A 57,671-nucleotide genomic window follows, 5' to 3' on the forward strand; every position below is an offset into this window, starting at 1 on the left:
GACGTCGCCGCCCTGAGCCTGCGGCGTCAGGCCGCCGATGGTCGGCGTGGAGTCGCCGATCGAGATCGTCAGCGTGGTGTGCGACAGATCGCCGTCGCCGTCCTTGATGGTGTAGGTGAAGACGTCGTCATGGCCGCCGGGGGTGCCGGCGTCGCGGGTGTAGCTGTAGGAGCCGTCGGCATTGAGCGTCAGCTTCCCGTAGGTGCCCTGGATGACGGTGCCGACATTGCCGTCTTCGCCGCCGGCCGTGGTGCCGGCAACGACGCCGACGATGCCGCCTGCCGGCGAGGTCGTGGCCGGGCCGTCGGCGCCGATCACGTCGTTGGCCAGCACATTGCCGCTGACCGGGCCGAACTGGCCCGACGCAATGCTGTTGGTGTCGAGATTTGCGGTCGGCACGTCGTCGACGATCTGAACCGAGAGCGTTCCCGAGGAGGCATCGCCATCGGTGTCGGTGACCGTCACCGTCATGTTGTCGAAGATGGAGTCGGTGCCGGCGCCGGAGTGGGTCTCGTTGTCGAGGAGCGTGTAGGTGTAGCTGACCTGGCCGGTGCCGGCGTCATAGCCGGTGATGGTCAGCGTGTTGCCGTCGGGCGTCGTCACGTCGACATGCGTGGTGCCGCTGTTGGCAAGCGCTGCCGCCGAGATGTCGGTGCCGTTGATGGTGAGCTTGGCGATGCCGTCGGGCGAGGAGATGGTGAAGGTGCCGGTGTTGTGCTCGGACGGATCGCCGTCGGCGCCTGGTGCCGCCAGTTCGCCCGAGCCTTCCGAGCCGGAGCTGGCCGGCAGGCCCTTCTCGTTGACGGTGGTGTCGCCGCCCTGAGCCTGCGGCGTCAGGCCGCCGATGGTCGGCGTGGAGTCGCCGATCGAGATCGTCAGCGTGGTGTGCGACAGATCGCCGTCGCCGTCCTTGATGGTGTAGGTGAAGACGTCGTCATGGCCGCCGGGGGTGCCGGCGTCGCGGGTGTAGCTGTAGGAGCCGTCGGCATTGAGCGTCAGCTTGCCGTAGGTGCCCTGGATGACGGTGCCGACATTGCCGTCTTCGCCGCCGGCCGTGGTGCCCGCCGCCACCCCAACGACCGTCACATCGTCGGCGCCCTTAACATCGGCGCCGGCGGCATTGCCGTCGCTGCCAGCGCCGGTGATGACATTGCCGTCGATCGCGGCGTGCGAACCCGACGGCACGACGTCGGTGTCGGCGACCGCGGTCGGTGCGTCGTCGATGATGTTGATGACCAGCGATCCGGGAGGAGCTGCATCGCCGTCGGAATCAGTTACGCCAACCGCGAAACTCACGCTCGTGTTGTCGCCAGAGGTGTTGTCGAGCAGCGTGTAGGTATAGCTGATCGAGCCGGTGCCGGTTACCGGGTCGTAAGTGTAGCTGGCCGTCAGCGAGCCGGTGGCGTCGGTGAAGGTCTGCGGGGCGCCGGTCAGCACATGGCCGCCGAGCGTGACTTCCGATACGCCGTCCGGCGAAGTGAAACCGATCGTGCCGGACGTGGTCTCCGAATTGGAGGCGGAGTCCGAGCCTTCCGGTTCACCGTTGCGCGCCGGCAGACCGGCTTCGTTGACGCTTGCTCCCCCTATGGTTCCGATCGAAGGCGTCGAATCCGGTTTGAGGAGGCTTGGGAACAATTCGCGGTTATCCGGCTGGCCGAACTGCAGCGCCGTCGGCGGCAGGAGTGACGTCAGGCCGAAGCCGTCGCCGATCCCGCCGGGAGGAACCTGGAAATTTCCGCCGGCGCTGTTCGGCGAGCCATTTCCGCCGGCCGAAATCGAGCCGTCGGCGCCGAAGGCGACATCGACATGGCTTGCCTCGAGCGCGGCGATCAGCGCAACGCGTGGCACCTCGACATCGCCGATGATGAAGGTCGGCACGTTCAGCGCGCCATCCTTGATGACGATCTCGGATCCATCCGGCTGCTGCAGAACCAGATTGTGGCCATCGACCTTGATGTTGTCGATCGACACGTTGGCCGGGAGCTTCACGACATTGCCGGCCTCGGCGTGGTATTCATGCGTAACGTTGGAGGCCGCTGTGTTCGCTGCCGGCGCGTTTGCCGCCGGCGCATTGGCCGTACCCTGTGCCGCGGCGCCGCTGCCCACATCGACCGGCACCGGCTCACCGGCTGGCTGTGCTGCCCCCGTGGCGGCCTGAGCAACTTGAACACCCGCTGAAATCGGATGCTCGCCAACAGCCGATTGCTCGTCCGTGGAATTGGGAACGGCGTCGAATTCGATACTGGTCGTCATAGGTCAAGCCCCCTTCGGCATTTCTCGGCAAAAGACATGCGAGGCCGGAGCTTTGCAACTGACCTTCAACGCTTTGCATATAAGATAATATGTGAAGATTCGTATTTTTTGCGCTTGGTAAATTGCGACAATATATTTGATTATGCATGTGCCCGACCGACGCTTCATGTGCCGGGGAGACCGGCGCCGAATCGGCAAGCGGAAGTATAAGTTTGAATCAAATTTGATATAAAACAGAATAGAGTGATTCGATGAAAGTTACCCACCTTCCTTTCCGATAATTTGAGACAAGATCGGTAGCGTCCACGGTCAAAGGTGGGCGTCATGAAAATACAAAAAGTTGCCTTGGGGTTGTCAGGGATCAGGGTTTTCCTGCTGGCAGTCGGCATCGCCGGCCTGTCCAATCCCTCATCGGCCAGTGCGATGTCGGTCGGTGAATCGGTGCCGCAAACCGTTGCTTCGCCGACCATCCTCGGCGGCATCTCGCTGACCAGACTCCAGCCCTGGCGGCCCGTCGCGGCCTATCGCATGATCGCTGTCGCCAGCGCCTATGGCCCGCTTGAAACCCGCGCAGCGGTCGATGGTTCGAGCGTGCTGGCCGCTCCCGGGATCGATCCGATCCAGACCGCGGCGATCATCCCGGGCGTGTTCGGCTCAGTGGCGCTCTCGATGCACAACTTCCCTGTGGCGGCGCGCTGGTCGCCCGTCTACAAGGCGATCGTCGATTGCTCGTCCGGCAGCGCCTGCGACCACGAGAACGCGGCCTTCACCGAGATTGTCGACATCGCCGGCAGCAAGGGCTTCCGCGACAAGCTTGCCTTCGTCAACAGCAGCATCAACCGCCTGATCGCCTACCGCAAGGACAGTGTCGTCTACGGCAAGCTCGATTATTGGGCCAAGCCGTCGGAGATCCTTGAGCATCGTGCGGGCGACTGCGAGGATTTCGCCATATTGAAGATGACGGCGCTGCTGCGGGCCGGCGTCCCGCCGCAAAGCATGTCGCTCGTGGTGCTGCAGGACCGCCGGCGGAAATTTTTCCACGCAGTCCTGTCCGTGAGCACCGGCGAAGGTGCCTTCATCCTGGACAGCCTCAGCAATGTTGTGGCGATGGACCGCGATCTTCCCGATTACGTCCCGCTCTATTCTTTCAGCACCGATCGGGCCTGGATCCACGGGTCGAAGTCCGGCGCGCAGATCGCCGACATCGCCGGCGGCTTCTCGACGGTCGCTCCCGGCGAGGGCTCCTCGCCTGACATGACGCTGACCAGGGCGAATACCGCTAGCCGTTGAAGACGAACGCCATCAGCAGTTCCGGTTCGGCCACCGGCGCGCGCACGGCGCTGAGCTGACCCCGATAGCGGCGCTCGCCGGCGCCGATGACGAAGCCGGTGGTGACCGGTGTCTCGCCGTTGGCGTCGAGCCGGGCAAATATGTCGGTGACGTTGAGGTCCAGTGCCAGTTTCAGGTCCTGGTGTCCCTCCTCGCCGGGTGCGCTCGGCAATTGCCGCTTCACCAATTGCTGGAACGGCGTGTTGAAGGCCAGGATCTTCTTCGACGACGACAGCGCGAAGGCGGGCGAGGGGCACGCGACGAGGATCGCGTTGATGGTCCGGATCGAGGCGAGCTTGCGCAGTTCCATGCTCTCCTCGATGAGGCCCCGCATGCATGCGACCCGGATCGCCGAGGTGAGATTGCCCTCGGGATGATTTTCGGCGATCTCCTCGACCAGCATGCCGATCGTGCATTTGCGGCTTTCGGCCATCTGCTTCAGCGATACCCAGAAAGCGCGCTCGAGCCGAATGCCTCGGCGCACGCCGCCGCGGGCCACGACGCGGAACTCCGGACCGAAATCCTCGGCCGCGAGCGACGGCAGCAGCCGTTCGCGCTGGGTGTCGGGGCGAGCGGCGCTATCGCTCACTCATCGCCTCCTGACGCGCCTTGTTGATGGGCTTCAAAAGGTAGTTGAGGATCGTCTTGCGTCCGGTCTTGATGTCGACCGAGCAGATCATGCCCGGGATGATCGAGTAGGTCTTGCCGTTCCTTTGCAGCGTTGATTTCTCGGTCGCGACGCGCACCTGATAGTAGGGCTCGCCCGTCTTCTGGTCGACAAGGCTGTCGGCGGTGATGTTCGAGACCTTGCCTTCGATGCCGCCGAAGATCGAGAAATCGTAAGCCGTGACCTTGATCAGCGCGTCCTGGTCCGGCTGGATGAAGGCGACATCGCGCGGTGAAACCCGGGCTTCGACCAGAAGCGTCTCTGAAGTCGGCACGATGCCGGCCACGACCGCGCCCGGCTGGACAAAGGCGCCGAGCGTGTTGACGTCGAGCGTGTTGACAATGCCGTCGACGGGCGAGCGGATGTCGGTCCGGGCCACCTTGTCGGTGGCGCCCCTGATGGTCTCGTCCACCACGGACAGATCGGCGAGCGCCTGGGTCAGGTCGCTCAGCGCCTCCTGCTGCAACTGCAGCCCGAGCTCGTTGACCTGCAGTTGCGCCTCGGTGATCGCCGCCTTGGTTTTCTTGATGGTCTCGCCGGCAAGGTTGAGCTGGCCATGCAGATCGGTCTGCTCGCGTTCGACGCGGATCTGCTCGGTCTTGGCCATCAGGCCCTTCTTGACCATGGATTCGACCAGCGCCGTTTCCTGATCGCTGACCGCCAGGCTCTTGGACAGGCGATCGGCATTGGCGGTGGCCTCGTCCAGTTCCTTCTCGCGCTGGTCGAGGCGCGACTTGAGAACCGACAGCTTGACCTCGAAGTTGTCGCGGCGCGCAACGAGCAGCTTCTGCTCGTTGTCGCAGATCTCCGGCGCCACCTTCTGGATGTCGGTCGGGCACGGAAACGCCCCCTCGACATTGCCGCTTTGCTCGAACTTGAGCCTGGCGATGCGCGCCTGCAGCGCCCGCGCCTTGGCCTGTTCCTCGCCGAGGCTCGAAGCGTTGCCGCTGTTGTCGAGGCGGATGATGAGGTCGTTCTTCTTGACCGTCTGGCCGATCTTGACCGCGATCTCCTGGACGACGCCGGCTTCGCTCGCCTGGATGATCTGGGTTTTGGAGGCGGGAATGACCTTGCCGTCGCCGCGCGCGATCTCATCGACCTCGGCGAAGGATGCCCAGGCCGTGAAGGCCACGAAAAGGGCCCCTATGATGTAGACGGACGCCGAGGCGAAGAGTGGCGGCCTATCTTCTTTTGCAAGCATTTCCCATGATCCAATCAGGCACTCGGCTTTTGCAATGCCTGGATGACTCTTTCCTTCGCCCCGTCGGCAACCACGCGGCCCTGGTCTACGACAATGAGCCGGTCGACGAGTTCCAGCATGCTGTAGCGATGCGTCGACACGATCAATGTCGTGTCGCGGTCGATCGCCACCTTGAGCTGCCTGATCAACTGCCGTTCCGAGGCAAGGTCCATAGAACCCGACGGCTCGTCCAGGAAGACGATCTTGGGCTTGGTCAGAAGCAGGCGTGCGATCGCCACCGCCTGACGCTGGCCGCCCGACAGGTTGGTGCCCCGCTCGCCGACATTCATGTCGTAGCCGCGCGGGTGGCGCGAGACGAAGTCGTCGACACCGGCTGCCTTGGCGGCTTCGATGATCTCCTCGTCGCTCGCGTCCGGCGCCGCCATCAGGAGATTCTCCTTGATGGTGCCTGAAAACAGGTCGCCGGCCTGCGCGACGATGCCGACCGCGGCGCGCACTTCCGAGGGGTGGTATTGGCGAATGTCGATGCCGTCGATCAGCAATTCGCCGGAGGTCGGCAGGAACAGCCGGCCGATCAACCGGCCCATCGTTGTCTTGCCCGAGCCGATACGGCCGATGATGCCGACGCGCTCGCCCGGCCTGACTGTGATGTTGAGCCCGCTCAGCACCTCGTTTTCGGTTCCCGGATAGGTGAAGCCGACATTCTTGAAATGCATCGCGCCGCTTCGGATCGGCCGATTGACGAAGCCGACCGTATCCGGCCGGTCCTCAGGCTGCGACATGATCGTGTTGATGATCCGTAGCGACAGCATGGCCTGACGGAACCGCGCCAGCGTGATGGCGATCTGGCCGAGCGGCGCCACCGCCCGGCCCGCCAGCATGACGGTGCCGATGATGGCGCCGGTCGAGATCTGGCCGTCGGAGAAGGCATAGGCGCCGGCCACCACCAGGGCGACTGTCACAAACTGCTGGATGGCGCCGGTGATGTTGCCGGCGGCGGCCGAAAGCTCCTTGATTTTTTCCGACGTGTTGGCCGCGTTCTTCGAATGCTCGCCCCACTTGCGCAGCAGATAGGCCTCGGCGCGCAGCGACTTGATCGTCTCCAGCGTCGAGATGGATTCGACCAGAAGCGCCTGGCGCTGCGCCGCCTCGTTCATCGAAGCGGCGACCCGTTTGCCGATGCGCCGTTGCGTGACCAGGCCGACAACGACGGAAATCACGAAGGCCAGCGCCGGTATGATCACCAGCCAGCCGCCTATGGCGTAGATGACCAGCAGGAAGACGAAGACGAAGACGGTGTCGATGAAGACGCTGATCGTGTTCGAGGTGAAGAATTCGCGCACGAACTCGTATTGCGTGACCCGGTTGGCATATTCGCCCGTCGAGCCCGGCCGCGCCGACAGCGACGAGTTCAGCACCTTCTCGAACAGGAGGTAGGAAATGCGCAGGTCCGCCTTGCGTCCGGCGTAGTCGATCAATGCGGCGCGGGCCGTCTTGAGCAGCAGGTCGAACAGAATGGCCGCGCCGATGCCGAGCGCCAGAACCCAGAGCGTCGAGATCGCTTTGTTCGGCAGGATCCTGTCATAGACGTTCATGGTGAAGATCGGCGACGCGATCGCCAGCATGTTGATGAAGACCGCCGACAGCACGACCTTCGAATAGGTGCGCCAGAACGCCCCCATCGTTCCGGTCAGCCAGTGCCGCCGCTCGATCCTTGGCGCCGACCCGACCGTCATCTCCTCGGCCGTGTTGGCGTAGGTGATGGAGAAGGAGGCGCCGCCGGTGATCGGGCCCTCGGCGAGCTCCGACCGGCTGATCGTGGTGCGGCCGTTTTCCTGCGGAGCGGTCAGATACTGCCCGCTTTCGATCTCAGCCAGCAGCGCGACGGGCAACTGGCTGAGACGAAACACGATTGCGGGAAGATCGATACGACCCCGCATGAAATCGCGCTGGCTGAACTCCTGCGCCTCGAGCCCGATGCGTTCGGCCAGATGCCTGATGTCGTCCGGCTCGATCCTCGTCTCCGAAATCGGCACGCCGGCAAACAGCACGGTCTCCGCGCTCGGCCTGCCGAGATAGGCTGCGATCGCCGAGAAGCAGGCCTTGAAAGCCTCCTTGGGCGACAGGATATGAGGTTGCTGGTTCACGACCCGCCCCGGAGGACCATGATCGATGCTTACATCGGCTGCTTTTTCCTGACCGGCGCGAGGATGTCGAACGGCAGATCGTTCTTCTGCTCGGACGGCGTGCGCGCATAGGTTTCGGTGTCGGCCGTTGCCGGCACGCCGAATTCCGTTCGGGCGTAGGCGGTGGACTGCTTGGCCGGCGCGATGTTCATCGTCTTCAGCAACTGTCCGGTCGCCGCGAGCAAGCGGTACTGTGCGAACAGCGATGCGTAAGCCGAGGTGTCAGCCAGCGTCGCGGTGTTGAAGCGCGTGTTTTGAGCATCGAGCACGTCGAGCAGAGAGCGCTGTCCGACCTTGAACTGCTCGCGATAGGAAGCGACCAGCTTTTCGTTGGTGGCTGCCTGCTGCCGAAGCGTCTGCGCGAGTTCCGCCTGGCGGAAACGGCGATCCCAGGAGATGCGGACGGCTTCCTCGATCTCGCGCAGCACCTGATGCAGCGCAAGGCGTTGCTCGCTGGTGCGGCGGACCTGCTCCTGCTCGTTCGCCTTGTCGATGCCGCCGCGATAGAGGTTCCAACGCAGCACGACGCGAGCCTGCAGGTCGTTGGTGTCGCCATCGGCGCCGTCGATGTCATATCCGCCGCGGGCGACACCCTCGGCAGTGATCGTGGGCCCAAATTTCGCCCGTGCCGCGTCGACCAGCGAAGCGGCTGCATCGATGTCGCTGTTGGCCATGTGGACGCGCGGATTGTTCTGCCGGCCGAGCCCGATCGCCTCGTCCAGCGACCGCGGCAGAGCGCGGGAGACGTCGCCTGGCCTGGATGCGTTGGTCAGCGGCTTGCCGACCGTCTTGAAGAAGCGGATCTTGGCCGCCTCCAATTCCTCCGTGGCCTCCTGCATCCGCGCCTTGGCGGCAAAGAGCCGTTCCTCTGCCTGCTGCTGGTCGGCATCGTTGAGCGCGCCGCCGGCGATGCCCTGCTTGATGTCGCCCAGTATAGACTGGTGGAAGGCGAGGTTCTTCTTCGCCTCGCTGACGATCGAAGCCTGCAGCATGTATTCGAGGTAGTCCTGGACGACGGAAAGCCCGATGAACTCGGACCGTTCCAGCACCCTGAAGGAAGCCCCGTCGACGCGCGAAGCCTGGCGGTTCAATTCGGCGCGCCGCGCCCCGCTGTCATAGAGCGTCTGCGAGACCGTCAGGTCGGCTTCGTTCGGGTAAAGCGCGTCATGGTCCTCGTCGAGCGCGCGCCGCGATTCGTTGTCCAAGCGGCGAACGCCGGTCGAGGCTTCCAAATCGACGCTCGGAAGATAGAGCCCCTTTGCCTGGCGCAACTCGAATTCGATCGCCTCGCGGTTTTCGATCGCCTGTCCAATCTCCGGATTGGACTCCACCGCCACTGCTATGGCTTCCTTGAGTGTAAGTGCGCTGGCGCTGCCGCAAGCCAGCATTGAAACTGTCATGGCAAGCGCAACGCGCCAGCCGACGGTGACTTTACCCGTCCTGGTCATATTTACCCCGTGACTATCCCCGCGCCCTTTTATTTTTTGTCAGCGCATATTTGCCCAAGCCTGCCACCGGAGCTTGCGAGCACTACTATCAGATTTTTCGAGGATGTGAGTCCCTAATGGGCTAGAGACTTATAAAAGCGTGGTTTCTCGCCATTAGTCTCAAGGGCTGTAGCAAAAATGGCACATAACGCTACGCGTCAGTGGAGAGCATCGAGCCGGAAGCGGACCGCAATCAGGGATTGCCGAAGACAGTCGGTCAGTTTGCACAGCGAATCGCGCCGTTCGGCACATCGCAGCCCTGCCCGGCTGGTGGCTGGCCTTCGCATCCAGGCTTGTTGCCTAGGCGACCGACCAGCCGCCGTCGACCAGAATATTGGCACCGGTGATCAACGAAGCGGCTGGTGAGGCCAGGAACACGACGGTGCCGGCCACATCGATCGGATCGCCGATTCGGCCGAGCGGAATGTGCCGCAGCACCTGGGCGTGAAAATCCTTGTCGGCTAGCGACGGCTTTGTTCCATCGGTCCAGATGAAGGTCGGCGCGACGCTGTTGACGCCGATGCCGTGCTGTGCCCACTCGGCCGCCAGGCAACGCGTCAGATGGTTTATGGCAGCCTTGGTCATGCAATAGATAGCCTCGCCTTTCAGCGTCACGGTGCCGGCCTGCGAACTGATGTTGATGATACGCCCGGATTTCTGGGCGATCATCAGCCGCCCGACCGCTTGGGTGGTGAAGAAGGTGCCCTTGAGGTTGACGTTGACGGTGAGGTCGAAATCCTCCTCCGTCACGTTCTCGGCAAGATTTTCCGGCCCAAGACCGACATTGTTGACCAGCACGTCGATGCGGCCGAAGGCGGCGTGCGCTTCGGCGGCGGCGCTGCGCACCGTGGCGAGATCGGTCAGATCCATTCGCACGGCGAGCGCTTTGCGGCCGCTGCGTTCGATCTCCGCGACGAGGTCGGCACCGTCTCTCTCGTTTCGCACGCCCACTATCATGTCAGCGCCCGAACCGGCGCATGCAAGCGCGCAGGCCCGCCCGATGCCGCGCGAGGCGCCGGTGACCAGCACCACTTTGCCGGCCAGGTCGAACTTAGGCGTGAACTCCGTCATGTCAGGCCTCCCGATTTCTAGGCCATTATTAGCTCGCCGCACGGCGAAGGCTAGGTGCGGATTGCTGCGAAGAATCTGCTCCGGTTTTGCAAGGCATGCACCGGAAATTGCCACGCCTGACCGGTTTTGTTGGCAAAGGGGAAGCGTTCCCTGTATTGCGGGCTGAAATCAAAACGGACTTTCTTGTATGACAAATGTCGCCCTGACGGGCCTTGCCCGCGATCTCGCCCGGCGCGCCGCCGAGGGCAAGCCCGTGCGCATCGGTGTCATCGGCTCCGGCGAGATGGGCACCGATCTGGTGACGCAGGGCATGCTGATGCCGGGCATCTCGGTCGCGGCCATCTCCACCCGTCGCCCGCACACGGCTCGCGAGGCGATCCGCATTGCCTATGGCAACGAGGCAATGGCGGCGGAGGCCGAAACCGCCTCGAAGGTCAGTCAGGCAATCGAGAGCGGCAGGATCGCCATCACGTCCAACGAGATGCTGGTCACCAATCCGCTCATCGACGTCGTCATCGATGCGACCGGCAAACCCGGTGTCGCTGCCGATTTCGATCTGATGGCCATGGAGCATGGCAAGCATCTGGTGATGATGAATGTCGAGGCCGACGTTACCATCGGCTGTTATCTGAAGCAGCAGGCGGATCGGCTCGGCGTCGTCTATTCGGTTGGCGCCGGCGACGAGCCATCGAGCTGCATGGAACTGATCGAGTTCGCCTCGGCGCTCGGCTACACCATCGTCTCGGCCGGCAAGGGCAAGAACAATCCGCTCAACCACGACGCCGTGCCCGACGATTACCGCAAGGAAGCCCTGCGCCGGAACATGAACCCGCGCATGCTGGTCGAATTCGTCGACGGCTCGAAAACCATGGTCGAGATGTGCGCCATCGCCAACGCCACCGGGCTGGTGCCCGACATCGCCGGCATGCACGGTCCCAAGGCCGATCGCGACCAGCTTGCCAAGGTGCTCATCCCGCGCGCGGACGGCGGCATCCTGTCAAAGAAAGGCGTCGTCGACTACACCATCGGCAAGGGCGTGGCGCCTGGCGTCTTCGTCATCGTCGAGGCCACCCATCCGCGCGTGGTCGAGCGCATGGACGACCTCCATGTCGGTCACGGCCCCTATTACAGCTTCTTCCGGCCCTACCATTTGACCTCGCTCGAGGTGCCGCTGACCGCGGCTCGCATCATGCTCTACGGAAGGCCCGACATGGTGCCTTTGCCAAAACCGGTGGCCGAGGTCTGCGCGGTGGCCAAGCGCGACCTCGCCCCCGGCGAGACCTTCGATGCCATCGGCGAGACCTGCTACCGCTCCTGGACAATGGACATCGCCGAGGCCCGCGCCAGTCGCGCCGTTCCGGTCGGGCTGCTCGAGGGCGGCAAGGTGCTGAAGCCGGTCAAGAAGGGCGAACTGCTGACGGCGGAAAATGCCGCGCCTGACCACACGACGAAGCTGTTTGCCTTGCGTCGGCTGCAGGACGAGATGCTCTACGGCGCCTGACGCTTTCGCCGGATCAAAGATGTCCGTATTCCAACCTTGGCCGGTAGCACTTCGGTCGACCAATTTGCGGTCTATATTCTGGTCAAAGAGACTGCATCTCTGAAGTTGTCGGAAAAAGTAAAACCCATCAGCTATATCAAGGCGCATGCACCAGAAACACGACGTGGTGATCTACTGCCTTGTCGATGGCCGGCGGGACATGGGGTCCTTCCTTGAGCGCCGGCTGCTGCGTTGAAAGAAAGAGATTTCGGCTTCGCCGCTCTGATCACCCGTCGCGGTCCAGTATGTCGTGGCTGACTAGGTGGCGAGCCCGTGTCGTGACTGCGATAGCGTCGCGGAATGTCCCAGCTCTGCGAGAGCGCAGTTATTTTCGCATACCGATCTCGCGTGAGCGGAACCGGCTTACTTCCCCAGCTCTATAGAGCGCCGCCGCGCCGCCTCGACCGCCTCGCTCAGCAACTTCGTCAGCCGGTCCTCGCCCATCAGCACAGCAAGAGCCGCCGCGGTGGTGCCGTTGGGGCTGGTCACCTGCTGGCGCAATACGCCCGGCTCCTCGTCGCTTTCGGCGGCGAGCGAGGCAGCACCATAGACGGTCTGTGTGGCCAGCAGCCTGGCTGTCTCGGCCGGCAGTCCGGCTTTCTCGGCAGCGACCGTCAGCGCCTCGATGAAATGGAAGATATAGGCCGGACCGGACCCGGAGACCGCAGTCACAGCATCCATCAGCGCCTCGTCGTCGATCGTCGTCACGACGCCGCTCGCCGAGAGCAGCTCGGCGACGAAGCGCCTGATGTCGTCCGATACCAGCGGGTTGGAAAACACCACCATCATGCCCTTGCCGATCGCAGCCGGCGTGTTCGGCATGCAGCGGATGATCGGCGCGAGGTGGCCGAGGATTTCCTCGAAGGTGGCGACCGGTGTTCCGGCGGCTATGCTGACGAAGGTGGTCCTGCCGTCGGCGAAACGCTTGTAATCCGCCACGACATCGCGGATGACCTGCGGCTTCACGGCAACGATGACGAGATCAGGTCCTGCATCTGCTGGAATGCCGGAAGCGCCGGCAGCTGCGCTGCACCCGAGATGCTCGGCGCGCTTGCGCAATTCGGCATTCGGTTCGACCACGAATACCGCCGAGGGCTTGAGCTTGCCGGATTTCAGCCAGCCCGCAAGCATGGCGTAACCCATATTGCCGCAACCGGCGAGAACCAGCCTGATCGTCATGGAAGCCTCCGCAAAGCGCTCTCATTAGACGCTGGACGGGCGACGGGAAAGTCCCATCGCGGCGATTGCGGATCGGGGCGAGGGGCGAACCGGGATCGGCCGCAGCGAGACTTGCCTAAGGCCAAGCACGCCGAGCACGAAGAACAGCCAGACCGGGTCGCCGCGGTGGAAGAAGAAACTTTCGAGGAATGCGTTCAGCGCGGTGAACAGTACCACCATCATGAAGAAGTCGCCAAGGAAGATGTTTTCCTTGCGCGGCGGGATTCGCATGTAATCGCGTAAGGGCGCGATCAGGAAGGTGTAGATCGCCACGCAGAGCGCCGGGATGCCCATCAGCACGGCGATATCGAGATAGCCGTCATGGCCGTGCACGATGGTGCGGATGTCCCAGGCGCGGTCAAAAGGCTGGTCCTGGTTGAGCAGCAGTGGCGTTCCCCAGAAGCTCTCATAGCCGTACCCGGTCCAAGGCCTCTTCGCCAGCATGTCGCCGGCGAACTCCCAAAGCGTGGTGCGGCCGGTATAGGTGAGGTCCGGGAAATAGATTGCCGCCAGATGCTTGACCGGCGGGATGAAAACGATGCCGAGCGTGCCGACCGCCGTTGCGATGATCGCGGCCAGGAACAGGATCGGGGTGCCGAGCCGCATACCGATGAGGCTCGGCAGCACCACGATCAGGATCGAGAACGGCACCAGCCCGGCGGTCGTCTTCGAGCCGGTGTGCAGCATGAAGATCAAGGCCGCGCAGAAGATACCGGCTCCCCACCAGCGCTGCCCGCGCCGGAACAGATAGAGCCCTGCGAAGCTGAAGCACGCCATGACCGGCCCGGCGATGTTCTTGTGGGTGAATACGCCGCGCCACAGGCCCGCATGCTCGGGCTCCTGTGAGTCAGCCGTGTGCAGCGCCTCATGCGGAAAAACGATCAGGCCGGCATAGGAGAGGCCAATGACGACCACGGCGGTGAAGATGACGACTCGCGCGAAGGAGTCTGCGTCGCGCGGCAGGACCAGGATCGCCGCCATGGTGATGATGCCGATCATGGTGAAGGAGGCCGCGCGCATCGCCGCGGGCGGGTCGGTCGCCATCACCACCGACAGCATGAAGAAGCCCAGCATCAGCAGCCAAGATGGACTGAGTATCGAACGCACCACGCGCGGGTCGGCGAAGGCGAGCAGCGCGAAAATCGAAAGCGCGCCGAGCGAGCCGAAGCCGAGCTGGTTGACGATGTCGCCGCCGTCGCCGGTGAGCTCGGCGCCTGCCGGCTGGAAGGGCCGGAACGAGACGATGATCACGGTAAACAAGAGCGCGGCGATCGCCGTTGCGACGCCCTCGCGCGAAAAAGCCGCGCTGAGCGGCGCGCGCTCAGTTCTTCTCAGGCTGTCGGTACTGCTCATTGGCGTATCCGAATTCGGCCAGCACCCGGCCAAGCGCGACATAGACGGGATAGAGGCCCGTCGCCAGGGAGCCCGTCCGCGCCAGCCGGATGGCGCCGCGCAGCGGGGAGGCGGCAAGCAATGCCAGGCTCTTCAGAACGACCTTGCCCCGGGCGAAGGGCGTGCCGGCCCGCTTCTTCTTTTCCACCAGCGTGGAGATGACGCCGTTGCGCAGGCTGCGGGCGCGGATCCAATCGGGCTCGACCCGCCGGGCAGGAACCGTTTCATTCACCCTTGCCTGCGCGCACCAACCGAGCACGAAGCCCTTCTGCGCGGCGCGGCTCAGAAAATCCGAATCGCCGCCGCCCATGAAGTTGAATCTGAGATCCAGGAAGGGCGGCCCCATGGCCGCCAGCACGTTGCGCCCGACGAGGAGATTGCCGGACGAGTAGAGCGCCGGCACCCGCCCTGTTTCCCTGTAGGGTGGCGCGAAGACCGGATGATTTGCCCATCTGCCGTGGCTCGGGTCGGCAAAGACCGGCACTTGCGGCCCGCCGACAATGTCGGCGCCAAGCGTCTCGGCCGCCTTGCACATGCGCTCCAGCCAGTCGGGGTCCGCGGTCTCGTCGTCGTCGATGACGAGCAGATGCTTGAAATTGGGAAATTGCAGCATCGCCGTTTTCCAACCGGCATTGTAGGCGCTGCAATTGCCCCGCTCATGCGCAACGATCACCAGGCCCGTCATTTCGCCGCGTTCGAACAGCGGCAGCGCCGCCTTGGCGCCTTCGCGCGCCTCGGCCTCGTTTTCGATGACGATGACGGCGAAGGCTCTCCCGGTGCGCTGCCCTTGAAGCGACGCCAGCGTTTCGAGCAGTTGCTGCGGCCGCTTGAAGGTCGGCAGCGTGACCACAGCTTCGACGCTCTCCGCGGCGAGCCCTGGAGAGCGCCCCGCGATCGATACCGAAGCGTCCGATGGCAAAGGGATCATCCGTTCCAGCCGCATAGGATTTTGTCCCTCGATAGCATTGCGGTGACAACGTTTCGTTAATCACCTTGGCGCTCAAAGGCGGCAGCCCGGCGATGCAAGTCCGCAATCGTCGCCACTTAATCAAGGGTTCACTCCGCCTTGCTATGGGGTCGGCGCTGGATAGGTGAGATGCATCTTCTGTTCGCCACATCGATCGTGCCCGACGGCGCTCTCGCTTCGGGCTACGAGATCGCCAACGCTGCGATCATTGCCGCGCTGCGGCGTGCCGGCGTGCGCGTGACGGTGATCGGTTTCACCTGGCCGGGGAAAGCTCCTGTCGACCCTGAAAACACCATCGTGCTGGGCGCCGTCGACGTGCGCACCGAAAGCGCGTCACCGTTTCAAAAACTTGCCTGGGTGGCGAAGGCCATGCTTGCCGGCCTCACCTTTTCCTCGGTCAGCTGCGCGTCGTTCAGGACAGCGAAGTCCGCGCCGCCATCGAAAATGCCGGTCCCTTTGATGGTTATGTTCTGAACTCCGTGCAGTTCGCCGGCGCGTTTGAGGAGCTCTTCGGCGACCGGCCCTCCATCTTCATTGCCCATAATGTCGAGAACCGCTCGGCCGCTGAAAACGCCGCCGCAGCCGGCAGCGCGCTTCAGCGCTGGCTGTTTCGCCGCGAGGCGAGGCTGCTCAAGCTGATGGAAGAACGCCTCTGCCGCGCCGCGCGCTTCGTCTTCACGCTCGCCGAGGAGGACCGCGCAGCACTTGGTGTTGCCTCCGACGACCGTTCGGCGGTGCTGCCGCTGGTGACGCGTGCCGAGGCGCCGGCCAAACGAGCCCCACGCCGCATCGATTGCGACGCGGCGCTGATCGGCACCTGGACCTGGCAGCCGAACCGCATCGGGCTGGACTGGTTCCTCGCCAAGGTCGTGCCGCATCTGAGGCCCGATTTCCGCTTACGCATCGCCGGGAACATGCCTTCGGGCATCGTCTCGACGCATCCCGGCGTCGAATTCGTCGGCCGCGTTCCGGACGCCCAGGCATTCGTGCGTGGCGCCGCCGTCATCCCGCTGATCAGCACCGCCGGCAGCGGGGTGCAGTTGAAGACGATCGAGACCTTCGAACTCGGCTTGCCGTCCGTCGCCACGAGCCGCTCGCTGCGCGGCATCGGCTATCGGCCGGACAATTGCATGGTGACCGATGACCCGGTCGCCTTCGCCGCCGCGCTCGAAGCGGCAGCGGCCGACGCGTCAGATGTCGACGGCAGCGCCTTCCATCGCCGCCAGATACAGGCGCTCGACGCCGCGATGGAACTGGGTCTCGGCAAGCTCGGCGCTGTCCGGCGGGAGATCGCGGCATGAATATGCACGCCGCCCGCACCGCCTCCGGCGCCGACACGCTGAGGACCATCCTCGGCATCTCGGTGCTCGCCATCCGCTGGGATGAGGCAACTGCGCTGCTCAACCGGCTGATCGCCGAGCGCCGCTTCACCAAGGTGAGCTTCCTCAACGCCCACAACGCCAACATCGCCTACACCGACCCGGCCTTCGCCGAAGCGCTGGACGACTTCCTGGTGCTGCCCGACGGCGTCGGCGTCGACATGGCAGCGAAGCTGCTCTACGGTGCGCCGTTTCCCGACAACCTCAACGGCACCGATTTCGTCCCGGCCTTCCTGAAAGCCTCGGCCCGGCCGCTCACTGTTGCGTTGCTCGGCGCGACGCGTGTCAATGCCGAGGCGGCATCCGCCAAGCTCGCCGCGCTCGCCCTACAACACAAATTCGTGGTCATCCATGATGGCTACTTCTCCCCGGCCGAGGAGCCGGAGATCGTCGGGCGCATCGCCAGGCTGCGGCCGGATGTGCTGCTTGTCGCCATGGGCGTGCCGCGCCAGGAATTGTGGATCGCGCGCCACATCGAGCCCGGTCATTGCACGCTGCCGATCGCCGTCGGCGCGCTGCTCGATTTCCTGAGCGGAACGGTGCCGCGGGCGCCGTTGTGGATGCGCAGGATGAGGCTGGAATGGCTGTTCCGCCTCTGGGTCGAGCCAGGCCGCCTGTGGCGCCGCTACGTGGTCGGCAACCCGCTCTTCCTCTGGCGCGTCCTCAAACAGAAATTGACTGGCAAGCCGCAAGCCGCGGAGGCGAGCCGTTGAACAGCCGCTTCCTGCCCGAAGCCGCCACCGGAATGGCTCCGCTGCCGCGGACGCCGTCGGCGGCGATCGTCACCGCCAGCTATGCGCCGGATTTCGAACGCTGCCGGCTGCTGTGCGAGACCATCGACCGCCATGTCGGCGGCATGGCGCGGCACTACATCCTGGTCGAGCATCGCGACGTGGCGCGGTTTCGCCGGCTGGAAGGCAGCCGGCGCACCATCGTCGACGAAAAGGATCTGCTGCCGCGCTGGCTGCGCGCATTCGACGATCCGTCCAGCCTGTTTCGCCGCCGCGTCTGGCTGAGCCTCAGGACCCAGCCGCTGCGCGGCTGGCACGTGCAGCAGCTGCGCCGCATCGCCATTGCCGCGCATGCCGCAGAAGACGTTCTCGTCTTCTGCGATTCCGACGTCGCCTTTCTCAAGCCGTTCGACACCGGAGCCTTCTGGCATGACGGCAAGGTGCGGCTGTTCAGGCGCGGTGGCGTGTTGGCCAAGGACGGCCACGACGAACACCGCATCTGGTCGAAAAATGCCGGGCTGGCGCTCGGCATCGCTGCTGCGACGGCTTCGACCCATGACTACATCTCGACGCTGATCGCCTGGCGCCGCGAGACGGTCGCGGCGATGTGCGAACGGATCGAAAAGCTGCACGACCGCGACTGGGTGAGCGTCGTCGGCTCGGCCCGAAAGTTTTCCGAATGCATGCTCTACGGCCGCTATGTCGACGAGGTGCTGGATGGCGCCGGCCATTTCCACGGCTCGCAAGAGTTCTGCCGCGTCCACTGGAACGGCAAGGCGTTGTCGGATGAGGAGTTCCGGCATTTCGTCGATGCCATGGCGCCGGAACAGGTGGCGATCGGCATGCAGTCCTTCATCGGCACCGATGTCGGCCGCATCCGCCGGCTGATCGGGCTCGACTAGCCGCGTCCTTATCCCAATCTAGATTGCCTTCGCGGGCCGGCGCATTGCCGAGTAGGTGAGCAGCATCGAGGCGAGATAGAGCAGCAGGAAGACGACGTTGAGCGACAGCACCAAATCGGATGTGTCGGGAATCGCCGTCAGCACATAGGTAAGCAGCATCGCCTTCAGGCCGGCGAGCAGTCCGAGGTTGAACGCCCGGACCGCGGTCTGGCCGCGCGCGAACAGCAACTCGGCCTGGTATTCGACCAGGTTGCGCAGGCCCGGCACGCAGACCGCCAGCGCCACCAGGGGCGCCGCCTCGGCGACATTCTTGCCCAGTGCATTGGGGAAGAAGTGCAGCACGATGCCGAGGGCCAGCAATGCGAGTGTCGATACCAGGAACACGCCACCTTCGATGCCGCTCTTGACCGCGAACCGCGACAACAGCTCCGGCGCCCGCATCATCCGCTGCACCAGCATCATCGAGAAGGTGCGGATCGGGATCGCGGTGAGGTCGACCAGCCGCATGATGATGGCGTAGATGCCGGCGAGGTGCGGTCCGCCGATCGACAGCACCAGGAGCTTGTCGAACTCCATCTGCAGGTAGAACAGCACCTCGGCGCCCGCCACATAGACCGAGTCGGCAAGTCGCCGCAGATAGAGTTCGCTGCGCATCCTGAGTCGCTGGCGAGGATAGAAAAAGACAAAAGCGATGAGCAGCGAGACGGCGTTGGCGGCAATGTAGTACGAGGCCCAGACGCCGACGCTGCGTTGTGCCGCGAACATGAACAGCACCGCGGCCACGGCCCTCAGCGCCGTCGCCATGATGGCCAGCACGGCAGCGCGGCCGAACTTGCCGAGGCCGTTGTTGACGATCAGTGCCACCTCGACCGGCCGCCACAAGAGCGCCTCGGCGAACACGACGGCGGCGAATACGGAGAGCGGCACGGTGCCGGCGAAGAATATGAGGTAGACGACGTAGGAGGCGGCAGCCAGCAACGGCAGCGAGGCGATGCCGAGCAGCAGGAAGCCTGCCGTGAAGGTGCCGATCAGATTCGGGCGGATCGTCGCCGTGCGATAGAGCGCGGAGATGAAGCCGAAGGCGAGAATGCGCGACAGCATGACGCCTGCCGCCGAGGCGGTGGCGAACATGCCGAACTCAGCGATTGAAAGCGTGTTGGCCAGCGCCACGAAATAGGCGAGCGAGAACACCAGCCGCCCGCCGGCGCCGCTGATCGCCGAGAAATAGTCGAGCACCAGCTTCCGGCGCGCGGCCACGAAGTGGCCGATCCGGGCGAGGGGACGCCTCTGCGGTATGTCGCTGGTCTGGGTCATGTGTCGGCCGGAACATAGGCGGGAAAGCTTAACGTGCCGTTCTGGAAGCGCTCGGCGGGACCGCTGGAGCGATACAATCAATGCGAGAAACCAGCTTTTCCTGCAGCCAAAATTAACTTTTTGTTTCCTATGCCTGTTTAGCGTGGCTTAACGATTGGCCAACCGCTCCCAAGCCGCCAGAGAAGCAAGTTCCAAGACAATGGTCGACAGGGATAACCGTGACGATTGGAGGCGCGAGCGCTCGCTGCTGGCGCTTGGCCAGGCCATGCGCGGCGAAGACGACGCATCGCTGGTGTCGATTGGCGACAAGGCAAATCAGTCATGGCGCGACGACGCTGCGGAGCGTCATCGCGCCGCGCGCGCGCAGCGCGAGGCGCTGCTCAATCCCTCGCCCGAAAATGCGCGGGAACCCAGCCGCGATCCGCCTCGAATAGTTTCGGATGAGTCGCATCCCGACTGGGCCGCGCTAGACGTCTATCCTCAGGCTCGACTGGACCAAGAGAGCGGTTCCGCGGGTTCCCAATCGCAGGCCGGATATGAACCTCGCTATGCCGAGCCTTCCTATGCACGGCGGGCACTGGCCGCAGACGAACCCGATTCCCAGGAATGGAAACCGTTGATCGACCCGATGCAGGTCGTTCGCGGTATTGCCCGCTCCAAGGCGCTGATCCTCTCCACGACCATATTGGGCGCCGCGCTTGGCATCGCCATCGCGCTGTCGACGCCGAAGAAATACGAGGCCACCACCGACGTCATCGTCGACCCCCGCGATCTCAAGCTCACCGATCGCGACCTCACGCAGAACGTGGTCGCCTCGGATGCGACGCTCGCCATCGTCGAGAACCAGACCCGTATCCTTACCTCGGGCACGGTTCTCAATACCGTCGTCGACAAGCTCAATCTCACCAACGATCCCGAGTTCAACGGCCAGGGCAGGGGCGGCATCGGCCTGGTGTCGATGCTCCGGTCGATCCTGTCGCGCCACGATGCGCAGGGCTCCGCCGACGAGTCGCGCAGGCGCGCGCTGGCGGTCGGCAATCTGGCGAAAAGCCTGGACGTCGAGCGCGGCGGCAAGACCTTCGTCGTCTCGGTGACCGCAACCACGCAGAATCCTGACAAGTCGGCGCTGATCGCCAACACGATGATCAAGGCTTTTCAGCAGGCTTCCAGCGAAATCCAGTCCAAGACGGCTGGCCGCGCCACCGAAGAACTCACGGCGAGGCTCGACGAACTGCGCAAGGGCGTGGAGACGGCCGAGCGCAAGGTCGAGGATTTCAGGGCGACCCATGATCTCGTCGATGCGCAGGGCCACCTGATCAGCGACGATCAGATGCTGAAACTCAACGAGCAGCTTTCCGTCGCCCGCGCCCGCACGCTTGAGCTCAACGCACGCTCCGCATCGGCGCGGTCGCTCAACGTCAGTTCAGTCCTCAACGGCACCCTGCCGGAAGAAATCAACTCCAACACGATGGGCGAACTGCGCTCGCAATACGCGGCGTTGAAACAGGAGGCGGATCGCGCCGCGGTGAAGCTCGGGCCGCGCCATCCGGAGCTGCAGGCGCTCAATGCCCAGCTCGCCGGCGCGCGCGAGCGCATCGGCGCCGAATTGCAGCGCATCGCCTCTTCGCTGCAGGTCGACTTGAAGCGCTCGGTGCAACTCGAGCAGGACCTCGCGTCCCGCCTGGCGCAGGCCAAGGTGCAGAGCGGCGACGTCAACAACGATCTCGTTTCGCTGCGCGAACTGGAGCGCGAGGCAGCTGCCAAGCGCTCCGTCTACGAACAATTCCTGCTGCGCGCCAAGGAAACCGGAGAGCAGAAGGACATCAACACCGCCAATATCAACGTCATCTCGCCGGCCTACGCTCCGCTCGAAGCCAAGGGACCGTCGCGTGCCGTGGTGTCGCTCGCCGGCCTCTTGCTTGGCCTGTTCGCCGGCATTGGCCTGGGCGCGCTCCGCGGCGCCTATGCAAGCCTGCGCGAGAGCGCCAACGCCCGCTCGCGCGTCAAGGAATATGGCCCTGCCTTTGAGGAGAGGGCCCACCAAGCCGCTGCGTTGATGCCCGTTTCCGCGCCACCAGCGGCAGTCGCCGAGACGGATCGCCCAGGCTTGGTTGGCTCACTGATCTCGTCAGTGCGCCGCCTGATGCCGCGAAAATCGCAGAAATCGGCTGACACGGGACCAATCCCGGCAGGCGGTGCGGTCAGGTCGCCTGTATCAGAGGCTCGCCAGCCGCAGCCCGCCACGCCAGCCCGAATCGACCGAGGCTCCAAGCTGTCGCATGGCGATCCCGCTGCGCGGCAACCGGGCTACGCGCAGCCCGCGCGACAGCTTGTCGATCCCAAAGTCCCGCCTGTATCGCCGTCCGATCCACGGCCACCAATGGCTGACACGAGCCAGGCCTTGCAAGCCGACCAGCAGCAACAGATCGACGAGATCCGGGCCAGCCTGCGCGAATTCCGCGAGGCCGTGCGCGAGCTGACTGAAAGCCGCTCTCGCCGCCGCTATTTCTAAAACGCTTTGTCGCGGATAAAAGCATGCCGGTTTCGAGTTTACGGCATGTGACGGCGCTTTGGCGGGATTGCCCGGCCGAATTTTCGTGAAAATGCCGCCCAAAACGAACGGTATCGAAGGTGGTTCATGGCCGAAGTAATCGACGGAAAGAGTGTCGCTGAGGATGTGGTCAACAAGGTCAAGGCGCTGACCTCGGAACTTTCGGCCAGGGGCGCGACCAAGCCCGGCCTTGCGGTGGTGATCGTCGGCGAGGATCCGGCAAGCCAGGTCTATGTCGCCTCGAAATCGCGCACCGCCAAGGAATGCGGCTTCCATTCGCTCCAGCACACGCTGCCGGCAGAGACCACCCAAGCCGAATTGCTGAAGATCATCGACGATCTTAACGCCGACTCCACCATCCACGGCATATTGGTGCAATTGCCGCTGCCGGGTCATATCGATTCCGGCAAGGTCATCCAGGCGATCGCGCCAGAAAAGGATGTCGACGGCTTCCACTTCATCAATGTCGGTAAGCTCGGCACCGGCGAGCTCGAGACGGCTTTCGTGCCCTGCACGCCGGCCGGGTCGATGCTGTTGATCGAGCGCGTGCGCGGCAAGGATCTCTCTGGCCTCAACGCGGTCGTGGTCGGCCGTTCCAACATCGTCGGCAAGCCGATGGCCAACCTGCTGCTTGCCGCCAATTGCACTGTGACCATCGCCCACAGCCGCACCAAGGACCTGCCGGCGCTTGCCCGCACCGCCGATATCCTGGTTGCCGCTGTCGGCCGCCCGGAAATGGTCAAGGGCGATTGGGTAAAACCCGGCGCCACCGTCATCGATGTCGGCATCAACCGCGTTCCCGCACCTGAGAAGGGTGAAGGCAAGTCGCGGCTGGTCGGCGACGTCGCCTATGCCGGAGCGGCGGAAGCAGCCGGCGCCATCACGCCGGTTCCCGGCGGCGTCGGACCGATGACCATTGCCATGCTGATGGCCAACACTGTAGCTTCCGCCTACCTCGCCGCCGGATTGAAGCGACCGTCCTTCTGACCAGAAAGCAGCGTCCTTGCCGAACCATGTGCCTCTCGAACGGCCGGTCATGAACGATCCCGTTCAGGGCGGCCGGCAGTTCGGGTTCCTGCTGGTCGACAAGTTCTCGATGTTCTCGCTTGCCGCGGCGATAGACTGCTTCCGCTCGGCGAACCGTCTGCTCGGCCGCGATTTCTACGGCTGGACGACGATATCGGCGGACGGCGATGCGGTGATGGCCTCAAACGGGCTGCCGCTGAAGATCGACTACTCCGTCGCCGACATGCCGCCGGTGGACATCCTGTTCGTCTCGGTCGGGCTCACCACCGAATTCCCCGGCAAGAGCAAGGTGCTGGCGGCGCTGCGCAGTTGGGGCCGCCGCGGCAACGCGCTCGGCGCGCTGTCGGTCGGGTCCTACCTGCTCGCCGAGGCCGGCCAGCTCGACGGCTATCGCTGCACCATCCACTGGGAGAACCGCGCCGGCTTCATGGAGCGCTTCCCCGACATCAACTGCACCGGCAATGTCTTCGAGATCGACCGCAAGCGCTACACCTGCGCCGGCGGCACCACCTCGATCGACCTGATGCTGGAGATCGTGCGCGGCGATTTCGGCTCGAACCTCGCCAACGGCGTCGCCAACCAGTTCCAGCACGAGCGCATCCGCTCCGCCGGCGACCGCCAGCGCGTCGGTCCCGAGCGCGATCTCACCGGCAAATCGGAAAAGTTGCGGCGCATCGTCGAACTGATGGCCGATCATCTCGACGAGCCGCTCTCGGCGGTGCAGCTCGCCAAGTCGGCGGGGCTGTCCGTGCGCCAGGTCGAACGCCTGTTCCTGCGTCACCTCAACGTGACGCCGGGCCGCTACTACATGCGGCTCAGGCTCGAGCGGGCGCGCGAATTGCTGCGCCAGACCAACATGCCGATCCTCGATGTCGCGATCGCCACCGGCTTCACCTCGCACTCCTATTTCGCGCAGAGCTACCGGCTGCAGTTCGGCCGCCCGCCGTCCGAAGAGCGCCGCACCACCTACTAATGCATGTCGCCCAGAAGTGTGTAGCGGTTCTGGGACCACGACATGCATTCAAAACAAAGACTTAAAAGCGCATCGCTCAATCCGTTTCAGCCCGATGCGCTTCAAGCGGACTGGATATTGCCGCCGCCGCACTTGTCTCCAAAGGCGACGTCAAATAGCTTTCCGGACGCGGACGGGGGTTCACTCAGGAGATTTTCATGGCGGGACTGGCACGGAGCATCGCTGCGGCGATCCTCCTTTTGTCGATGACGACGTTTGGCTTTGCCGCCAGCAAGGTCATCATCATTCTCGACGCATCGGGCTCCATGTGGGCCCAGATCGACGGCAAGCCGAAGCTCGAGATCGCGCGCGAATCGCTGCGCACCGTGCTGCAGTCGGTGCCGGGTGACGACGAGATCGGATTCATGGCCTATGGCCATCGCCAGAAGGGCAGCTGCGAGGACATCGAGTTGATCGTGCCGCCGCAGGCCGGTTCCGCAAGCGCGATTTCGGCGGCCGCCGACAGCATGAAATTCCTCGGCAAGACGCCGCTCACGGCTGCCGTCAAGCAGGCTGCGCAAGCGCTGAAATACACCGAGGAGAAGGCGACCGTCGTGCTCATAACCGATGGGCTGGAGACCTGCGGCGGTGATCCTTGCGCGCTCGGCAAGGAACTGGAGGCCGCCGGCGTCGACTTCACCGCCGACGTGGTCGGCTTCGGGCTCACCGCCGACGAAGGCAAACAGATCGCCTGCCTCGCCGAAAACACTGGCGGCAAGTACATCCAGGCATCGGACGAGAAGGCGCTGCAGGAGGCGCTGGTCGAGACCGTGGCGGCGCCCGCCCCGGCGCCTGAGCCCGCTCCGGCCCCCGCCCCGGCGCCGGCGCCCGAGCCGGCCAAGCCCGAATTCAATTTCATGCCGACAGTGGTGCTTGCCGAAGGCGGCGATCCGATCACCGACGGCAACGCCTGGGAAATCTACAAGGCCGCCTCCGATGGCGCGCGCGGCGATTCCGTCGCCACCGAGTACGGCACCTACAAGGGCAATCTGGAGCCGGGCGACTACATCGTCGTGGCGCACAAGGGCGAGGCCAGATCCGAGCAGAAGGTCAAGATCGAAGCGGCGCAGGTCTATAAGCCTCTGTTCATCCTGAATGCCGGAACGCTCATCATTCATCCGCGGCCAAGCGAAGGAGCAGACGTTGTCGATGGCGCCGCTGTCGTCATTGACTATCCGGGCGCTGACCATCCTGCGACCTACTATGGGACCACCAAGGTCGTGCTGCCGGCCGGCGACGAGAAGGTGACGGTCAAGATCGGGCAGGGCGAGGTGACCGAAACGATCCCGGTCGCCGCCGGCAAGACCGTCGAAAAGGACATGATCGCCGGCGTCGGCCATGTCGTTGCCAATGCCTACTATATTGCCGGCGGCGACAAGGCGGACGCTTCGGGCATTGGCTTCAAGGTCGTGAAGGCCAAAAAGAAGATTGATGGCACCAGGGAAGAGGTGACCTACGCCTACGGCCCCGACAGCAAGTTCGATCTGCCGCCCGGCGACTACGTGTTGATCGCGACGGTCGATCTCGCCATCGTCGAGCAGCCGTTTACTGTCAAGGTCGGCGAACTTCAGGATGTGAATGCCGACATGAAGGCAGGCGTGCTTGCGATCACCGCGCCCGGGGCCTCGAAGATCGAGATCTTCGAGATGGAGAAGGACATCAACGGCAACCGCAAGTCGCTTGGCTATGCATACGACCAGAAGTACCAGGCGGCGATACCGGCGGGCGACTACGCGGTCGTCTCGGAAAAATCGGACAACAGCTCCAAGGAAGCCACGGTGACGGTCAAGGCCGGCGACCGGGCCGAGCTGACCGTGCAATAGAGAGCACGTGGCGATCCAAAAAGGGCGGCCGCAAGCCGCCCTCAGACTGCTGACGAACCCCGTCGATTTTCGGCGGGGTTTTGTTTTGCGAGTTGATTGAGCTTGGCAAATTGGTGTCAGGAGGAGATGTCAGGAGACTACCGAGGCAGATTTGGCCTCATGCGAGGCTTGGTTTTGGCTTTGGCCAGAGGCTGATTGCGATCTTTTTCATGTTCTGGGCGGCGGCTGCGATCAGGCACTGGCAGGCGACGCGGGTTCGCCCTCGGAAGTGGGCATAGCGATGTCCGAAGAGCTGCTTGGCATCGGCGAAGGATCGCTCGACCGTCTCTTTTCGGCGCCGGTAGATGGCCTTGCCCCACGCCGTGAGCCGGTTGGCGTCGACCCGCTCGCGGGCATCCTGCCAGACGTGGCGCGTGATGGTGCGCTCGGCCTTGGCGTTCGAGGTGCAGGAGGCCAGCAGCACACAGTCGCGGCAGATCGTCGGGTCGCTCCTGTATTGGCGGTAACCGGAGCGGTCGGTGGTGGCGTAGGTGAGCAACTGGCCCTGCGGGCAACGATAGCCGTCCAGATCCGGTTCATGGACGAAGTCGCTCTTCCTCATCTTGCCGGGCTTTGGCGGGGCCGGATTGCGATAACCGATGACGCCCCGGATGTTCCTGTCCTCCAGGCCCTTGGCGATGGCCGGCGTGGCATAGCCGGCATCCAGTCCCGCCGCCGCCACATTGAAGCCGAAGCGCTTCACCTGGCGATCGAGCCGGCCAAGATAGACGATCGAGTCATGCACGTTGGCCGGCGTGGCGAAGGTGTCGGTGATGATGCCGTTGCGGCTATCCACCGTGCGATGGTCGAGGTAGAAGAAGCCCTTCGGCTTACCTTCGCGCACCATGTAGCCGGCTTCCGGATCGACGCGCGAGACCTTGGTCTGCTTCTCCGGCGGCTTGCGCTCCTTGTCCTTCAGCGGCTTCTGGCCATGCAGTGCCCGTTCGCCTCGATGGCGTGGTCGAGCTCACCCCAGTAGTCGGCACGCGACTTGGCGACCATGGCCAGGTCGTATTTGCCCTTGTTGGCATTGGCCTTCAGGTGCGTGCTGTCGGTGTAAAGCACCGTCCCGTCCACCAGCCCCGCAAGGATCGCCTGCTCGACGATGCGATCGAAGATCGCTTGCGCGATCGTCTCGTCCTGGTAGCGCCGCCGACGGTTCTGCGACAGCGTCGAGGCGTCGAACACCTTGTCGGTCAGCTTCAACCGCAGGAACCAGCGGTAGGCGACATTGACCTCGATCTCGCGCACCAGCTGCCGTTCCGAGCGCACCCCGAACAGGTAGCCGATGAACAGCGCCTTGAACATCAAGGTCGGGTCCAGCGGCGGACGGCCATTGTCGGCGCAGTAGAGCGGCGCCGTCAGATCGTGGATGAAGGAAAAGTCGATCGTTCGATCGATCTTGCGAAGCAGATGATCAGCCGGAACCAGCTGATCCAGCGTCACCATCTCAAGAGCGGTCTGTTCGGGGGCGGGTCGCTTCAACATGACCCAGTGAATCAAAAACCCCCGGCAAACGCCAGGGGTTTGTCAGCAATCTGAGGGCGGCCGCAAGCCGCCCTTTTTTGTAACAAGACGTCCTTCAGCCGTTTGCGAAGGCGGCGGCGCCGTGGTCGGCGCGGCCGACCAGTTGCCGGAACCCGGCGAACAATTCGCGGCCGAAGCCGAACTCATTGCCGATGAGATCGGCGTCCGCCGTGCGGCGCAGCGCGAATTCCGTGCCCGGCACCAGCACTTCGAGCGTGCCGGCATCGGCGTCGAGGCGGATGATATCGTCGTCGTGAATGCGAGCGATCGGCCCGTCCTCGACCGCTTCCGGCGTCACATGGATCGCCGCCGGCACCTTGCCTGAGGCGCCCGACATGCGCCCGTCGGTCACCAGCGCGACGCGCTGGCCGCGATCCTGCAGGACGCCGAGCACGGTGGTCAGCTTGTGCAGCTCCGGCATGCCGTTGGCCTTCGGACCCTGGAAGCGGATGACGGCGATGAAGTCGCCGGTGAGCGTGCCGGCCTTGAAGGCATCATTCAGCGCCTGCTGACTGTGGAAGACCTTTGCCGGCGCCTCGATGACCCGCCGCTCGGGCTTCACGGCCGAGGTCTTGATCACCGCGTGGCCGAGATTGCCCGACAGCACTTTTAGACCGCCGGTCGGCTGGAACGCCTTCTTGAACGGCGCCAGCACCTTCTCGTCGCCGCTTTTCGGCGGCGCCGCCTCGCGCACCACGCTGCCATCGGAGCCGAGCTTGGCCTCGACTGCGTAGGGCCGCAGGCCTTCGCCCCAGACCGTCTGCACGTCCTCATGCAGGATGCCTTCGTCGAGCAGCTCGCGGATCAGGAAGCCGAGCCCGCCAGCGGCATGGAAGTGGTTCACATCCGCAAGCCCATTGGGGTAGACGCGCGCCAGCAGAGGCACGGCTTCCGACAGATCGGAAATGTCCTGCCAGGTCAGCGCGATACCGGCTGCGGCGGCCATGGCGATCAGATGGATGGTGTGGTTGGTCGAGCCGCCCGTGGCATGCAGGCCGACCACCCCGTTGACGATCGAGCGCTCGTCGATCATGCGCCCGACCGGCGTGTAGGCATTGCCGAGCGCGGTGATGGCGAGAGCCCGCCTGGCTGCTTCCTTCGTCAGCGCGTCGCGCAGCGGTGTGCCCGGATTGACGAAGGAGGCGCCGGGCGTATGCAAGCCCATGATCTCCATCAGCATCTGGTTGGAGTTGGCGGTGCCGTAGAAGGTGCAGGTGCCCGGCCCGTGATAGGATTTCGATTCGGCCTCAAGCAGTTCGGCGCGGCCTGCCTTGCCTTCGGCATAGAGCTGGCGGACCTTGGCCTTCTCGTCGTTCGGCAGGCCCGACGTCATCGGCCCGGCCGGGATGAATACCGCTGGCAGATGGCCGAAGGTCAGCGCCGCGATCACCAGGCCCGGCACGATCTTGTCGCAGACGCCGAGGAACACCGCGGCGTCGAACATGTTGTGCGACAGGCCGATCGCCGCCGCCATGGCAATGACGTCGCGCGAGAACAGCGACAGCTCCATCCCCGGCTGCCCCTGGGTGACGCCGTCGCACATCGCCGGCACGCCGCCGGCCACCTGGGCGATGCCGCCGGCCTCGCGCGCCGCTTCCTTGATCAGCGCCGGGAATGTCTCGAACGGCTGATGCGCCGACAGCATATCGTTGTAGGAGGTGATGATGCCGAGGTTCGGCACGCGGTCGCCGCCGAGCGCGATCTTCTCCGAGGGGCTGCAGACGGCAAAGCCGTGAGCGAGATTGCCGCAGGACAGCACCGCGCGGTTGGCGGCGCGGCCGGATGCCTCCGCGATGCGGCCAAGATAAGCCTCGCGCCCGGCTTTCGAGCGTTGGCGGATACGGTCCGTGATGGCTTCGATGTCGCGTCTGGCTGTCATGGTCTGTCCTTTCGAGCCCCGGAGAACGTCCTCCCCTGTTCGCCAGGGCCTTTTTCAGTGAAATCAGGGTGCCCAGAACACCTCAACCGGTATCGGCGCGGCTTCGAGCACCTTGCGAATGGGCTTCGCCGCGCCCGGTCCCATTGCACCCTCGAAGGCAGTCCGCTTGTCCTCGCCTTCGATGTGGAGCGCGAGGAAGTCGGCGGCGATGATCCTGGCCATCGTCAGTGTCAGCCGTGGCTCGCCGGCGCTTTGCGCATGCACCGGCAGCACGATGCGCTCTGCGGAGGGGTCGAGCAATGCTGACAGATTGTCGGCGTCGGGAAAGAACGATGCCGTGTGACCGTCGGCGCCCATGCCGAGAATGGCGACGTCGAGCGGCCAGGGCAGCGAATTCAGCGCCTCGCTGTCCGATGCCGCCGCCTCCTCGATGCTTGCCGCCTCATGGTAGAGCGGTACGAAACGCGCTGCCGCAGCCTTGTTCTGCAGCAGGTTGGCCGCAACCAGTCCGGCATTCGAGCGCGGCGAGGACGGAGGAACGAAACGCTCGTCGATCAGCGTCACCGTGACCTTGTTCCAGTCGATCGGCATTAGGGAGAGCGCGGCGAAGAACTTTGCCGGCGTGGTGCCGCCGGAAACGGCGAGCAGCGCCCTGCCGCGCTCGGTGATGGCGCTGGTCAGCCGGGCAGCGACTTGGCCGGCAAGGGCCGCCGCCAATTGCTGGCGATCGGCAAAGCCGTTCCAGCTGTAGGCGGGCTGGTTCAATTGCTCTCGTGCCATGTCCGTCCGTCACGCTCGATGAGCGCGATGGAGGCCGATGGCCCCCACGTGCCGGCCGTGTAGCCCTGCGCTTCCTGCCTGGCGCTTTCCCAGGCGTTCTGGATCGGATCGATCCACTTCCAGGCCGCCTCGACCTCGTCGCGGCGCATGAACAGCGTCTGGTTGCCGCGCACCACATCCATGATCAGACGCTCATAGGCGTCAGGCGCGCGGCCGTCGAAGGATTGCGCGAAGCTCATGTCGAGCGAGATCTGGCGCAGCCGCATGCCGCCCGGCCCGGGATCCTTGATCATGATGTATTGCTTGACGCCCTCGTCCGGCTGCAGACGGATCACCAACTGGTTGGCAAAGATCGGCCCAGCGCTGTCGCCGAAGATCGAATAGGGGATCGGCTTGAACTCGATGACGATCTCGGAAACGCGCGTCCCCAGCCGTTTGCCGGTCCGCAGATAGAAGGGAACGCCGGCCCAGCGCCAGTTGCCGATCTCGGCCTTGATGGCGACGAAGGTCTCGGTGTTGCTGTCCTTGCCGAGCTCCTCGACATAGCCCTTGACCGGACCGCCGGCCGAGGCGCCGGCGCGATACTGCCCGCGCACCGTCTGTTTCGGCGCCTCGTTGCCGTTGATGCGCTTGAGCGCCCTCAGCACTTTCAGCTTCTCGTCGCGCACCGCATCGGCGTCCATCGACGACGGCGCCTCCATGGCCACGAGGCACAGAAGCTGCAGCATGTGGTTCTGCACCATGTCGCGCAGCGCGCCCGCCTTGTCGTAATAAGTGACGCGGTCCTCCAGGCCGACGGTCTCGGCGACGGTGATCTGCACATGGTCGATATTGGCCGAATTCCAGAGCGGCTCGTAAAGCGCATTGGCAAAGCGCAGCGCCATGAGGTTCTGCACCGTTTCCTTGCCGAGATAGTGATCGATGCGGAAGATCTGGCTTTCGTGGAAGTCGTCGCCCACCGCATCGTTAAGCGCGCGCGCCGAGGCGAGATCGCGGCCGATCGGCTTTTCCAGCACGATGCGCGAGTTCGGCGTGATCAGCTGGTTTTTCTTGAGCTGATGCGAGATGTCCCCGAACAGCGCCGGCGCCACGGCGAGGTAGAACGCGCGGATGCACTGGCTGTCGCCGATCGCCCTCTTGAGCTCCTCGAAGCCGGCCCCCGTCGTCGCCTCCGCCGGGACGTAGGACAGCCGCGCAAGGAAGGTTTCAAGCTCTTTCGCATCGATATCCGCCGGCTTGACATGGTCGGAGATCGCCTGCTTGGCGAAGGCCTGGAACTCGGCGTCGGTCATCTTTGCGCGCGACGTGCCGATGATGCGGGTTGGCTCGGAGAACTGATGGCCGCGCTGGCGGTGGTAGAGCGAGGGCAAAAGCTTGCGTTCCGACAGGTCGCCGGTGCCGCCGAAGATGATGAAGTCGAAAGGCTCGACGGGAATGATCTGGCTGGTCATGGTCAGTCCGATTTGATGCCGCTCGCCGTTTGGTGAGGCCGGATATAATCTAATCGATTTAAATCGTCCAGTGTCATGGTGTCACATCCAGGGGCCGATCGCATCGAGACCGGTTCGATCACATGTCCCCTCGATACTGGCGCTTGACACTGGCGCAACCGGAAGGCTTGTCGGCAAGCGATTGCTTCCGGCAGCATTCGCGGCTGCAACCTAAAGCGTGAATGTGACGAAAGCTAAGGCATGCCGTCCAAAATGCGCAGCGGTTTTGGGGAACGGCATGTATCGAAACAGAGACTTGGAGCGCGTCGCCTGAAATCCGTTCCGCGCGACGCGCCTTTGAGGCAGAAGTGGCAGGCGCACGACGCCCGACGCCGGGCATGCTTGCGATGCAACTTGCGAGGTGATCTTCAATGACCGGGACAACCAAGCGTCTGGAAGACAAGGTCGCCATCGTCACCGGCGCGGCGTCGGGATTCGGCGCAGGCATGGCGAAACGTTTCGCTGAAGAGGGGGCGCGGGTCGTCGTCGCCGATCTCAATGCCAAGGGGGCCGAGCATGTGGCAAAGCAAATCGGCGACAGTGCGATCTGGACCCAGACGGATGTTTCGCTTCGCTCGGAATTCGACGAGATGGTTTATGCAGCCACGAGCGCCTTCGGCCGCATCGACATCATGGTCAACAATGCCGGCTATACGCATCGCAACGGCGACATGCTGAGCGTCGACGAAGAAACCTTCGACCTGATCACGACCGTCAATATGAAGGCGATCTACCATTCGGCGCGCGCCGTCGTGCCGATCATGGAACGCCAGGGCGGTGGCGTGATCCTGACCACGGCCTCGACGGCAGGCATCCGCCCGAGGCCGGGCCTCACCTGGTACAACGCCTCCAAGGGATGGGCGATCACCGCGACCAAGTCGATGGCGGTCGAACTCGCGCCGAAGAACATCCGCGTCAACTGCTTGTGCCCGGTGGCTGGCGAAACCGGCATGCTGGAGAAATTCATGGGCGCGGACACGCCCGAGATCCGCGAGAAGTTCCGCGCCTCGATCCCGCTCGGCCGGCTCTCGACGCCGCTCGACATTGCCAACGCAGCCCTTTGGCTGGCCTCAGACGAAGCCGCCTTCATCACCGGCGTGGCGCTGGAGGTCGACGGCGGGCGCTGTATCTAAGCAATTCCTGGTGCGCGTCATCCGGATTTGCGCCGAGACCCGGGTGGCTGGGCTGTAGCGCTCCCGTTTGACTTCACGAACCCGCGAGAGGCATAACGGCGAAGGCTCTTGGATTGGCGGGGCGATGAACACCGGATTGCGGAGGATTCGCGAAGCGCTGACGCGACGCTTCAGGGTCTATCGAGCTAACCGCGCGCGTGCGCGAAGCAGCGCGATCTTCATCGGTATCACCGGCAGTTCCGGCAAATCGACATCGGCAAGCCTGCTTGGCCGGATTTTGGCCAGCCACGGCACGGTCCACACCCAGGTTCTGGCCAACACGATGAAGTCGCTGGTCGCCACGCTGTACAAGCGCATGGGGCGAGCTGGCAAAGTCGATTACGTCGTCTTCGAAGCCGGAGCCTATGGCGTCGACACGATCAGGCCGATGGCGGAAATGCTGAAGCCGCATGTGGCCGTGGTGACCATGGTGCGGCTCGAACATTTCGCAAGCTTCAGGACTTTGGAAAATGTGGCGCGGGAAAAACGCGCGTTGATCGACGCACTGGAGCCTGGCGGGCTCGCCGTCCTAAATGCCGACGATCCGCACGTCATGGGCATGGCCTCGGGGCTTCGACACCGCTTCATCACTTTCGGTGTTTCCGAAATTGCGGATTATCGCGTGAGCGATGTCGGTGCAGCCTACCCGGACGGGCTGGCGCTTTCGATCCATTGGCGGAGCGGCAAGCTCGAGCTGAAGACACAGCTTCCGGCGGAACATTTCTGGCTGCCGGTTGCTGCGGCGGTGGCCACCGCGCTTGAGCTTGGCGTGCCGAAGGAAAATGTGCAGGCCGCGGTGGCGACGTTTCAGCCGCTGTTGAACCGCTGCGAGGTCGTGTCGGTCGAAGGTGGGCCGAGATTCATCGTCGACTCCGCCAAGGCGCCCTGGCATTCGATCAATCTTGCCCTCGAGATGATTGCCAAGGCGACGGTCCAACGAAAGCGCATCGTCCTTGGCCAGATCTCGGATTATGGGGGTTCCACCCGAAAATATGCGCAAGCCTACACGGCCGCGCGCGAGATCGCCGATGAGATCATCTACACCGGCGACAACGCGCATCGCTCGCGGGCGCCGCAGGCTGACCGGGAATGCGGCCGGTTCGTTGAGCTCCGCACGCCGAAGGACGTCTCGGATCACATCAAGAAAACTGCCGTGCCTGGCGAACTCATACTCCTCAAGAGCGCACCGAACCTTCATCTGGAAAGAGTGGCGCTGGCCTGCAAGCACGACGTCAAATGCTGGATCCCGGCCTGCGGCAAGAAGGAAGGCTGCCAGGACTGCGGTTTATTCGAAGTGCCGTTCGAAGAGCATCGCGAGTTTACCAGGAACCGCAGGCTCGAACGTCGCCGCCAACGGTTCCGCAGGCTCTTTGGCGGCTGACGGCTGAGCCCGTTGGTGCGGGCGAGATCAGGCGCCGGTCTTGACGTAGGTCTTGTAGACCCAGCCGCGCTTGCCGTTGTAGACGATCTCGCACCACTTCTTGCAGTTCACCACCTGCACCGAGGTCTTGGCGGGTATCGTGACGATTGCGGCAGCGCCTTTTTTCGGACCGGTGCGCATGGTGACTGCCTTGACGATGCGACCACTTTCGGCAGCGCTCGCATCAGGCGTGGCCGGGTCTTCGCTTTCGCTCGCTGCCGCTTCGGCTGCCGCGACTTGCGGCTTTGATTGAGGGATGGCTGCGGTGCGGGCGCTATCCGTGTCGTCTGCCGCCGGCTGGTCGTCGGCCGCTTGATCGTCCGCCGGTTTGTTGTCCGCTGGCTCAGGCGCCGCCACTTGTGACAGGGCCTTCGAAGCATCGCTTTTTGCATCGGTTTCGGCAAAGGCGGCTGCGGCTTCTTTCGGTTCGGGCGGCTGCTTGGCGGCCTGATCGGATGAGGCCGGCGCAGTCTCGGCCGGGACAGAGGCGGTTTCGGTGCTCGGGCCCGTCCAGCGGGGACTGTTGGATGCCAGCGCCGGTATGTCGGCGTCGCGGGAGACGGTGGCTGGCGAAACGGCGTCGGCCTTGCGCGCGGCCTGCGGCGCGGCCGCTACGGTCACTGCCACATTCGCTGCCGCCGGAGCGACCTTGGTCGTCTTGACCGGAACTGCCGGGACAGCCTGTGCAGCGCTCGCCAAGGCTTGCCTGTCGCTGCCCGGCAAGGCCAGCCACAGCGCCACGCCGGCTACGCCAAGCAGCGCTACGGTTCCGACGGCCGCAATGACCAGATGCGCGTTCGATTGGACATTCTGCCAGAACGATGGCCGTACATCATAGCCGAACTGCACGGCAAAGAGACGCCGTTCCGGCGCACCGAAACTGAAGGGCTCGTTCACTTAGACCACCTCCAACAACGGGCCGACGTTCTTCTCGATCAGCGCCTGAAACTACGGCGTTCGACCGGCGTCGGTCCCAAAAACATACGCGGTATGCCCGCAAATCCCCGTTTATATCGCCCTGAACCGACATCCTTTGCCGGCGATTATGGCATCAGTGCGCCTTTTTTTGAAATTCTGCGCCTTTGTTAAGGATTCGACAACATGCCGCAGGGGAAGGAAGGTCGGGGTTTACACAGCTTCCGCCGCGCACCCGCCTCAAATCCTGTCGCGCAATGCAAACCAGTTGAGCGCCAGGAACAGCAGGGGCGCGCGCAAGCGACGGCCGCCCAGGAAGGCGGGGATCTTCAGATCTTCGATCAGCTTGAGCCGGTCGCGGTTGCCGCCTACCGTCTCGGCATAGAGCTTGCCGAAGAAGTTCGACAGCATGACTCCATGGCCGGAATAGCCGCCGATCGAGATCACGTTCGGCATCACTTGGCGCACGAAGGGTTTTCTGGGCACGGTGATGCCGACATAGCCGCCCCAGCCATGGGTGATCTCGACATCCTTCAGAGCCGGATAGAGCTCTGCGATCTGCCGGCGGATGTGGATGTGGATGTCCTTCGGGTCGTTGACGGCGTAAATCTCGCGGCCGCCGAACAAAAGCCGGCCGTCCTTCGATTTGCGGAAGTAGCGCACGACGAAGCGGGAATCGTCGACCGACTCGCCGCCCGGCAGCACCTTGGAGTCGGCGCCGAGCGGAACGGTCGCGCCGATGAAGGAGCCGATCGGCATGATGTGCGATGCGCTCACCGGTTCCAGGGTGCCGCCATAGGCATTGACGGCGACAAGACATTTCTCGGCCGTTATCGTGCCGCGTGGCGTCGTCACCCTCACCTTGCCGCCGCTGGAGGTGATGCCGGTCGACGGCGTCCGCTCGAACAGGCCGGCGCCGGCGGCAGCCGCCGCCTTGGCCGTGCCGGTCACCAGCTTCATCGGGTGGATATGTCCGGTTCCCGTATCGCGTGTGCCGCCGAAGTAACGCCTCGAACCCAGCCGCTCGGCAGTCTCGCTGGCATCCATGAAGGAGATGTGCGGATAGCCGAAACGGCGCGCCATGATCTCGGCATGCGCCTTGTAGTGATCGACGTAGCGCCTTTTATGCGCCACCGAGAGCTGGCCAGGCATGTAGTCGATTTCGATCCGGTTGGCGGCCGCGAAATCGAAAAGATGCGTCTTGGCCTCTTCGGCCAGGTCGAACAACGCTTTGGCGCGCGAGAAGCCGTATTCGGCCTCGAGCTCCTCGGCCCAGGCCCGCTGGCCCGTCCCGAGTTGACCGCCATTGCGTCCCGATGCGCCGTCACCGAAGCGATGCGCGTCGATCAGCACGACATTGGTGCCGGCCTTGGCCAGATGCGCCGCCGCCGACAGTCCGGTGAAGCCGCCGCCGACAATGACGACGTCGCATTGGCGGTTCCCGTCGAGAGCCGGATACTCGGGACGAGGACCGGCCGTGTCCTCATACCAGGACCGGCCGGGGGAGATGGGGGATTGGTAGGGCATGGGAACGTCGGTGAATGGTGAATGGTGAATGAAAGGGGTTGCGAAAGCCACGACGCGTCCTTCACCCGTCCAAGATGAAACCATTCACCATTCACTATTCACCATTCACTATTCACCATTCACCACGCCACGAAGTCGCCACTCACACGTTCAGCAACAAATACTCCCGCTCCCACGGGCTGATCACTTCCATGAAGGTCTCGAACTCGGCCCGCTTGATCGCCGCATAGGTGGCGGCGAACGATTTGCCGAGGATGGCGCCGAGCTCCCTGTCGCCTTCGAACAGGTCGACCGCTTCGAGCAGGTTGCGCGGCAGGTCGATCTCGTCCTCGTTGGCGGTGGTCAGCACCGGGGCCGAAGCCTTGACCTTGTTGGTGATGCCGATCAGCCCGCAGGCTAGCGAAGCGGCAAGCGCCAGATAGGGGTTGGCGTCGGAGGACGGGATGCGGTTCTCGACGCGCCGCGCCGCGGGGTCCGATCGCGGCACGCGGAACGCCGTCGTGCGGTTGTCGTAGCCCCATTGGGTGTTGACCGGCGCCGACGCGGCCTGCGTCAGCCGGCGATAGGAATTGACGTAGGGCGCGAACATCACCAGCGCATTCGGCACATGTTTTTGCATGCCACCGATGAAATGGAAGAAGTGCTCGGTCTCCGAGCCGTCCTCGGCCGAGAAGATATTCCTGCCGGTCTTCCGGTCGAGGACCGACTGATGGATGTGCATGGCCGATCCGGGCTGTCCCTGGATCGGCTTGGCCATGAAGGTGGCATAAATCTCGTGCTTCAGCGCCGCCTCGCGGATGGTGCGCTTGAACATGAACACCTGGTCGGCGAGTTCGATCGGATCGCCATGGCGCAGGTTGATCTCGAGCTGGCCGGCACCCTCCTCGTGGATCAGCGTGTCGATCTCCAGCCCCTGCCGCTCCGAGAAATGGTAGATGTCGTCGATCAGTTCGTCGAATTCGTTGACGCCGGCGATGGAATAGCCGGCGCCGCCGCCGATCGGCCGCCCCGAGCGCCCGACGGGCGGCGTCAACGGATAGTCCGGATCCGGGTTCTTGCGCACCAGATAGAACTCGATCTCTGGCGCCACCACCGGCCTCAGCCCGCGGTCGGCGTAGGCCGCAAGCACACGCTTCAACACATTGCGCGGCGTGAACTCGACCGAGCGGCCGTCCTGGTGGACGAGATCGCAGATCACCGCCGCAGTCGGGTCCTCCTCCCACGGCACGACGGTCAGGGTGGACAGATCGGGCAAGAGCTTCAGGTCGCCGTCGTCTTCCGGATAGCGGAAGCCGTTACCGTCCTCCGGATAGCCGCCGGAGATCGTCGTCATGAACACGGCCGAGGGCAGCGCCAGCGAGGTGTTGGAGGTGAATTTCTTCGACGGCATCATCTTGCCGCGCGCGACGCCGGCCTGGTCCGGCGTGATGCATTCGATGTCCTCGATGCCGCGCCATTCAAGCCAGGCGCTGGCTTCCTTCCAGTTCTTCACACCGCGCTGGTTTTTCAAGAAGGCAGGCGTGCGGACGCGTCCCCCCCGGTTCGACGGACGGACTTCCTTTTTTTCAGGCGGCATCATTCACCAGATTGTGTTGCGGATTTCGAAGTATAGCCGGGGCGCGCGGGGGAAGGGAAGGGGAGGCGCCTGGCGCGGGCAAGCGCCCGCTGGGCAGTCCGCCTGGTACACTGCGCTCCGTCTTCTTGCTGGCGGCGCGGCTTCGCAAGGTCTAGATGAAGCCTATCCGCAAGGCGAGTTCTGCAAATGTCCGCTTCCCATCTGACCACCATCGGCTTTGATGCCGACGATACGCTGTGGCAGAACGAACAGTTCTTCCGCATGACCGAGAGACGGTTTGCCGGGCTGCTCGCCGAGCACGGCGATCATCAGCATATTTCCGCCAGGCTGCTCGAAGCGGAAAGGCGAAACCTTGCCGTCTACGGCTTCGGCATCAAAGGCTTCACCCTGTCGATGATCGAGACAGCCATCGAAGTCACCGCAGGCCGGGTGCCGGCCTCCGTCATCGCCGAGATTCTTGCTGCCGGCCGCGACATGCTCAGTCATCCGATCGAGCCGCTTCCGCATGCGCGCGAGACGGTCGAAAGGCTCGCCGGCTCCTATCGGCTGGTGCTGATCACCAAGGGCGACCTCTTCGATCAGGAACGCAAGCTGGCGCAATCGGGTCTCGGCGATCTTTTCGATGCCGTCGAAATCGTCAGCGACAAGAGCGCGGCCACCTATGCCCGTATCTTCAGCCGCCATGGCGACGGGCCGAAGAAAAGCATGATGGTCGGCAATTCGCTGAAATCCGACGTGGTTCCGGTCATCGAAGCGGGCGGCTGGGGCATCCATGTGCCGCATGAGCTGACATGGGCCATCGAGCATGCCGAGCCGCCCGTCGCGGCGCCGCGCTTTCGCCAGATCACCGACCTCGGCGAGTTGCCTGCGTTGATTGAAAGCATCGCTAAGACCGGCTGAGCCGGCAAATTTATAGCATGTCGTGAAAAGCGTGCACCCGTCGGCGCGATGGGCCTTAGCGGCGGCCGACGATTCGGTCGATTACCGGCTGCAGCCTTTCGGGCGTGATCGGCTTGGCTACTACGGCATCGACCACGTTCGGCAGGCCGACGCTTTCCGGTGTGCCGGCGGCGGTCGAAAGCAGGATCACCGACGGCAACGTTTTGCCCGATGAGCGCCGCAGCGACTCTATCGCGGCCAGAAGCTTGTCGCAGTCCTTGTTGTCTGCGCCACCATCGAGGACGATGGCGGCGGGAGCGAAAGCGCTGAGCGCCTTTGCCGCGGTTTCCGGCGACTCCGAGATCGGCTTCAGTCCCGATTTCTCCACGATCTTCGAGATAACCACCCGATTGATTGACGATTTTCCGACGACAAGCACCTTGGAAAAATCCATCGGCAGCTCGGCCCCCGCCCTGCCGTGCGCCGGCGTTGGTTGCTTTTCGGGCTTGGTGTCGCGATGCATCGGAGACATTGGCAGGCGGGCGCTCCTCTCAGTTTCAATGCAGGGTTGAAACTCGAGGCGCAATTGGCGTGAGGTCGCTCGCGCTGTCAAGCTGAAAAGGTTGGAATCGACAATATTGGAAGAAATTCGAAAATTTAGGAAAAGTCCAATCCAGCGCTGCGCAGCGTTTCGGAAAAAGGTGACAGTCTCCCGCAGGTATTGTGTGCGGGAGACTCTGGCGGAGATCGTTGACGTTACGTCAGCTATGGTTTTGATGAGTGACGATGACTGGGATCAGAAGGTCACCCCAGTTGCCGTCGCCGCCATGATGCCTGGCCGAGCGCACCAGTTCCACCGAAACGCCGGCCTCGACTGCCTTCATCACCGATTGATTGAGCCGATGAAGGTCATTGGCGAGCATGCGGATCGTTGCCTGCTGATCGACGCTCATCGCGCTCGATTGTTCCTCGGCCCTTTCCTTGACGCGGCTGATCGATGCCATTGCTGTTCTCCTCGATGTGAATGCCCGTAGGCGTTTCCTCTGAAGTTTCTTCTGTTACTCGGCCGCCGGCCTGAACTGGTCGTGCTCGGTCGATTCGTGCATGGCGGTGGTCGAAGACTGGCCGCCGGTGATTGCCATCGACACGGCATCGAAATAGCCGGTGCCGACCTCGCGCTGGTGCTTGGTAGCGGTGTAGCCGTGGATCTCCGCCGCAAATTCGGCCTCCTGCAGTTCCGAATAGGCCGCCATCTGCCGGTCCTTGTAGCCGCGGGCCAGTTCGAACATGCCGAAATTCAGCTGGTGGAAGCCGGCCAGCGTGATGAACTGGAACTTGTAGCCCATGGCGCCGAGCTCCTTCTGGAACTTTGCGATCGTCGCATCGTCCAGGTTCTTCTTCCAATTGAACGATGGCGAGCAATTGTAGGCGAGCAGCTTGCCGGGGTGGTGCTTGCGCACGCCCTCGGCGAACTTCTTCGCCTGCGCGAGATCCGGCTTCGAGGTCTCGCACCAGATGAGGTCGGCATGCGGCGCATAGGCGACGGCGCGGGCGATGCAGGGCTCGATGCCGTTCTTGACATGGTAGAAACCCTCCACCGTGCGTCCGGCGTCGTAGTCGACGAATGGCCGGTCGCGCTCGTCGATATCGGAGGTGAGCAGCTTTGCCGCCTCGGCATCGGTTCGCGCCACGACCAGCGTCGGCGTGCCCATCACGTCGGCCGCCAGGCGCGCCGCGTTGAGGTTGCGGATATGCGCCGCGGTCGGGATCAGCACCTTGCCGCCGAGATGGCCACACTTCTTTTCCGATGCAAGCTGGTCCTCGTAATGGACACCCGCCGCGCCGGCCTCGATGAAGGCCTTCATGATCTCGAAGGCGTTGAGAGGCCCGCCGAAGCCGGCTTCGGCATCGGCGACGATCGGCGCGAACCAGGTCTCGACCGAAAGGCCGTTGCCCTCGGAGGTTTCGATCTGGTCGGCGCGTTGCAGCGTGCGGTTGATACGCTTGACCAGTTCAGGCGCAGCATTGGCCGGATAGAGAGACTGGTCGGGATACATGGCGGATGCGGTGTTGGCGTCGGCCGCGACCTGCCAGCCCGACAGGTAGATCGACTTCAGCCCGGCCCGCACCTGCTGCATCGCCTGATTGCCGGACATGGCGCCGAGCGCGTTGACGAAGTCTTCCTCATGGATGAGCTTCCACAACCGGTTCGCGCCCATTTCGGCAAGCGTCTGGCGGATCTGAACCGAGCCGCGCAGCCGCTTGACGTCCTCTGGAGAGTACGGACGCTCGATACCGTCGAAACGGCCTTCCGGCGCGGACGGGACGAGGTTGTAAAAGTCAGTCATTTCTTACTCCAGATCGTTTGATGGCTGCCTTGGACGGCGCGTCGGCGAGTTGGCTTCTGCATCCGTTCTATATGACATCATTTACATTGCGCTGCGAAATAGGCGAGAAAAACCGCGCGACAGGCGCTGAAATAAGGGAAAAACTGTGTTGCGTTTGACAAAAGGGCGCTGTAAATTGTCATACTTGTAAAAGACCTCGGTCACGCGATTGCGCGCAGCCGCGTGTAAATTCTTGTCAAGGAGATGCGTTGGCCGACCAGAAGATCTTTGCCGGGCCGCGCATCCGCCGCCTTCGCAACGCTAAGGGTCTTACCCAGACGGCGATGGCCGAAGGACTTGGCATTTCGCCGTCCTACCTCAACCTCATCGAGCGCAATCAGCGGCCGCTGACGGTACAGCTCATCCTCAAGCTGGCGTCGGTCTACAAGGTCGATCCGCACGAATTGCAGGGCGAGACGAAAGGATCGATAGCGGCGCTGAGAGAGGTGTTCGGCGATCCGTTGCTGGTCGGCGAGCTCCCCGGCGACCAGGAGTTGGTCGACCTCGTGGAGGCCGCGCCCAATGCCTCGGCGGCGATGATAAAGCTGTTTCGCGCCTATCGCGAGCAGGCCGAGCGGCTGTCCGACCTCAACGAGCTTCTGGCGCGAGAAGGACGCGCCACCGCGCTATCCGGGACGCGCCTGCCCATCGACGAAGTGCACGAGGTGCTCGAGAGGCGGCCGAACCACTTCGCCGCCCTTGAGGAAGAGGCGGAGGCCTTTACGTCCGTGCTCGACCCCGGCGACGACCTCTTCGCCGCGCTGAAGAGCTGGCTGAAGCGCGAGCACGGCATCGTGGTCAAGGTGCTGCCGGTAGCAACCATGCCGAACTGGCGCCGACGCTACGACCGCCACTCGCAGCGCCTGTTCCTGTCCGAGCGGCTCTCACCCTTCGACCAGTTGCGCGAAGTCGCGATGGAAGCCTGCCTCATACGCATGACAGTCGCCGTGGCGAGCGAGATCAAGGCGCTGAAGCTCGGCACCGACGAGGCCCGGCGGCTGGCGCGGTTTGAGCTTGGCCGCTATGCCGCGCACGCCCTGATGATGCCTTACCAGGCCTTCCACGCCGCCGCGGTGCGTGCGCGCTACGACATCGACGTCCTGCGCTCGCGCTTCGGCGTCTCCTTCGAGCAGGCCGCAAACCGCCTGACCATGCTGCAGCGGCCAGCCCTGTCGGGCGTTCCGTTCTTCATGCTGGAAGTCGACAATGCCGGCAACCGCTTCCGCAAGGCGGGCAGCCAGGGCTATCCGCAAAGCCGCTTCGGCGGCGGCTGTCCGAAACTCCCCATCCATGCAGCCTTCTCGCAGCCGGGCAGGATTCTGGTCGAGGCGGTGGAGATGCCGGATGGTGCCGAGTTCCTCTGCATCGCCCGCACGCTGGAAGGGCCGCAAGGCGCCTTTTCCGAACGGCCGCGGCGCACGGCACTTCTGCTTGGCTGCGACATCGCCTTTCGCGACGAGATTGTCTATGGCGGCGCGCTGCCCGCAACCGTCGCCGGCAAGACCGCTCACGGTCAGTCATCGGCCACGCCGGTCGGCCCGGCCTGCAGGCTCTGCGAGCGCGTCGGCTGCCTGGCGCGCGCCGAGCCGCCGGTTACGCGTCCCCTCGGTCTCGATGAAATGGTGACAGGCTTGAGCGCTTTCGATTTCCAGGGGTAGCGCCTGCCGGGCTTGGTCCCAAATCTCGCCGGATGCTGGATCACGCCTGCGTCCCGCCTTTGCGCTACGCGAATGGACATAGTCCTGTCGTCGTCGACTTATCGAACGGCGCGCAACTCGCCGACAGTCGTGTCCATGTCCGAAACCGCCTTGCCACGCGTCGCCTTGCCTGCCGTCTCCCCGCGCGAGGAGCGCATCGGCATGCTGCTGGTCTTCCTGTCGGCGCTGATGTGGAGTTTCGGCGGCGCGATCGCTCGCTTCATCCATGTCGACGACAACTGGACCATCGTGTTCTGGCGCTCGCTCTGGGCAGTGGCCTTCCTCGTCGCCTTCATGGCTTGGCGCGACGGCTGGCGGGGAATCGGGAAAGCTTTCCGGGACATGGGCCTCCCCGGGCTTGGGGTCGCACTCTGCTTTGCCACGGCCTCGACGAGCTTCGTCGTGGCGCTTTCCTATACCACGGTCGCAAACATCCTCTTGATGCAGGCCGGTGTGCCGCTTCTGGCGGCCTTGCTTTCCTGGGTTTTGTTTCGTGAACGCGTGAGCCTGGCAACCTGGATCGCCATTGCCGCCGTCATTACCGGCGTCGCCATCATGGTCTCGGAATCGCTCGGCGGCACCGTCTCCCCAACCGGTGATGGGCTGGCCTTGCTGATCGCCGTCGTGTTTTCGGTCGCGACAGTCGTTACGCGGCGCTTTGCCCATGTGCGCATGGTGCCGGCGAACTGCCTCGCCGCCTTGCTTGCAGGTGCGTTCGCCGCCACGCAGGCTTCGGAATTCGCCGTTTCCGCGCGCGACATGGGTTTCCTATTCGCCTTCGGCGTCCTCAACCTCGGCGTCGGTCTCGCCTTTTTCGCAATGGGTGCGCGGCTCGTGCCGGCGGCGGTTGCTGCGCTGCTGGGCACGTTCGAGCCAATCCTCGGTCCGATCTGGGTCTGGCTCGTTCATTCCGAGGTGCCGTCACTGCGCACCATCATCGGCGGAACGGTCGTTGTCGTCGCGCTGCTGGTGCATATCGGCCTGGAGTTCAAGCGGCAGGCGCGCCCCCAGCGGCCCGGCGTCACGGGCCTGCCTGCCCCCAATTGATGCTGCGCGAGCCTTTGTCATTGACAACCGCGATGCTGGGCGGGCAGGCTGCGATTACGGCAACAACAAGACAGGCGTATCTTGCCAAGTCGCTCTGCCGGCCTGACCGAGGCCGGACCACATCGCCATAGCTACACCCACGCCACGGCAAAAGCCGTTGACGACGCCGGGACGCCACCCACGGGGCAGCTTGCCTCATGGGGCTGGTGCCGATCGCCTGCAGGAACGCTCAAGAATCTGAAACAGCCGCCTCGCTCCAACGTCGCGAGACACGGTACGGGGAACACTCACCAAAGGAGAAAAGCATGATCCGCAAAGCGCTCTGGCTTTCGGCGACCTCGGTACTTCTGACGCTCTTGACTGCAGGAGCCCACGCCGAGGACCGTGTCGTCAACGTCTACAACTGGTCGGACTACATCGACAGCTCGATCATCGATGACTTCACCAAGAAGACCGGCATCAAGGTCGTTTACGACACATTCGATTCCAACGAGATACTGGAGACGAAACTGCTGGCCGGCGGCAGCGGCTACGACGTTGTCGTGCCCACCGCCAATTTCCTCTCGCGCCAGATCCAGGCCGGCGTGTTCCAGAAGCTCGACAAGTCCAAGCTGCCGAACATCTCCAATATGTGGGACGTCATCTCCGAGCGTACCGCCAAGTACGATCCCGGCAATGAATACTCGGTCAACTACATGTGGGGCACGGTCGGTCTCGGCTACAATGTCAAGAAGGTGCAGGCAGCACTTGGCACCGACAAGATTGACAGCTGGGACGTGTTCTTCAATCCGGACAAGCTGTCCAAGCTGAAGGATTGCGGCGTCTATGTGCTGGATTCGCCCGCCGACCTCATTCCGGCGGCGCTGAAATATCTCGGTCTTGACCCCAACAGCACCTCGCCTGACGACATCGCCAAGGCCGAGGAAGCGCTGCTGAAGGTCCGGCCCTACATTCGCAAGTTCCATTCGTCCGAATACATCAATGCTCTAGCCAACGGCGACATCTGCCTGGCCGTCGGCTGGTCGGGTGACGTGTTCCAGGCCCGAAGCCGCGCTGAGGAAGCCAAGCAGGGCGTCGAGATCGGCTATTCCGTGCCAAAGGAAGGCGCCCAGATGTGGTTCGATCAGATGGCGATCCCGGCCGATGCGCCGCATGTCGCCGAGGCGCATGAGTTCATCAACTACATGATGACGCCGGAAGTCATCGCCAAGTCGTCGAACTATGTGCTTTACGCCAACGGCAACAAGGCCTCGCAGCGGTTCGTCGACAAGGCGCTGCTGGAAGACATTTCGGTCTATCCGGACGAGGAGACGACGAAAAAGCTCTACACCGTTCAGCCATACGATCCCAAGACCCAGCGCATCATCACGCGCACCTGGACCAAGATCGTCACCGGCCAATAAGCATTGAGAGCGGCCCCCGGCAGCCAACTGCCGGGGTCGCTTTTTGGAGCAATTCCGGGAGAAGCGGGCACGGTTTTTCGCCAGGAATAGCGAAGATAACGGAGTGGGGACATGAAATCGCTTGGCAGCATCCGCAGGGATTTCGCGCCATGGAATAATCCGGACGCCAAGCCATATATCCAGTTCGACAAGGTGACCAAGAAGTTCGGCGACTTCATCGCCGTCAACAATCTGTCGCTGACCATCTTCGAGCGCGAGTTCTTCGCCCTGCTCGGGGCGTCCGGTTGCGGCAAGTCGACCTTGCTCAGGATGCTGGCGGGCTTCGAAGAACCGACGGCGGGCCGCATCCTGCTCGACGGCCAGGACCTGCGCGGCATTCCGCCCTACCGGCGGCCGGTCAACATGATGTTCCAGTCCTACGCGCTGTTTCCGCATATGACGGTGGAGAAGAACATCGCCTTCGGCCTCAAGCAGGAAGGCATGCCGGCGCCCGACATCGAAAAGCGTGTCGCGGAGATGCTCAGGCTGGTCAAGCTCGAGCAGTTCGCCAAGCGCAAGCCGCACCAGCTTTCCGGCGGCCAGCGCCAGCGCGTCGCGCTTGCCCGCTCGGTGGCCAAGCGCCCAAAGGTCCTTCTGCTCGACGAGCCGCTCGGCGCGCTCGACAAGAAGCTGCGCGAGGAAACGCAGTTCGAGCTCATGGACCTGCAGCAGGAGCTCGGCCTCACCTTCGTCGTCGTCACTCACGACCAGGAAGAGGCCATGACCATGGCCGACCGCATCGCGATCATGGACAAGGGCGAGGTGATGCAGGTTGCGACGCCGGCCGAAATCTACGAGGCGCCGACCTCGCGCTTCGTCGCGCATTTCGTCGGCAACGTGAACATGTTCGAGGGCAAGGTCGCCGAGCGGGCGGCCCACACCACGCGCATCACCGGGGCGACAGGGGCGCAGATCGTGGTGGAGAACGCTGCCGAGACTGCCAAGGGCGCCGACATCGTCTTCGCGATCCGGCCGGAGAAGATCAGGGTCTCTTCGAAGAAGCCCGCCGATGCGGTCAATGCGCTCGAGGGCGAGGTCTACGACATTGCCTATCTCGGCGACATGACCGTCTATCATGTCAGGCTGGACGACGGGCAGATCGTGCGGGCAAGCGCCCTGAACGCGGCGCGCGTCAGCGATGACCCGCTGACCTGGAACGACCGCGCCTGGGTCTCTTTCCGTCCCGATGCCGGCGTCGTGCTGACGAGATAGGAGCCGGCGCCATGACCAACATCGCCGCCACCGGCTCTCCGTCGGCTGAAGCTGGGACTGGGCTGCCGACGCGACTGGCGAAGGGCTTCGTCGACCGCCTCGTCATCATCATTCCCTATCTCTGGCTGCTGTTCTTCTTCCTCATCCCCTTCGTCATCGTCTTCAAGATCTCCCTGTCGCAGACGGCGATCTCGATGCCGCCCTACACGCCGGTGCTCGATTTCGGCGGCGGCTGGTCCGGCTTCGTCGAAAAGCTCAAGCAGCTCAGCGTCGACAACTACACCTGGCTGACCCAGGACGCGCTCTATTTCAACGCCTATGTGACGAGCCTGATCATTGCGGCGATCTCGACGGTGCTGACGCTGATCGTCGGCTATCCGATCGCCTATGGCATGGCGCGCGCGCCGGCGACGATCCGGCCGACCCTGCTGATGCTGGTGATCCTGCCGTTCTGGACTTCGTTCCTGATCCGCGTCTATGCCTGGATCGGCATCCTGAAGCCGGAGGGCCTGCTCAATCAGGTGCTTCTGTCACTGCACGTCATCGGCGAGCCGCTGGTCATCCTCAACACCTACACCGCCATCTTCATCGGCATCGTCTATTCCTATCTGCCCTTCATGGTGCTGCCGCTCTATTCGTCGCTGGAGAAGATGGACTATTCGCTGATTGAGGCGGCGCAGGATCTCGGCTGCCCGCCGATCGTCGCCTTCTGGAAGATCACCTTCCCGCTGTCGCTGCCCGGCGTGGTTGCCGGCTGCCTGCTGGTCTTCATCCCGGCCGTCGGCGAATTCGTCATTCCCGACCTGCTCGGCGGCTCGCAGACACTGATGATCGGCAAGACATTGTGGAACGAGTTCTTCGCCAACCGCGACTGGCCGGTATCATCCGCGGTGGCCGTAATTCTGCTGCTGCTGCTGATCATTCCGATCATGCTCTTCCAGCAGGCGCAGGCGCGAGCGCAGGAGCAAGGCAAATGAACGCCACCTGGAGCCGCTTCAACATCACCTCGATCGTTCTCGGCTTTGCCTTCCTCTATTTGCCGATCGTGCTGCTCATCGTCTTTTCCTTCAACGAATCGAAGCTCGTCACCGTCTGGGGCGGCTTCTCGACCAAATGGTACGTCTCGCTGTTCCACAATCAGGGCCTGATGGACGCCACCTGGGTGACGGCACGCGTCGGCGTCATCTCCGCCACCGTGGCGACCGTGCTCGGCACGCTGGCGGCGATCACCTTGACGCGCTACACGCGCTTCAAGGGGCGGGTGCTGTTCTCGGGCATGGTCTTTGCGCCGCTGGTCATGCCGGAAGTCATCACCGGCCTGTCGCTGCTGCTGCTATTCGTCGCCGTCGGCCTCGACCGCGGCTTCTTCACCGTCACGCTCGCCCACATCACCTTCACCATGTGCTTCGTGGCCGTCGTCGTGCAGTCGCGGCTTGTGTCCTTCGATCGCTCGCTGGAGGAGGCGGCCATGGACCTCGGCGCGCCGCCGGTGAAGACCTTCTTTCAGATCACCCTGCCGGTCATCATGCCGGCCATCGTCTCCGGCTGGATGCTGGCCTTCACGCTCTCGCTCGACGATCTGGTCATCGCAAGCTTCACGTCGGGTCCCGGCGCCACGACCCTGCCGATGAAGATCTACAGCCAGGTTCGCCTCGGCGTGACGCCGGAGATCAACGCCGCCTGCACCATCCTGATCGCGGTGGTCGCCGTCGGCGTCATCATCGCCTCGATCGCCAACAAGCGCCGCGAGGTCCAGCGCCAGCGCGACGAGCAGGCGGCGCAGCGAGGATAAGCGGGGGGGACGACTGACGCCCGCGCAGGCCTTGCGCCATTCGGACGCTGAGCCGTTGCGGGGCTCGCTCTCTATTGTCCTGAAACGCCGCGGCTGATCGGCGAGATGAACGGCGTGCTCCAATTGCCGCCGACGAAGAACAGTGACTGGTTGGGCGCTGGCGGAGCCGGCTTGGCCGCTTGGGCGTTGGCCTGCGGCTGTGATTGCGCCGGCTGGCCGGTCGGCACGATGCCGCCGGACAATGCCAGCCCGCGCCCGACATAGGAGGCGATGCCCGAAAGCCAGATCTTGTACTGCTGCGCATTGACCTCGGCCTTGTCCAGTCGCGCCACGCCTTTCGAAATGCTCGCCTTGATCTCCGCGCCGAGGATGGGCAGCGCGCCATTGGCGACGTCGTCGAGCGCGAAGAAGCCGCCTTGCTCGTTGCGCTTGAGAAAGGCGGGCAGGTTGAGCCCGTTCAGCGCGCCTGGCCCGAACGTCGCCGAGAACGATCCGTCGGCATTCTCGAGGATGGAGTCCCAGGCCTTGCCCGGTCCTTTGAGGATGATCGAGACCGTTCCGGTGCCGATTGGCACCAGACGCGTCATCCCCGCCGCAGTGGCGAATGCGCCGCTGTCGATTTCCGAGGCCAGAAGCCGCATCTCGACCTGGGTGCCGTCAGGTTTGCGATCGAAGCGCAGGCTGCTCTGGATGTTGCCGCCAAAGGCAGACGCATCGGAGATGTCGAAGACCGCCAGCCCGTTCTTGACCTGCGCGGTCGCGGCGACGTCGGCCAGTTGGATGGGCCCCGCAGTGGCGTGCGCTGCCGACAGTCTGAGGTCGAGGTTGATCTTGTCGGCGAAGCTGGTGTCGATCTCGCCTGGGCCGGCCTCGCCGGTCGGAGCGATCGGCGTGAAGCCGGAAAGAAAGGACCTTAGATCGAGCGTGTCGAAGGCAAGCGTGCCGGAAACGACTGGCAGCGCTTCGCTGAACGACAAGTCCAGCGCCCCCATGCCGGGGTTGTTGTCCAGCGCTACCGTCGTGTTCTCGAATTTCGCTCGACCCGCCGACGCCGTCACCTTGCTGGCGACCGACACGGCGCCAATCGCAGCACCTGGCGCGATGCCGGCCTGGGACCATTCAAGCAGGCGCCTCAGCGAAGGCGCGGCAAATTTCGCCTGGCCGTCCAGATAGGCATTCTCCGACATCGAGGCGACGCCGTCGAACGAGAAGGTGGCCGGAGCTGCCTTGAACGAGAGCGCGACAGGAGCGGCTCCCCCGGCAAACAGCACCAGCGGCTTGGCCGAGGTAAAATCGACTTGGACGCTTTCGCCGCGCCAGATTCCCGTGGCCGTCAGCGAGGCCTCGCTGTTCATCGCCGCCCAATTCACCTGGCCGCTCAGGCTGCTCAGAATCTCGGTGTCCTTGCCGTCCGCGCTCGTCACCACGCGGCCGTCGCGGAATTCGACCGTGCCGAAGGGATCCGCGGGAAGCTTGCCCAGGTCGGGCTTCTGCGGGTTCGCGGTGAGCACGCTCCGCGCGGCATCGATCGAACGCGTAATGCGGCCGCCGGTGGGCAGCGGCGGCAGATAGAAGCCGCCTGGCGCGCGCTCGACCCTGATGGTCGGGCGCACCAGCCTGGCGGTCGAAAACGCCACGTTGCCCTGCAAGGCGGCCATGGCCGAGAGATCCACCTCGACCCGCTCTGCCTCGACCACCGGCGGCGCGTCGGCCTCAGTCCATTGCGACAGCGTCACGTCGCTGAGGATGGCCCGGAAGGTCGGCCATACCTCGATGCGTGGCGAGCCGTCGATCGTGACCCTGAACCCGCTCCAGGCGCTCAATTCCCAGGCGATGCGGTCGCGCACGATGCGGGTCGAAGCAATCAGCGGCAGGGCGGCGACAGCCAGCGCGACGACCAGCGCCGCGACGCCGATCACCCACACCCCTCGCCGGATCAAAGATGATGGCATCTTGCCCCGTATGCTTCCATTGCCGACAAATCGCTCGACGGGTGTAGCCGAGCGCCGACGCTTTTCAAGTCTTTATGGCCCTGCAATGGCATTTGCACCCCATTGGCGCCGGCCTTTCCAACAACATCTTGCTCTGCCGGGCTGCGGGATACATAAGCGATGAACCCGTCCGGCGGCCGAAACCCTGTGCCGGTTTTGGGATAACGACAACCGCGAGGTCAGGCTTTACTGCCGCGATCGCGACGCGCTTTGGGAGGAACGATCATGGCCGCCGACACCCCGTTGTGGACGCCGACGCAGGACCAGATCGCCTCAGCGCCGATGACCGCCTTCATGAACGCTGCTGCGGCGAAGGCAGGAGAGGCTTTCTCCAGCTACGCCGAGCTGCATCGCTGGTCGATCGACAACCGCGAGGCCTTCTGGAGCCTGGTTTGGGACTTTTGCGGCCTTGTCGGCGACAAGGGCGAGCGCGCGCTCGTCGATGGCGACAAAATGCCGGGTGCGGTATTCTTTCCCGACGCGGAACTCAACTTCGCGGAGAACCTTCTGAAGAAGACCGGCGGCGGTACGGCCATCGTTTTTCGCGGCGAGGACAAGGTAGAGCGCCGGCTCTCCTGGAACGAACTCCATCAGCTCACGTCGCGCCTGCAGCAGCTCTTCCTGTCGCTGGGCGTCAAGGCAGGCGACCGTATCGCCGCCATGATGCCCAACATGCCCGAGACGGTCGCCGCCATGCTGGCAGCAAGCTCGATCGGCGCGGTTTGGTCGTCCTGCTCTCCCGATTTCGGCGAGCAGGGCGTGCTTGACCGATTCGGCCAGATCGAACCCGTCGTCTTCATCGCGCCGGACGGCTACTGGTATAACGGCAAGGCCATCGAGGTCGCCGACAAGCTCGCGGCGGTCGCGGCGAAGCTTTCGACCGTCCGCAAGCTGCTGATCGTCGACTATCTCGGCACCTCGACCGATGTCGCCGCGACCATCGACAAGGCAACGGCATTCGAAGAAGCCCTCTCGCCCTTTGCCGCGAAGCCGCTGAGCTTCGAGCGGCTGCCCTTCTCGCATCCGCTCTACATTCTGTTCTCCTCGGGCACGACCGGCATTCCAAAATGCATCGTCCACTCCGCCGGCGGCACGCTGATCCAGCATGTCAAGGAACAGCGGCTGCATGCCGGCCTGCTCGACGGCGACCGCTTCTTCTACTTCACCACCTGCGGCTGGATGATGTGGAACTGGCTGGCCTCCGGCCTCGCCTCGGGGGCGACGCTGTTGCTCTATGACGGCTCGCCCTTCTATCCGGACGGCAACGCGCTGTTCGATTTCGCCGATGCCGAGAAGATGACCTATTTCGGCACCTCGGCGAAGTTCATCGATTCCGTCCGCAAGTCCGGTCTGAAGCCGATCGGCAGTCATGACCTTTCCAGCGTGCGCACCGTCTCGTCCACCGGCTCGCCGCTGTCGCCGGAGGATTTCCGCTTCGTCTATGACGGGATCAAGAAGGACGTGCATCTGGCCTCGATTTCGGGGGGCACCGACATCGTCTCCTGCTTTGTGCTCGGCGTGCCGATAGAGCCGGTCTGGATCGGCGAGATCCAGGGGGCGGGCCTCGGCCTTGCCGTCGACGTCTGGAACGATGACGGCCAGCCGGTCCGGCAGGAAAAGGGCGAGCTCGTCTGCACCAGGGCGTTCCCCTCGATGCCGGTTGGTTTCTGGAACGATCCCGAGGCAAAGAAATACCAGGCTGCCTATTTCGAGCGCTTCGACAATGTCTGGTGCCATGGCGACTTCGCCGAATGGACGGCCCATGGCGGCATGATCATCCATGGCCGCTCCGACGCCACGCTCAATCCGGGCGGTGTGAGGATTGGCACGGCCGAGATCTACAACCAGGTCGAGCAGATGCCGGAGATCCTGGAGGCGCTGTGCATCGGCCAAGATTTCGACAATGACGTTCGCGTCGTGCTGTTCGTGCGGCTGGCCGCCGGGGTGAAGCTGGACGAGGATCTGGAGAAGCGCATCCGCGCCAGGATCCGCAGCGGCGCCAGCCCGCGCCACGTGCCGGCGAAGATCGTCGCGGTCACCGACATTCCGAGAACCAAATCGGGCAAGATAACCGAGCTTGCGGTACGCGACGTCGTGCATGGCCGCGCCATCAAGAACAAGGAGGCGCTCGCCAACCCGGAAGCGCTTGAGCTGTTCAGGAACCTGCCGCAATTGGCGAGTTGACGTCGCCTCGGTATGGCTAACGAAATCTATCTGCCGAATTTACCTAGATTTCACGAGTGGTACACATTCGTAAATTTTTTCGCGGTCTGGTAAGGACTTGTTAACGGACGGCGCCGATAGTCGCGAGTAACTTGAGGGAGTAATCCCGTTCCTCGTCCCCCCGAGGATCAGATTCGCTCAAGCCCCGTTGTGACAGCAATCCCATTTTTCAAGGCGTCCACTGGACGCCTTTTTCTTTGCGCGCGATCTCCAGCCGAAGCGGGATATTGCTTTTACGCAATTCCGGACGGAAAACCGCAAAGCACTTTTCCTGGAATTGCTCTATTCGGCCAGGACTCGCGTCGAAGGAAAGGCGACCTCCACCAGCGTGCCTTCGCCCGGGGTCGAGGTGATGCTGAAGCGGGCGCGGTTCGCCTCCACCATCGCCTTTGTCAGCGGCAGGCCGAGGCCGGTGCCGTCGCCGCGCCCCCGCTTCAGCGCGTTGATCTGCTTGAAGGGTTTCAGTGCCTGCTCGATCTCGGCCTGGGTCATGCCGATGCCGGTGTCGCGCACGCGCATGACCACGTCGCCCGAGGCCTCATAGGCGGTCGACACGATCACCTGACCGCCGGCCTGCGTGTAGCGGATGGCATTCGACAGAATGTTGAGGGCGATTTGGCGCACGCTGCGCAGATCCGCAACCACTTCCGGCAGGCGCGAGGCGAAGCTCGAGCGGATGATGACGCGCTCGCGGTTGGCCTGCGGCTGCATCATCGCCACCGTTTCGGCCAGCGTGTCGTTGAGCGACACCGCCTCGTAATCCATCTCCTGCTGGCCGGCCTCGATCTTCGAGATATCGAGCAGGTCGTTGACAAGATCGAGCACGTGATTGCCGGAACGGTTGATGTCGCGCAGATAGTCACGGTAGCGGTCGTTGGCGACCGGGCCGAACTTCTCGTCCACCATCAGCTCGGAAAAGCCGATGATGGCGTTGAGCGGCGTGCGGATCTCGTGGCTGATACGGGCGAGGAAATCCGTCTTCTGCGAGGACGCGCGCTCGGCCACGGCACGCGCCTGGGTAAGATCCTCCTCCGCCCGTTTCCACTGCGTGATATCGCGCACGACGGCGCAGAAGCCGCTGTCGTTGGGAAGACTGCCGATGGTCATGAACAGCGGAATGAAACGCCCCTGCGCTTCGCGCCCGATGACCTCGCGGCCGTCATTGAGCACGCTCGCCACGCCCGGCTCGGAAAGTCCGGTGAGGTAATCGCGCGCCGCGCGCTGACTCTCGATGGCAAACAGCGACGCGAATGGCTTGCCGGCGACCTCGTCGCTGTCAAAGCCGAACAGCGCTTCCGCCGGCCGGCTGATCGAGCGGATATTGCCGTCGCGGCCGATCAGCACAACGCCGTCGGTTGCGGTGTCGATGATGGTGCGCATTTCGGCGATGCGAGCCTTCAGCTCGGAAACATCCGGCTGCTGGCTCGGCTCGTCATTGGCGGCGCTCAAATGCGGCGCCTCATCCTCGCCCGAGCGGCGCACCACCAGCATCAGCGCCTTGCCGCCGCGCCATGGCACCGAGCGCAAGAGCGCATCGATCGGGAATTCCTGGCCGTGGCGCGTCCTGAGCTTCAGCGACCGGTCGCTTTCATCAGCCTCACCATCGTCCGTGTAGTGGTCGGCGAACAGCGCGCCCAGTCCGCCAGCATCGGCAAGATCCTCCACTGCATCGTAGCCGGTGAGCTCCAGGAACGCTTCATTGGCGTAGTGCATCGCGTCACCGGAATGGATCAGCAGCGGTACCGGCAGTCTTGCGATGATGGAGGTGTCGGGAGCCTTGGCTTCCTCTCCGGTGGTGAGGGCGGACGGCATGATGCCTTCGAGCTTCAGCGGCGGCACCTCGAGCCGCGGCTGCTCGGCCGGGGGCGCTTCCATTTCGGCCGGCTGCGCAGCGGCAGGTGAGGAGCCGTCGACGTCGGCGCCGGACCAGTCCTCGCTGTGTTCCGCATCGCGAAAATCGTCGGCGGCCATGCTGTCGTCGTCAGCGCCCGCATCAGGCGCGCGGGCGCCGGCCGCTTCGCCGGTTGCTTTCTGGCCTGCATAGCTGAGCAGCGAGCCGGAGGCGGGCACCGCTCCGTCCTGGCCGGTGGATGTTTCGGCAGCATCCTCGGCGCCGTCGAGCCGCGCCAGATCCTTCTGATCTTCCGCCTCGGTTTCCGCTTCGGCTATCTCGACGGGCTCGGGTTGCGCCTGGTCGCCATCCTCTATGGGGGATTCCCGTTCAACCGTATCGGTCGCCGGTGCGCCGGGTTCGCGGGTGGTCGATTGCTCCGGAGCTGCCACTTTCCCTTGGGCGGCCTCGGCTTCACTTTCAACGCCAGGCGCTTCGGCGGGGGCCGGCAGGGAACTGTCCTTTTTCAGACGCTCGCCGATCTCTCGAAACGCGCTGCGCTCCAGGACCGACAGGCCTTTTTCGATTGCTGACTGCTTGTCGTTGGCCGGCTGCCGGTGCTCCGCCAGCCGGATCACCTTGTCGGCGAAGCGCCGCTCCGGTTTCGGCACGATGGTCAGCGCCGGCACCTCGCCCTCGAACGGATCGGCGGACGTCGGCGCTTCCGGTGCCGGCTGCTCGTCGGTCGGTTCGGCGGCGGCAGGCGCTTCGCCGTTAGGGACAAGCGCCATGCCGAGCCCCTCCGGATCGACCACGGCGTCGCCGCTGCGTGCGACGCCGAAGCCGCGGAACCCCTCGAAGACGCGGCTGCGGCCGTAGACCGGCAACGCGGCCAGGTCGACAGGGATCTTCAGATCGGTGCCAGCCACCGGCCAGAGCACCGAACGCCCGGACCAGGTGTCGCGCCGTTCGAGCAGGCCGGCGATCTCGCCCGCCGCGTCAAGGCCGAAGGTGGTCGCCACATCCCTGAAATGGCGACCGATCACATCCGCGGCAGTCTTGCCGACGAGATCGGCGAATTCCGGTGACAGGGCGCTGAACCTGCCTTCGGCGTCGGTTCGCCAGACGAAGCGCAGCGGCGGCGCCGAGCGGTCGATTGTCCGGCGCGGGCCCGGCTCGGACGACGGCCCGGCCTCGGCGTTCGAGGCCGGGGCGGCTCGTTCAGGCCGCCTGGCATCGTCGCCGCCCGCGTTGAAATACCAATGGTCGTGGGCGGGACCGGCATTTGCTGCCGTTTGTCCGGCCTCCGCCGCAGGAGGTGCATGGCTGGCCGAGCCTATCGGGGGGCTCGCGCCGGCGGGCTGCGCGTCCGTCGCGGATGGCTGCGGCACTGCATCGCCCTTTTCTCCGGCCGTTTCCGCCGCTGGTGTCTGGTCCCGAACCGGCTCGGCTTCCAGCCGGGCGCCCCCGGTTGCGCCAGACGCGGTTTCCGTCGCTCTTTGGCCCTGATCGCCGCGAGCCTGATCGTCCTCGTGGTCGAGTTGAGCCTCGTCGATCACCACCAGCAGGTGGCGTTCGTCGGTCAGTCGTGCAAAGCCGGCCGGGTAGGAGGTGCCGGCGCCCGGAACAAGGCGCTTGACGATACGATCGCCGGCGCTCGCTACGTCCGCAACCAGCGCAGCCAGCGTTTCCGGTTTGATGCCGAGCGCATCGAAACCCTCGGAAGCCGCTTCGACGCCGCCTCCGGCGTCGACGAACGCGATGAAATGGCCGGCTTCGGTGAAGCCGCCAATGGCGCGGCTGGCGATTTCGGCTGCGCTGCGCGAATTGGTCTGCGCGGCCGGCAGGGCCAGCATGATTGCCCGTTCACCATCCGGCATCGTCACCGTGCTGGCGAGGAAGCCGACGGCGCGGCTCACCACGCCGCTCGCCAGCCTGACGGTGATGGCCCGGTCGCTGCCGATCTCGGGAAAGCCGCTGGTCGCCATGATCTGCCGCCGGGCGATCAGCGGCAGCCGCGCCGAGGAACCGATGATGGCCTCGATGTCGGGATAGCCGAATATCGCAGCGCCCGGTCCGTTGGCCCAGATCACCTGCTCGAGGTCTGCCGACAATATCGCGAGCGCGTCGCCGGCGGCGAAGCGCTGGCGAACCGCGTCGAGCACGGCAACGTCGAGGAAGGAGTAGCTTTCAGGCGGCATGCGCTGGCGAACCCTTCGAAGCGGGCATTTCAGTTAACGCTTTGTTAATAAAAGCGCACGGGACGAAGGTCCACAATCCATGCGGTGCAACCGCCGAAATCTCTGGCCTCGTGGTTAACGGCAGGAGGCATTTTATGGTGCGCTGCAACAAAGATGTTGCAATGCACAAAAAAACCTCTATATTGCCACCATACATGAACGAGACGGCTTTCTGTCAAAGCCGCTACCCCTGAAAGGTTGGAAGAAATGTCCAAGATCAAGACTGCTGATACCCTCGGCAACGTTGAGTTCCCGAGCTTCGATGCTTCCAAGGCCACCGACCAGATCCGCGCCTTCGCCGAGAAGGGCGTTGAGCAGTCGAAAGAAGCCTATGCCAAGCTGAAGACCGGCGCCGAGGAGACCCAGAAGGTTCTGGAGTCGACCTACGAGACCGCCAAGACCGTTTCCAACGACCTTTCGCTGAAGACCATCGCCGTGGCTCGCGCCAACGCCGAGGCCGGCTTCTCGCATCTGGAAGCGCTGATCGGCGCCAAGACGCTGTCGGAGGTCGTCGAACTGCAGACCGCTTTCCTGCGCAAGCGTGCGGAGATGACCG

At 63.9% G+C, this 57,671-nt stretch carries 41 protein-coding genes and 1 pseudogene (1 of these 42 cut by a window edge); 20 read left to right on the top strand and 22 right to left on the bottom strand.

The window, feature by feature from the left end:
• The coding region (locus EN818_RS25490) for an Ig-like domain-containing protein (RefSeq protein WP_210237318.1) at nucleotides 1-2,253 on the bottom strand (2,253 nt) is incomplete at its 3' end.
• 324 nt (nucleotides 2,254-2,577) lie between these two features.
• Here EN818_RS25490 and EN818_RS25495 point away from each other — a divergent pair.
• Nucleotides 2,578-3,543, top strand: coding sequence for a transglutaminase-like cysteine peptidase (locus EN818_RS25495; protein ID WP_135905672.1), 966 nt, complete (start codon nucleotides 2,578-2,580; stop codon nucleotides 3,541-3,543).
• On the opposite strand, the gene EN818_RS25500 is transcribed toward EN818_RS25495, so the two are convergent.
• The 5 genes from EN818_RS25500 to EN818_RS25520 all read right to left on the bottom strand — a co-directional run bounded on the left by EN818_RS25500 (nucleotide 3,533) and on the right by EN818_RS25520 (nucleotide 10,194).
• Complete coding sequence (locus EN818_RS25500; protein WP_135905674.1) at nucleotides 3,533-4,171, bottom strand: ribbon-helix-helix domain-containing protein; 639 nt, start codon at nucleotides 4,169-4,171, stop codon at nucleotides 3,533-3,535. The genes EN818_RS25495 and EN818_RS25500 overlap by 11 nt on opposite strands.
• Nucleotides 4,161-5,450, bottom strand: coding sequence for an HlyD family type I secretion periplasmic adaptor subunit (locus tag EN818_RS25505; protein WP_095809237.1), 1,290 nt, complete (start codon nucleotides 5,448-5,450; stop codon nucleotides 4,161-4,163). Before EN818_RS25505 ends, EN818_RS25500 begins: the two co-directional genes overlap by 11 nt.
• A gap of 14 nt (nucleotides 5,451-5,464) precedes the next feature.
• On the bottom strand, nucleotides 5,465-7,597 hold the full coding sequence (locus tag EN818_RS25510) for a type I secretion system permease/ATPase (RefSeq protein ID WP_095809238.1): 2,133 nt from the start codon (nucleotides 7,595-7,597) through the stop codon (nucleotides 5,465-5,467).
• Nucleotides 7,598-7,626: 29 nt separating this feature from the next.
• The gene (locus EN818_RS25515) at nucleotides 7,627-9,084 is read right to left on the bottom strand and encodes a TolC family protein (protein WP_095809239.1); all 1,458 of its coding nucleotides are present in this window, start codon (nucleotides 9,082-9,084) and stop codon (nucleotides 7,627-7,629) included.
• Between the two features lie 339 nt (nucleotides 9,085-9,423).
• The gene (locus EN818_RS25520) at nucleotides 9,424-10,194 is read right to left on the bottom strand and encodes a glucose 1-dehydrogenase (protein ID WP_135905676.1); all 771 of its coding nucleotides are present in this window, start codon (nucleotides 10,192-10,194) and stop codon (nucleotides 9,424-9,426) included.
• 187 nt (nucleotides 10,195-10,381) lie between these two features.
• Here EN818_RS25520 and EN818_RS25525 point away from each other — a divergent pair, with 187 nt between their 5' ends.
• Nucleotides 10,382-11,695: an NAD(P)H-dependent oxidoreductase gene (locus EN818_RS25525; protein ID WP_135905678.1), complete on the top strand. Its 1,314-nt coding sequence runs from the start codon at nucleotides 10,382-10,384 to the stop codon at nucleotides 11,693-11,695.
• 402 nt (nucleotides 11,696-12,097) lie between these two features.
• Here the strand turns inward: EN818_RS25525 and proC are convergent, their stop codons facing one another.
• Genes proC through EN818_RS25545 form a run of 3 tightly spaced genes read right to left on the bottom strand, consistent with a single transcriptional unit; the run spans nucleotide 12,098 to nucleotide 15,272 of the window.
• Complete coding sequence (proC, locus tag EN818_RS25535) at nucleotides 12,098-12,913, bottom strand: pyrroline-5-carboxylate reductase (protein WP_135905680.1); 816 nt, start codon at nucleotides 12,911-12,913, stop codon at nucleotides 12,098-12,100.
• 24 nt (nucleotides 12,914-12,937) lie between these two features.
• On the bottom strand, nucleotides 12,938-14,305 hold the full coding sequence (locus EN818_RS25540) for an O-antigen ligase (protein ID WP_135905682.1): 1,368 nt from the start codon (nucleotides 14,303-14,305) through the stop codon (nucleotides 12,938-12,940).
• Nucleotides 14,274-15,272: a glycosyltransferase gene (locus EN818_RS25545; protein WP_135905769.1), complete on the bottom strand. Its 999-nt coding sequence runs from the start codon at nucleotides 15,270-15,272 to the stop codon at nucleotides 14,274-14,276. Before EN818_RS25545 ends, EN818_RS25540 begins: the two co-directional genes overlap by 32 nt.
• A gap of 168 nt (nucleotides 15,273-15,440) precedes the next feature.
• Between EN818_RS25545 and EN818_RS25550 the strand changes: the two are divergent.
• The 3 genes and pseudogenes from EN818_RS25550 to EN818_RS25560 all read left to right on the top strand — a co-directional run bounded on the left by EN818_RS25550 (nucleotide 15,441) and on the right by EN818_RS25560 (nucleotide 18,323).
• Nucleotides 15,441-16,612, top strand: a pseudogene (locus EN818_RS25550) (glycosyltransferase family 4 protein).
• Nucleotides 16,609-17,403, top strand: coding sequence for a WecB/TagA/CpsF family glycosyltransferase (locus tag EN818_RS25555; RefSeq protein WP_135905684.1), 795 nt, complete (start codon nucleotides 16,609-16,611; stop codon nucleotides 17,401-17,403). The pseudogene EN818_RS25550 and the gene EN818_RS25555 overlap by 4 nt, the downstream one beginning before the upstream one ends.
• The gene (locus tag EN818_RS25560) at nucleotides 17,400-18,323 is read left to right on the top strand and encodes a DUF6492 family protein (protein WP_135905686.1); all 924 of its coding nucleotides are present in this window, start codon (nucleotides 17,400-17,402) and stop codon (nucleotides 18,321-18,323) included. The genes EN818_RS25555 and EN818_RS25560 overlap by 4 nt, the downstream gene beginning before the upstream one ends.
• Nucleotides 18,324-18,341: 18 nt before the next feature.
• On the opposite strand, the gene EN818_RS25565 is transcribed toward EN818_RS25560, so the two are convergent.
• Nucleotides 18,342-19,637: a lipopolysaccharide biosynthesis protein gene (locus EN818_RS25565; protein WP_135905688.1), complete on the bottom strand. Its 1,296-nt coding sequence runs from the start codon at nucleotides 19,635-19,637 to the stop codon at nucleotides 18,342-18,344.
• Between the two features lie 199 nt (nucleotides 19,638-19,836).
• Between EN818_RS25565 and EN818_RS25570 the strand changes: the two genes are divergently transcribed.
• The 4 genes from EN818_RS25570 to EN818_RS25585 all read left to right on the top strand — a co-directional run bounded on the left by EN818_RS25570 (nucleotide 19,837) and on the right by EN818_RS25585 (nucleotide 26,049).
• Nucleotides 19,837-22,149: a GumC family protein gene (locus EN818_RS25570; protein WP_135905690.1), complete on the top strand. Its 2,313-nt coding sequence runs from the start codon at nucleotides 19,837-19,839 to the stop codon at nucleotides 22,147-22,149.
• A 126-nt stretch (nucleotides 22,150-22,275) separates the two neighbouring features.
• Complete coding sequence (gene folD / locus EN818_RS25575) at nucleotides 22,276-23,175, top strand: bifunctional methylenetetrahydrofolate dehydrogenase/methenyltetrahydrofolate cyclohydrolase FolD (protein WP_129553390.1); 900 nt, start codon at nucleotides 22,276-22,278, stop codon at nucleotides 23,173-23,175.
• Nucleotides 23,176-23,224: 49 nt separating this feature from the next.
• On the top strand, nucleotides 23,225-24,187 hold the full coding sequence (locus tag EN818_RS25580; RefSeq protein WP_095809285.1) for a GlxA family transcriptional regulator: 963 nt from the start codon (nucleotides 23,225-23,227) through the stop codon (nucleotides 24,185-24,187).
• Nucleotides 24,188-24,384: 197 nt separating this feature from the next.
• Nucleotides 24,385-26,049, top strand: a complete 1,665-nt coding sequence (locus tag EN818_RS25585; protein ID WP_135905692.1) for a VWA domain-containing protein — start codon at nucleotides 24,385-24,387, stop codon at nucleotides 26,047-26,049.
• 157 nt (nucleotides 26,050-26,206) lie between these two features.
• Here the strand turns inward: EN818_RS25585 and EN818_RS25590 are convergent.
• The 4 genes from EN818_RS25590 to zwf form a co-directional block, all read right to left on the bottom strand.
• Nucleotides 26,207-27,576 (bottom strand): IS1182 family transposase gene (locus EN818_RS25590; protein WP_135905693.1). Its coding sequence is split into 2 segments (ribosomal slippage): nucleotides 26,207-27,036 and nucleotides 27,036-27,576, totalling 1,371 coding nucleotides; the frame shifts between segments, so codons are not numbered across the junction.
• 94 nt (nucleotides 27,577-27,670) lie between these two features.
• Nucleotides 27,671-29,494, bottom strand: a complete 1,824-nt coding sequence (gene edd, locus EN818_RS25595; protein WP_135905695.1) for a phosphogluconate dehydratase — start codon at nucleotides 29,492-29,494, stop codon at nucleotides 27,671-27,673.
• Nucleotides 29,495-29,557: 63 nt separating this feature from the next.
• A complete protein-coding gene (pgl, locus tag EN818_RS25600) occupies nucleotides 29,558-30,274 on the bottom strand; it encodes a 6-phosphogluconolactonase (protein ID WP_135905697.1) in 717 nt (238 codons plus the stop codon).
• Nucleotides 30,256-31,725 carry a glucose-6-phosphate dehydrogenase gene (zwf, locus tag EN818_RS25605; RefSeq protein ID WP_135905699.1) on the bottom strand — a complete coding sequence of 490 codons (1,470 nt, stop codon included), beginning with the start codon at nucleotides 31,723-31,725 and terminating at the stop codon, nucleotides 30,256-30,258. Before zwf ends, pgl begins: the two co-directional genes overlap by 19 nt.
• A 410-nt stretch (nucleotides 31,726-32,135) precedes the next feature.
• On the opposite strand from zwf, the gene EN818_RS25610 reads away from it, so the two are divergent.
• Both EN818_RS25610 and EN818_RS25615 read left to right on the top strand, forming a co-directional pair.
• Nucleotides 32,136-32,897 (top strand): SDR family oxidoreductase, encoded by a 762-nt coding sequence (locus EN818_RS25610; RefSeq protein WP_135905701.1) that lies wholly within the window; start codon nucleotides 32,136-32,138, stop codon nucleotides 32,895-32,897.
• Nucleotides 32,898-33,021: 124 nt separating this feature from the next.
• A complete protein-coding gene (locus EN818_RS25615; RefSeq protein ID WP_135905703.1) occupies nucleotides 33,022-34,317 on the top strand; it encodes a Mur ligase family protein in 1,296 nt (431 codons plus the stop codon).
• A 27-nt stretch (nucleotides 34,318-34,344) separates the two neighbouring features.
• Here the strand turns inward: EN818_RS25615 and EN818_RS25620 are convergent, their stop codons facing one another.
• The 3 genes from EN818_RS25620 to EN818_RS25630 form a co-directional block, all read right to left on the bottom strand.
• Nucleotides 34,345-35,253, bottom strand: coding sequence for an SH3 domain-containing protein (locus tag EN818_RS25620; RefSeq protein ID WP_135905704.1), 909 nt, complete (start codon nucleotides 35,251-35,253; stop codon nucleotides 34,345-34,347).
• Nucleotides 35,254-35,511: 258 nt separating this feature from the next.
• A complete protein-coding gene (locus tag EN818_RS25625) occupies nucleotides 35,512-36,798 on the bottom strand; it encodes an FAD-binding oxidoreductase (RefSeq protein WP_135905706.1) in 1,287 nt (428 codons plus the stop codon).
• 142 nt (nucleotides 36,799-36,940) lie between these two features.
• Nucleotides 36,941-38,377, bottom strand: a complete 1,437-nt coding sequence (locus EN818_RS25630; protein ID WP_165349912.1) for a glutamine synthetase family protein — start codon at nucleotides 38,375-38,377, stop codon at nucleotides 36,941-36,943.
• Nucleotides 38,378-38,560: 183 nt separating this feature from the next.
• Here EN818_RS25630 and EN818_RS25635 point away from each other — a divergent pair, with 183 nt between their 5' ends.
• Nucleotides 38,561-39,274, top strand: coding sequence for an HAD family hydrolase (locus EN818_RS25635; protein WP_135905708.1), 714 nt, complete (start codon nucleotides 38,561-38,563; stop codon nucleotides 39,272-39,274).
• Between the two features lie 55 nt (nucleotides 39,275-39,329).
• Here EN818_RS25635 and EN818_RS25640 read toward each other — a convergent pair whose 3' ends face one another.
• The 3 genes from EN818_RS25640 to aceA form a co-directional block, all read right to left on the bottom strand.
• Nucleotides 39,330-39,707, bottom strand: a complete 378-nt coding sequence (locus EN818_RS25640; protein ID WP_245518874.1) for a response regulator — start codon at nucleotides 39,705-39,707, stop codon at nucleotides 39,330-39,332.
• Nucleotides 39,708-40,014: 307 nt separating this feature from the next.
• A complete protein-coding gene (locus EN818_RS25645) occupies nucleotides 40,015-40,257 on the bottom strand; it encodes a hypothetical protein (RefSeq protein WP_095809259.1) in 243 nt (80 codons plus the stop codon).
• A 54-nt stretch (nucleotides 40,258-40,311) separates the two neighbouring features.
• The gene (gene aceA / locus EN818_RS25650; RefSeq protein ID WP_135905710.1) at nucleotides 40,312-41,601 is read right to left on the bottom strand and encodes an isocitrate lyase; all 1,290 of its coding nucleotides are present in this window, start codon (nucleotides 41,599-41,601) and stop codon (nucleotides 40,312-40,314) included.
• A 248-nt stretch (nucleotides 41,602-41,849) separates the two neighbouring features.
• Between aceA and EN818_RS25655 the strand changes: the two genes are divergently transcribed.
• The 6 genes from EN818_RS25655 to EN818_RS25680 all read left to right on the top strand — a co-directional run bounded on the left by EN818_RS25655 (nucleotide 41,850) and on the right by EN818_RS25680 (nucleotide 48,830).
• Nucleotides 41,850-43,298 (top strand): helix-turn-helix domain-containing protein, encoded by a 1,449-nt coding sequence (locus tag EN818_RS25655; protein ID WP_135905712.1) that lies wholly within the window; start codon nucleotides 41,850-41,852, stop codon nucleotides 43,296-43,298.
• A 135-nt stretch (nucleotides 43,299-43,433) separates the two neighbouring features.
• Complete coding sequence (locus EN818_RS25660) at nucleotides 43,434-44,384, top strand: DMT family transporter (protein ID WP_135905714.1); 951 nt, start codon at nucleotides 43,434-43,436, stop codon at nucleotides 44,382-44,384.
• A 305-nt stretch (nucleotides 44,385-44,689) separates the two neighbouring features.
• Nucleotides 44,690-45,787, top strand: a complete 1,098-nt coding sequence (locus tag EN818_RS25665; protein WP_135905716.1) for a polyamine ABC transporter substrate-binding protein — start codon at nucleotides 44,690-44,692, stop codon at nucleotides 45,785-45,787.
• 111 nt (nucleotides 45,788-45,898) lie between these two features.
• Complete coding sequence (locus EN818_RS25670) at nucleotides 45,899-47,038, top strand: ABC transporter ATP-binding protein (protein ID WP_135905718.1); 1,140 nt, start codon at nucleotides 45,899-45,901, stop codon at nucleotides 47,036-47,038.
• Nucleotides 47,039-47,049: 11 nt separating this feature from the next.
• Complete coding sequence (locus tag EN818_RS25675) at nucleotides 47,050-48,015, top strand: ABC transporter permease subunit (RefSeq protein WP_189523840.1); 966 nt, start codon at nucleotides 47,050-47,052, stop codon at nucleotides 48,013-48,015.
• Nucleotides 48,012-48,830: an ABC transporter permease subunit gene (locus EN818_RS25680; RefSeq protein WP_095809265.1), complete on the top strand. Its 819-nt coding sequence runs from the start codon at nucleotides 48,012-48,014 to the stop codon at nucleotides 48,828-48,830. Before EN818_RS25675 ends, EN818_RS25680 begins: the two co-directional genes overlap by 4 nt.
• 71 nt (nucleotides 48,831-48,901) lie before the next feature.
• On the opposite strand, the gene EN818_RS25685 is transcribed toward EN818_RS25680, so the two are convergent.
• Entirely contained in the window at nucleotides 48,902-50,782 is a 1,881-nt protein-coding gene (locus EN818_RS25685; RefSeq protein ID WP_135905722.1) for an AsmA family protein, read from the bottom strand.
• A 264-nt stretch (nucleotides 50,783-51,046) separates the two neighbouring features.
• On the opposite strand from EN818_RS25685, the gene EN818_RS25690 reads away from it, so the two are divergent.
• Entirely contained in the window at nucleotides 51,047-53,005 is a 1,959-nt protein-coding gene (locus EN818_RS25690; RefSeq protein WP_135905724.1) for an acetoacetate--CoA ligase, read from the top strand.
• Nucleotides 53,006-53,326: 321 nt separating this feature from the next.
• Here EN818_RS25690 and EN818_RS25695 read toward each other — a convergent pair whose 3' ends face one another.
• On the bottom strand, nucleotides 53,327-57,076 hold the full coding sequence (locus EN818_RS25695; RefSeq protein ID WP_135905726.1) for a PAS domain S-box protein: 3,750 nt from the start codon (nucleotides 57,074-57,076) through the stop codon (nucleotides 53,327-53,329).
• A 246-nt stretch (nucleotides 57,077-57,322) separates the two neighbouring features.
• Here EN818_RS25695 and EN818_RS25700 point away from each other — a divergent pair, with 246 nt between their 5' ends.
• A protein-coding gene (locus tag EN818_RS25700) for a phasin (RefSeq protein WP_095809269.1) crosses the window boundary here: on the top strand, nucleotides 57,323-57,671 show its 5' portion. 110 nt of this gene lie beyond the right edge of the window; only the first 349 of its 459 coding nucleotides appear in the window; the start codon lies at nucleotides 57,323-57,325; its stop codon lies beyond the right edge, outside the window.

The organism is Mesorhizobium sp. M3A.F.Ca.ET.175.01.1.1 (assembly GCF_004791945.1).
Classification (GTDB): domain Bacteria; phylum Pseudomonadota; class Alphaproteobacteria; order Rhizobiales; family Rhizobiaceae; genus Mesorhizobium.

Coding starts and splice junctions, on each gene's coding strand:
- EN818_RS25505 (WP_095809237.1), bottom strand. CDS start 5,450: ATGCTTGCAAAAGAAGATAGGCCGCCACTCTTCGCCTCGGCGTCCGTC.
- EN818_RS25615 (WP_135905703.1), top strand. CDS start 33,022: ATGAACACCGGATTGCGGAGGATTCGCGAAGCGCTGACGCGACGCTTC.
- aceA (WP_135905710.1), bottom strand. CDS start 41,601: ATGACTGACTTTTACAACCTCGTCCCGTCCGCGCCGGAAGGCCGTTTC.
- EN818_RS25665 (WP_135905716.1), top strand. CDS start 44,690: ATGATCCGCAAAGCGCTCTGGCTTTCGGCGACCTCGGTACTTCTGACG.
- EN818_RS25635 (WP_135905708.1), top strand. CDS start 38,561: ATGTCCGCTTCCCATCTGACCACCATCGGCTTTGATGCCGACGATACG.
- EN818_RS25675 (WP_189523840.1), top strand. CDS start 47,050: ATGACCAACATCGCCGCCACCGGCTCTCCGTCGGCTGAAGCTGGGACT.
- EN818_RS25570 (WP_135905690.1), top strand. CDS start 19,837: ATGGTCGACAGGGATAACCGTGACGATTGGAGGCGCGAGCGCTCGCTG.
- EN818_RS25495 (WP_135905672.1), top strand. CDS start 2,578: ATGAAAATACAAAAAGTTGCCTTGGGGTTGTCAGGGATCAGGGTTTTC.
- EN818_RS25520 (WP_135905676.1), bottom strand. CDS start 10,194: ATGACGGAGTTCACGCCTAAGTTCGACCTGGCCGGCAAAGTGGTGCTG.
- EN818_RS25625 (WP_135905706.1), bottom strand. CDS start 36,798: ATGCCCTACCAATCCCCCATCTCCCCCGGCCGGTCCTGGTATGAGGAC.
- EN818_RS25660 (WP_135905714.1), top strand. CDS start 43,434: ATGTCCGAAACCGCCTTGCCACGCGTCGCCTTGCCTGCCGTCTCCCCG.
- EN818_RS25690 (WP_135905724.1), top strand. CDS start 51,047: ATGGCCGCCGACACCCCGTTGTGGACGCCGACGCAGGACCAGATCGCC.
- EN818_RS25695 (WP_135905726.1), bottom strand. CDS start 57,076: ATGCCGCCTGAAAGCTACTCCTTCCTCGACGTTGCCGTGCTCGACGCG.
- EN818_RS25525 (WP_135905678.1), top strand. CDS start 10,382: ATGACAAATGTCGCCCTGACGGGCCTTGCCCGCGATCTCGCCCGGCGC.
- EN818_RS25685 (WP_135905722.1), bottom strand. CDS start 50,782: ATGCCATCATCTTTGATCCGGCGAGGGGTGTGGGTGATCGGCGTCGCG.
- EN818_RS25515 (WP_095809239.1), bottom strand. CDS start 9,084: ATGACCAGGACGGGTAAAGTCACCGTCGGCTGGCGCGTTGCGCTTGCC.
- EN818_RS25585 (WP_135905692.1), top strand. CDS start 24,385: ATGGCGGGACTGGCACGGAGCATCGCTGCGGCGATCCTCCTTTTGTCG.
- pgl (WP_135905697.1), bottom strand. CDS start 30,274: ATGGCACGAGAGCAATTGAACCAGCCCGCCTACAGCTGGAACGGCTTT.
- EN818_RS25580 (WP_095809285.1), top strand. CDS start 23,225: ATGAACGATCCCGTTCAGGGCGGCCGGCAGTTCGGGTTCCTGCTGGTC.
- EN818_RS25630 (WP_165349912.1), bottom strand. CDS start 38,377: ATGATGCCGCCTGAAAAAAAGGAAGTCCGTCCGTCGAACCGGGGGGGA.
- EN818_RS25565 (WP_135905688.1), bottom strand. CDS start 19,637: ATGACCCAGACCAGCGACATACCGCAGAGGCGTCCCCTCGCCCGGATC.
- edd (WP_135905695.1), bottom strand. CDS start 29,494: ATGACAGCCAGACGCGACATCGAAGCCATCACGGACCGTATCCGCCAA.
- EN818_RS25670 (WP_135905718.1), top strand. CDS start 45,899: ATGAAATCGCTTGGCAGCATCCGCAGGGATTTCGCGCCATGGAATAAT.
- EN818_RS25640 (WP_245518874.1), bottom strand. CDS start 39,707: ATGGATTTTTCCAAGGTGCTTGTCGTCGGAAAATCGTCAATCAATCGG.
- EN818_RS25645 (WP_095809259.1), bottom strand. CDS start 40,257: ATGGCATCGATCAGCCGCGTCAAGGAAAGGGCCGAGGAACAATCGAGC.
- EN818_RS25545 (WP_135905769.1), bottom strand. CDS start 15,272: ATGATCCCTTTGCCATCGGACGCTTCGGTATCGATCGCGGGGCGCTCT.
- zwf (WP_135905699.1), bottom strand. CDS start 31,725: ATGACCAGCCAGATCATTCCCGTCGAGCCTTTCGACTTCATCATCTTC.
- folD (WP_129553390.1), top strand. CDS start 22,276: ATGGCCGAAGTAATCGACGGAAAGAGTGTCGCTGAGGATGTGGTCAAC.
- proC (WP_135905680.1), bottom strand. CDS start 12,913: ATGACGATCAGGCTGGTTCTCGCCGGTTGCGGCAATATGGGTTACGCC.
- EN818_RS25540 (WP_135905682.1), bottom strand. CDS start 14,305: ATGAGCAGTACCGACAGCCTGAGAAGAACTGAGCGCGCGCCGCTCAGC.
- EN818_RS25680 (WP_095809265.1), top strand. CDS start 48,012: ATGAACGCCACCTGGAGCCGCTTCAACATCACCTCGATCGTTCTCGGC.
- EN818_RS25555 (WP_135905684.1), top strand. CDS start 16,609: ATGAATATGCACGCCGCCCGCACCGCCTCCGGCGCCGACACGCTGAGG.
- EN818_RS25610 (WP_135905701.1), top strand. CDS start 32,136: ATGACCGGGACAACCAAGCGTCTGGAAGACAAGGTCGCCATCGTCACC.